This is a genomic window from Paenibacillus xinjiangensis, assembly GCF_059686975.1.
The window spans coordinates 57,241-111,227 of record NZ_JCAALS010000023.1; the positions used below are offsets into that span (position 1 = coordinate 57,241).

Annotated in this window: 56 protein-coding genes, 1 other RNA gene and 1 pseudogene (1 of these 58 running past the window's edge); 39 read left to right on the forward strand and 19 right to left on the reverse strand. The window is 47.8% G+C overall.

The window, feature by feature from the left end; all coding sequences use genetic code 11:
* Window positions 1-954: pseudogene (locus AC6ESP_RS21175) on the reverse strand (MFS transporter) (its annotated part extends 30 nt beyond the left edge of the window); the annotation flags it as partial.
* A 652-nt stretch (window positions 955-1,606) separates the two neighbouring features.
* Between AC6ESP_RS21175 and hemE the strand changes: the two are divergent.
* The 8 genes from hemE to AC6ESP_RS21215 all read left to right on the forward strand — a co-directional run bounded on the left by hemE (window position 1,607) and on the right by AC6ESP_RS21215 (window position 9,726).
* Window positions 1,607-2,677, forward strand: a complete 1,071-nt coding sequence (gene hemE / locus AC6ESP_RS21180) for a uroporphyrinogen decarboxylase (RefSeq protein ID WP_497098733.1) — start codon at window positions 1,607-1,609, stop codon at window positions 2,675-2,677.
* A complete protein-coding gene (hemH, locus tag AC6ESP_RS21185; protein ID WP_497098734.1) occupies window positions 2,670-3,617 on the forward strand; it encodes a ferrochelatase in 948 nt (315 codons plus the stop codon). The genes hemE and hemH overlap by 8 nt, the downstream gene beginning before the upstream one ends.
* 83 nt (window positions 3,618-3,700) lie before the next feature.
* Window positions 3,701-5,155, forward strand: coding sequence for a protoporphyrinogen oxidase (hemG, locus tag AC6ESP_RS21190; protein WP_497098735.1), 1,455 nt, complete (start codon window positions 3,701-3,703; stop codon window positions 5,153-5,155).
* A gap of 199 nt (window positions 5,156-5,354) precedes the next feature.
* The gene (locus AC6ESP_RS21195; RefSeq protein ID WP_497098736.1) at window positions 5,355-6,692 is read left to right on the forward strand and encodes a CapA family protein; all 1,338 of its coding nucleotides are present in this window, start codon (window positions 5,355-5,357) and stop codon (window positions 6,690-6,692) included.
* 26 nt (window positions 6,693-6,718) lie between these two features.
* Entirely contained in the window at window positions 6,719-7,453 is a 735-nt protein-coding gene (locus AC6ESP_RS21200; protein WP_497098737.1) for a glycerophosphodiester phosphodiesterase, read from the forward strand.
* A gap of 33 nt (window positions 7,454-7,486) precedes the next feature.
* Complete coding sequence (locus AC6ESP_RS21205) at window positions 7,487-8,344, forward strand: DUF92 domain-containing protein (protein ID WP_497098738.1); 858 nt, start codon at window positions 7,487-7,489, stop codon at window positions 8,342-8,344.
* A 214-nt stretch (window positions 8,345-8,558) separates the two neighbouring features.
* Entirely contained in the window at window positions 8,559-8,981 is a 423-nt protein-coding gene (locus tag AC6ESP_RS21210) for a VOC family protein (protein ID WP_497098739.1), read from the forward strand.
* Window positions 8,971-9,726, forward strand: coding sequence for a class I SAM-dependent methyltransferase (locus AC6ESP_RS21215; RefSeq protein WP_497098740.1), 756 nt, complete (start codon window positions 8,971-8,973; stop codon window positions 9,724-9,726). The genes AC6ESP_RS21210 and AC6ESP_RS21215 overlap by 11 nt, the downstream gene beginning before the upstream one ends.
* A 74-nt stretch (window positions 9,727-9,800) precedes the next feature.
* Here AC6ESP_RS21215 and pepF read toward each other — a convergent pair whose 3' ends face one another.
* The 3 genes from pepF to AC6ESP_RS21230 form a co-directional block, all read right to left on the reverse strand.
* The gene (pepF, locus tag AC6ESP_RS21220) at window positions 9,801-11,591 is read right to left on the reverse strand and encodes an oligoendopeptidase F (RefSeq protein ID WP_497098741.1); all 1,791 of its coding nucleotides are present in this window, start codon (window positions 11,589-11,591) and stop codon (window positions 9,801-9,803) included.
* 176 nt (window positions 11,592-11,767) lie between these two features.
* The gene (locus tag AC6ESP_RS21225) at window positions 11,768-11,950 is read right to left on the reverse strand and encodes a hypothetical protein (RefSeq protein WP_497098742.1); all 183 of its coding nucleotides are present in this window, start codon (window positions 11,948-11,950) and stop codon (window positions 11,768-11,770) included.
* A gap of 110 nt (window positions 11,951-12,060) precedes the next feature.
* The gene (locus AC6ESP_RS21230; RefSeq protein ID WP_497098743.1) at window positions 12,061-12,294 is read right to left on the reverse strand and encodes a hypothetical protein; all 234 of its coding nucleotides are present in this window, start codon (window positions 12,292-12,294) and stop codon (window positions 12,061-12,063) included.
* 212 nt (window positions 12,295-12,506) lie between these two features.
* Here AC6ESP_RS21230 and AC6ESP_RS21235 point away from each other — a divergent pair, with 212 nt between their 5' ends.
* Both AC6ESP_RS21235 and AC6ESP_RS21240 read left to right on the forward strand, forming a co-directional pair.
* The gene (locus AC6ESP_RS21235) at window positions 12,507-13,208 is read left to right on the forward strand and encodes a class I SAM-dependent methyltransferase (RefSeq protein ID WP_497098744.1); all 702 of its coding nucleotides are present in this window, start codon (window positions 12,507-12,509) and stop codon (window positions 13,206-13,208) included.
* 78 nt (window positions 13,209-13,286) lie between these two features.
* Complete coding sequence (locus AC6ESP_RS21240) at window positions 13,287-13,484, forward strand: cold shock domain-containing protein (RefSeq protein ID WP_497098745.1); 198 nt, start codon at window positions 13,287-13,289, stop codon at window positions 13,482-13,484.
* A 177-nt stretch (window positions 13,485-13,661) separates the two neighbouring features.
* On the opposite strand, the gene AC6ESP_RS21245 is transcribed toward AC6ESP_RS21240, so the two are convergent.
* Window positions 13,662-14,849, reverse strand: coding sequence for an MFS transporter (locus AC6ESP_RS21245; RefSeq protein ID WP_497098746.1), 1,188 nt, complete (start codon window positions 14,847-14,849; stop codon window positions 13,662-13,664).
* Between the two features lie 223 nt (window positions 14,850-15,072).
* On the opposite strand from AC6ESP_RS21245, the gene AC6ESP_RS21250 reads away from it, so the two are divergent.
* From AC6ESP_RS21250 to AC6ESP_RS21270, 5 genes are all read left to right on the forward strand, one after another.
* Window positions 15,073-16,155, forward strand: coding sequence for a tetraprenyl-beta-curcumene synthase family protein (locus tag AC6ESP_RS21250; protein ID WP_497098747.1), 1,083 nt, complete (start codon window positions 15,073-15,075; stop codon window positions 16,153-16,155).
* 30 nt (window positions 16,156-16,185) lie between these two features.
* Complete coding sequence (gene pfkA / locus AC6ESP_RS21255; protein ID WP_497098748.1) at window positions 16,186-17,154, forward strand: 6-phosphofructokinase; 969 nt, start codon at window positions 16,186-16,188, stop codon at window positions 17,152-17,154.
* A gap of 174 nt (window positions 17,155-17,328) precedes the next feature.
* A complete protein-coding gene (locus AC6ESP_RS21260; protein WP_497098749.1) occupies window positions 17,329-19,089 on the forward strand; it encodes an ABC transporter ATP-binding protein in 1,761 nt (586 codons plus the stop codon).
* Window positions 19,090-19,109: 20 nt separating this feature from the next.
* Entirely contained in the window at window positions 19,110-19,784 is a 675-nt protein-coding gene (locus AC6ESP_RS21265) for a response regulator transcription factor (protein WP_497098750.1), read from the forward strand.
* Window positions 19,781-20,842 (forward strand): sensor histidine kinase, encoded by a 1,062-nt coding sequence (locus AC6ESP_RS21270; protein WP_497098751.1) that lies wholly within the window; start codon window positions 19,781-19,783, stop codon window positions 20,840-20,842. The genes AC6ESP_RS21265 and AC6ESP_RS21270 overlap by 4 nt, the downstream gene beginning before the upstream one ends.
* An 11-nt stretch (window positions 20,843-20,853) precedes the next feature.
* On the opposite strand, the gene AC6ESP_RS21275 is transcribed toward AC6ESP_RS21270, so the two are convergent.
* The 3 genes from AC6ESP_RS21275 to AC6ESP_RS21285 form a co-directional block, all read right to left on the reverse strand.
* Complete coding sequence (locus AC6ESP_RS21275) at window positions 20,854-22,050, reverse strand: putative glycoside hydrolase (RefSeq protein ID WP_497098752.1); 1,197 nt, start codon at window positions 22,048-22,050, stop codon at window positions 20,854-20,856.
* A gap of 184 nt (window positions 22,051-22,234) precedes the next feature.
* Window positions 22,235-22,423 carry a hypothetical protein gene (locus tag AC6ESP_RS21280; protein WP_497098790.1) on the reverse strand — a complete coding sequence of 63 codons (189 nt, stop codon included), beginning with the start codon at window positions 22,421-22,423 and terminating at the stop codon, window positions 22,235-22,237.
* A 177-nt stretch (window positions 22,424-22,600) separates the two neighbouring features.
* Entirely contained in the window at window positions 22,601-23,440 is an 840-nt protein-coding gene (locus AC6ESP_RS21285; RefSeq protein ID WP_497098753.1) for a YitT family protein, read from the reverse strand.
* A 163-nt stretch (window positions 23,441-23,603) separates the two neighbouring features.
* Here AC6ESP_RS21285 and cshA point away from each other — a divergent pair, with 163 nt between their 5' ends.
* From cshA to AC6ESP_RS21305, 4 genes are all read left to right on the forward strand, one after another.
* Window positions 23,604-25,199 (forward strand): degradosome RNA helicase CshA, encoded by a 1,596-nt coding sequence (cshA, locus tag AC6ESP_RS21290; RefSeq protein ID WP_497098754.1) that lies wholly within the window; start codon window positions 23,604-23,606, stop codon window positions 25,197-25,199.
* Between the two features lie 209 nt (window positions 25,200-25,408).
* Window positions 25,409-26,191, forward strand: coding sequence for a YesL family protein (locus AC6ESP_RS21295; RefSeq protein WP_497098755.1), 783 nt, complete (start codon window positions 25,409-25,411; stop codon window positions 26,189-26,191).
* 63 nt (window positions 26,192-26,254) lie between these two features.
* Window positions 26,255-26,437, forward strand: a non-coding RNA gene (gene ssrS / locus AC6ESP_RS21300) — 6S RNA.
* Between the two features lie 112 nt (window positions 26,438-26,549).
* Complete coding sequence (locus AC6ESP_RS21305; protein ID WP_497098756.1) at window positions 26,550-26,942, forward strand: DUF1499 domain-containing protein; 393 nt, start codon at window positions 26,550-26,552, stop codon at window positions 26,940-26,942.
* A 63-nt stretch (window positions 26,943-27,005) separates the two neighbouring features.
* Here AC6ESP_RS21305 and tpx read toward each other — a convergent pair whose 3' ends face one another.
* Entirely contained in the window at window positions 27,006-27,524 is a 519-nt protein-coding gene (gene tpx, locus AC6ESP_RS21310; protein ID WP_497098757.1) for a thiol peroxidase, read from the reverse strand.
* A 96-nt stretch (window positions 27,525-27,620) separates the two neighbouring features.
* Here tpx and AC6ESP_RS21315 point away from each other — a divergent pair, with 96 nt between their 5' ends.
* Window positions 27,621-28,268 carry a rhomboid family intramembrane serine protease gene (locus AC6ESP_RS21315; protein WP_497098758.1) on the forward strand — a complete coding sequence of 216 codons (648 nt, stop codon included), beginning with the start codon at window positions 27,621-27,623 and terminating at the stop codon, window positions 28,266-28,268.
* 35 nt (window positions 28,269-28,303) lie between these two features.
* Window positions 28,304-29,224 (forward strand): glutamate biosynthesis transcriptional regulator GltC, encoded by a 921-nt coding sequence (gene gltC, locus AC6ESP_RS21320; protein WP_497098759.1) that lies wholly within the window; start codon window positions 28,304-28,306, stop codon window positions 29,222-29,224.
* Between the two features lie 309 nt (window positions 29,225-29,533).
* On the opposite strand, the gene AC6ESP_RS21325 is transcribed toward gltC, so the two are convergent.
* The gene (locus AC6ESP_RS21325) at window positions 29,534-30,220 is read right to left on the reverse strand and encodes a zinc metallopeptidase (protein ID WP_497098760.1); all 687 of its coding nucleotides are present in this window, start codon (window positions 30,218-30,220) and stop codon (window positions 29,534-29,536) included.
* Between the two features lie 43 nt (window positions 30,221-30,263).
* Complete coding sequence (locus AC6ESP_RS21330; protein ID WP_497098761.1) at window positions 30,264-30,695, reverse strand: MerR family transcriptional regulator; 432 nt, start codon at window positions 30,693-30,695, stop codon at window positions 30,264-30,266.
* A 368-nt stretch (window positions 30,696-31,063) separates the two neighbouring features.
* Here AC6ESP_RS21330 and AC6ESP_RS21335 point away from each other — a divergent pair, with 368 nt between their 5' ends.
* From AC6ESP_RS21335 to AC6ESP_RS21345, 3 genes are read left to right on the forward strand one after another with little or no spacing between them, the layout of a single operon-like run.
* Window positions 31,064-32,425, forward strand: a complete 1,362-nt coding sequence (locus tag AC6ESP_RS21335) for an ammonium transporter (protein WP_497098762.1) — start codon at window positions 31,064-31,066, stop codon at window positions 32,423-32,425.
* Between the two features lie 39 nt (window positions 32,426-32,464).
* Window positions 32,465-33,532 carry a DUF294 nucleotidyltransferase-like domain-containing protein gene (locus tag AC6ESP_RS21340; RefSeq protein WP_497098763.1) on the forward strand — a complete coding sequence of 356 codons (1,068 nt, stop codon included), beginning with the start codon at window positions 32,465-32,467 and terminating at the stop codon, window positions 33,530-33,532.
* 17 nt (window positions 33,533-33,549) lie between these two features.
* Window positions 33,550-34,284 carry a 3'-5' exonuclease gene (locus tag AC6ESP_RS21345; protein WP_497098764.1) on the forward strand — a complete coding sequence of 245 codons (735 nt, stop codon included), beginning with the start codon at window positions 33,550-33,552 and terminating at the stop codon, window positions 34,282-34,284.
* Here the strand turns inward: AC6ESP_RS21345 and AC6ESP_RS21350 are convergent.
* The gene (locus AC6ESP_RS21350; protein ID WP_497098765.1) at window positions 34,270-34,710 is read right to left on the reverse strand and encodes a M67 family metallopeptidase; all 441 of its coding nucleotides are present in this window, start codon (window positions 34,708-34,710) and stop codon (window positions 34,270-34,272) included. The genes AC6ESP_RS21345 and AC6ESP_RS21350 overlap by 15 nt on opposite strands.
* 262 nt (window positions 34,711-34,972) lie before the next feature.
* On the opposite strand from AC6ESP_RS21350, the gene AC6ESP_RS21355 reads away from it, so the two are divergent.
* Complete coding sequence (locus AC6ESP_RS21355; RefSeq protein ID WP_497098766.1) at window positions 34,973-35,506, forward strand: TlpA family protein disulfide reductase; 534 nt, start codon at window positions 34,973-34,975, stop codon at window positions 35,504-35,506.
* A 65-nt stretch (window positions 35,507-35,571) separates the two neighbouring features.
* On the opposite strand, the gene cimA is transcribed toward AC6ESP_RS21355, so the two are convergent.
* Window positions 35,572-37,185, reverse strand: a complete 1,614-nt coding sequence (cimA, locus tag AC6ESP_RS21360) for a citramalate synthase (RefSeq protein ID WP_497098767.1) — start codon at window positions 37,183-37,185, stop codon at window positions 35,572-35,574.
* Between the two features lie 281 nt (window positions 37,186-37,466).
* Here cimA and AC6ESP_RS21365 point away from each other — a divergent pair, with 281 nt between their 5' ends.
* The 3 genes from AC6ESP_RS21365 to AC6ESP_RS21375 all read left to right on the forward strand — a co-directional run bounded on the left by AC6ESP_RS21365 (window position 37,467) and on the right by AC6ESP_RS21375 (window position 40,641).
* On the forward strand, window positions 37,467-38,735 hold the full coding sequence (locus AC6ESP_RS21365; protein WP_497098768.1) for a DNA polymerase IV: 1,269 nt from the start codon (window positions 37,467-37,469) through the stop codon (window positions 38,733-38,735).
* 150 nt (window positions 38,736-38,885) lie between these two features.
* Window positions 38,886-39,122, forward strand: a complete 237-nt coding sequence (locus tag AC6ESP_RS21370) for a ferredoxin (RefSeq protein WP_497098769.1) — start codon at window positions 38,886-38,888, stop codon at window positions 39,120-39,122.
* Between the two features lie 133 nt (window positions 39,123-39,255).
* The gene (locus tag AC6ESP_RS21375; RefSeq protein ID WP_497098770.1) at window positions 39,256-40,641 is read left to right on the forward strand and encodes a L,D-transpeptidase; all 1,386 of its coding nucleotides are present in this window, start codon (window positions 39,256-39,258) and stop codon (window positions 40,639-40,641) included.
* A gap of 15 nt (window positions 40,642-40,656) precedes the next feature.
* On the opposite strand, the gene AC6ESP_RS21380 is transcribed toward AC6ESP_RS21375, so the two are convergent.
* Window positions 40,657-40,794, reverse strand: a complete 138-nt coding sequence (locus tag AC6ESP_RS21380) for a hypothetical protein (RefSeq protein ID WP_497098771.1) — start codon at window positions 40,792-40,794, stop codon at window positions 40,657-40,659.
* Between the two features lie 179 nt (window positions 40,795-40,973).
* Here AC6ESP_RS21380 and AC6ESP_RS21385 point away from each other — a divergent pair, with 179 nt between their 5' ends.
* Window positions 40,974-42,071, forward strand: coding sequence for a quinone-dependent dihydroorotate dehydrogenase (locus tag AC6ESP_RS21385; RefSeq protein WP_497098772.1), 1,098 nt, complete (start codon window positions 40,974-40,976; stop codon window positions 42,069-42,071).
* A 17-nt stretch (window positions 42,072-42,088) separates the two neighbouring features.
* A complete protein-coding gene (gene yjbM / locus AC6ESP_RS21390; RefSeq protein ID WP_497098773.1) occupies window positions 42,089-42,886 on the forward strand; it encodes a GTP diphosphokinase in 798 nt (265 codons plus the stop codon).
* 81 nt (window positions 42,887-42,967) lie between these two features.
* Here the strand turns inward: yjbM and AC6ESP_RS21395 are convergent, their stop codons facing one another.
* Both AC6ESP_RS21395 and AC6ESP_RS21400 read right to left on the reverse strand, forming a co-directional pair.
* Window positions 42,968-43,468: a PCYCGC motif-containing (lipo)protein gene (locus tag AC6ESP_RS21395; protein ID WP_497098774.1), complete on the reverse strand. Its 501-nt coding sequence runs from the start codon at window positions 43,466-43,468 to the stop codon at window positions 42,968-42,970.
* Entirely contained in the window at window positions 43,468-43,983 is a 516-nt protein-coding gene (locus AC6ESP_RS21400) for a thioredoxin family protein (RefSeq protein WP_497098775.1), read from the reverse strand. The genes AC6ESP_RS21395 and AC6ESP_RS21400 overlap by 1 nt, the downstream gene beginning before the upstream one ends.
* 145 nt (window positions 43,984-44,128) lie before the next feature.
* On the opposite strand from AC6ESP_RS21400, the gene AC6ESP_RS21405 reads away from it, so the two are divergent.
* From AC6ESP_RS21405 to AC6ESP_RS21415, 3 genes are read left to right on the forward strand one after another with little or no spacing between them, the layout of a single operon-like run.
* Window positions 44,129-45,781 (forward strand): RsmB/NOP family class I SAM-dependent RNA methyltransferase, encoded by a 1,653-nt coding sequence (locus AC6ESP_RS21405; RefSeq protein ID WP_497098776.1) that lies wholly within the window; start codon window positions 44,129-44,131, stop codon window positions 45,779-45,781.
* Window positions 45,782-45,783: 2 nt separating this feature from the next.
* On the forward strand, window positions 45,784-46,533 hold the full coding sequence (locus AC6ESP_RS21410; RefSeq protein WP_497098777.1) for a pseudouridine synthase: 750 nt from the start codon (window positions 45,784-45,786) through the stop codon (window positions 46,531-46,533).
* Window positions 46,534-46,560: 27 nt separating this feature from the next.
* Complete coding sequence (locus AC6ESP_RS21415; protein ID WP_497098778.1) at window positions 46,561-47,358, forward strand: Cof-type HAD-IIB family hydrolase; 798 nt, start codon at window positions 46,561-46,563, stop codon at window positions 47,356-47,358.
* 68 nt (window positions 47,359-47,426) lie between these two features.
* On the opposite strand, the gene AC6ESP_RS21420 is transcribed toward AC6ESP_RS21415, so the two are convergent.
* Together AC6ESP_RS21420 and AC6ESP_RS21425 are read right to left on the reverse strand one after the other, a co-directional pair.
* Window positions 47,427-47,519: a YjcZ family sporulation protein gene (locus tag AC6ESP_RS21420; protein WP_497098779.1), complete on the reverse strand. Its 93-nt coding sequence runs from the start codon at window positions 47,517-47,519 to the stop codon at window positions 47,427-47,429.
* A gap of 281 nt (window positions 47,520-47,800) precedes the next feature.
* Window positions 47,801-49,654, reverse strand: a complete 1,854-nt coding sequence (locus AC6ESP_RS21425) for a DEAD/DEAH box helicase (protein WP_497098780.1) — start codon at window positions 49,652-49,654, stop codon at window positions 47,801-47,803.
* 128 nt (window positions 49,655-49,782) lie between these two features.
* Here AC6ESP_RS21425 and AC6ESP_RS21430 point away from each other — a divergent pair, with 128 nt between their 5' ends.
* From AC6ESP_RS21430 to AC6ESP_RS21450, 5 genes are all read left to right on the forward strand, one after another.
* On the forward strand, window positions 49,783-49,980 hold the full coding sequence (locus AC6ESP_RS21430) for a YwbE family protein (RefSeq protein ID WP_497098781.1): 198 nt from the start codon (window positions 49,783-49,785) through the stop codon (window positions 49,978-49,980).
* 11 nt (window positions 49,981-49,991) lie between these two features.
* Window positions 49,992-50,291, forward strand: a complete 300-nt coding sequence (locus AC6ESP_RS21435; protein WP_497098782.1) for a hypothetical protein — start codon at window positions 49,992-49,994, stop codon at window positions 50,289-50,291.
* Window positions 50,292-50,575: 284 nt separating this feature from the next.
* Window positions 50,576-51,274: an HAD family hydrolase gene (locus tag AC6ESP_RS21440; protein ID WP_497098783.1), complete on the forward strand. Its 699-nt coding sequence runs from the start codon at window positions 50,576-50,578 to the stop codon at window positions 51,272-51,274.
* The gene (locus AC6ESP_RS21445) at window positions 51,274-51,726 is read left to right on the forward strand and encodes a VanZ family protein (protein WP_497098784.1); all 453 of its coding nucleotides are present in this window, start codon (window positions 51,274-51,276) and stop codon (window positions 51,724-51,726) included. The genes AC6ESP_RS21440 and AC6ESP_RS21445 overlap by 1 nt, the downstream gene beginning before the upstream one ends.
* A 258-nt stretch (window positions 51,727-51,984) precedes the next feature.
* The gene (locus tag AC6ESP_RS21450; RefSeq protein ID WP_497098785.1) at window positions 51,985-52,254 is read left to right on the forward strand and encodes a hypothetical protein; all 270 of its coding nucleotides are present in this window, start codon (window positions 51,985-51,987) and stop codon (window positions 52,252-52,254) included.
* A gap of 64 nt (window positions 52,255-52,318) precedes the next feature.
* Here the strand turns inward: AC6ESP_RS21450 and lplA are convergent, their stop codons facing one another.
* Window positions 52,319-53,311: a lipoate--protein ligase gene (gene lplA / locus AC6ESP_RS21455; RefSeq protein WP_497098786.1), complete on the reverse strand. Its 993-nt coding sequence runs from the start codon at window positions 53,309-53,311 to the stop codon at window positions 52,319-52,321.
* A gap of 183 nt (window positions 53,312-53,494) precedes the next feature.
* Between lplA and AC6ESP_RS21460 the strand changes: the two genes are divergently transcribed.
* Complete coding sequence (locus AC6ESP_RS21460; protein ID WP_497098787.1) at window positions 53,495-53,842, forward strand: hypothetical protein; 348 nt, start codon at window positions 53,495-53,497, stop codon at window positions 53,840-53,842.
* Window positions 53,843-53,987 lie beyond the last annotated feature (145 nt).

Consider the following 53,987-nt stretch of genomic DNA (forward strand, 5'->3'; position numbering starts at 1 on the left):
AGTCTTCTTCCGCAGGAGGGATTGATACACCCAGCATGCATTCATGAGCATGAGCACGGCTGACAGAAGGAACAAGCCGCGAATGCCGACCGATCCGGAGAGCGCGCCTCCTGTAATAGGACCAATCATATTGCCAAGCCCGAGTGTGCTGCTATTGAAGCTGTACGCACGGGATTCCATGCCATCGGGCGTGTACTTGCGTATCAGCGCATTAACCGTTGGCACTAGACCTCCGAGAAATATGCCTAGCAAGAATCTTGAGAGCAGCAGCTGTGAGACACTTCCTACTAGCGCCTGAGGGATGAAGGTAATCGCTGCACCGACAAGCGATATGCCCAATATTCGCTCAGCGCCTATCCGATCGCTCAGCTTACCGAGCAACGGGGAGGCGACAAGATTGGACATTCCCGTTACCGAGCCGACAAAGCCTGCCCAGAAGGCCAGATTCGACGCCGTTCCATGCAGCTCCTGCACGAACAGAGGCATGAGCGTCATGGGGCTAACCATAGCGAATTGGATTAGAAAAGTTACAGCATACAGTGATTTGAGCTGAGGAATACGGCTAAGTACACGCAATCCCTCTGTCACAGACACTTGCGGCTTCGCAGCTGCTTTTGCACGGTCGAAAGGCTCTTTGACAACAAATAATGCCAGCAGGGAAGCTGCGAAGATCAAGGCGCCTGTAATATAGAAGATCGGCCGGAAGCCAACGGCATCCGCCATCAATCCTCCCATGAATGGGCCGAGTATTGTTCCCGCAATTCCTCCAGACTGTAGTGTGCCCATCGCGAACCCTGTTCGTTCCTTCGGTGTTGTAGCAGAGATTAAGGCTACCGATGCAGGGTTGAAGCCGGAGATCGTACCATTGAGCATCCGAAGCAGCAGCAAGTGCCACGGGTTTGTGGCGAAGCCCATCAAAGCCATGACGACGGCCATGCCGAAGCCATTGGCGATCCAATCACGTACGGTAGTTACGAGTATCGTACAGACTAATCAAGAGTCAGTAAGCGGTACGGAGGCATCGGATGGAGAGGATAATGAGGCTCCGAGCAATAGTGCAGCAAAAAGTGAATTTACGGTAACGATAGCCGGACATATGGAGAATACACTGCAGTATTTGCGTCAAGTGAATAAGAGTGAACGTATTATTATGAATGAGCATTGGACGATGAAAGTATTAACAGCTTCCGAGCTGGACAGCTACAAGGACTTGCGTGACAATCCGAATATAAATAGAAGCATGCCAGTCTACATCACGGAGCTGCGGATGAGCTTCTTCTCTCTCCCTCAATATGCAGAAGCTTTGCTTGGAATAGAGCCGTCTGCCAAGGATGAGGAGGAAGTGCTGAAGGCGCTGCAAAATAAATATTCAAATCTGGCATGGGACTAAAATATGATGGAGCCAAATGGCAAGAGATCGCTCACTTCCCTACTTCAGTCAGGGGATGTGCGGTCTTTTTTTCATCCAACTTTCATCCATTCTTCATGCGCGCGCAGCTTGATTGTCATACTATTGTCATAGGAAACAGAATGATGCAGGTTGTTAGGGGTAGGGAAAACGGGCATAATGGAAATTAAGGAAAAACTACAGAAAAGAGGAACGGGAATGAGCTATAACGACCGTTTCATTCGGGCATGCCGGAAGGAACTTGTTGACCGCGTACCCGTATGGTACATGCGTCAAGCAGGACGATACGATCCTGAATACCGTAAAATAAAAGAGAAGTACTCACTGCTAGAAATCTGCCGGCAGCCTGAGCTCGCGGCGGAAGTCACAATGATGCCAGTACGCAAGCTGGGTGTTGATGCGGCTATTTTATATTCTGATATTATGAATCCGGTTGCTTCCATTGGTATTGACTTCGATATCGTTGCGAACATTGGACCAGTCATCGCCAATCCGATTCGCACGGCGTCTGATATTGAGAAGCTGAAGCCGATTGATGTGGAGGGAGATCTCAGCCATGTGCTGGACACGATCCGTATTCTCGATCGGGAGCTTGATGTTCCTCTCATTACCTTCGCGGGGGCGCCATTCACGATTGCCAGCTATTTAATCGAAGGAAGACCGTCCAAAAATTATTTGCGTACGAAAGCGCTTATGTACAGTGAACCCAAAGTATGGGGACAGCTCATGGACAAGCTTGGTGATATGGTTATCACTTATTTGCGTGCGCATATGGCTGCAGGGGGCAAGGCATTCCAGCTGTTCGACAGCTGGGCAGGGGCATTAGCGCCAGCCGATTTCCGCAGATTCGTATTGCCAACAATTGAACGGATATTTGATGAGCTGTCGGATTTGTCACAGCCGAAAATTTATTTCCCGGGTGTTAGTTCAGGGGAATTGCTGCCGGAGCTTCATCAGTTGAAGGCGGATGTGGTAGGTCTGGACTGGCGTGTGTCGATTCCAGAGGGACGTCGCCGTCTTGGCGGCAAGTTCGCCGTGCAAGGAAATCTGGACCCTGTCGTTCTGACTGGGCCAATGAGCGTGATAGAATCGTATGCTGCGGAAATTATTGATCAGGGACTGGAGCAAGAAGGGTTTATTTTCAACCTAGGTCATGGCTTGTTCCCAGAAGCCTCGCTGGAGAAGCTTGCAGAGCTGACCGCTTTCATCCATACCTATTCGGAGAACAAGATTGCAGCAGGCAGCAGAAAGGAGTCGAGTCATGTCTGAACTTCATGTAAATAACAAAATAGGCGTACTTGTAATGTCCTATGGAACGCCACAGAGCTTGGATGATGTAGAGGCGTATTATACGCACATTAGACGAGGAAATCCCCCTGCTCCTGAACAGCTCGCTGACCTGAAAGGGCGGTACGAAGCTATTGTCGGCGGTGTGTTCCCGCTGCGAGAGAATACCGATGGGCAAGTAGCTTCCTTGCAGGATAAGCTGGAGCAGCTTGCTCCTGGCAAGTATGTCTGTTACCAAGGCCTCAAGCATGCTAGCCCGTATATTGAAGATGGTGTTGAGCAGATGGCTCAAGACGGCATCAAGCAGGCGGTGGGCATCGTGCTGGCGCCTCATTATTCATCAATGAGTGTAGGCTCTTATATTAAAAGAGCGCAGGAGAAGGCGGAAGCTGTCGGTCTGACCATGACTTTCGTGAAGGAATATCATCTGCATCCTAAGCTGCTTAAGGCGATTAGTGAACGTGTGACAGATGGTCTTGCCCGGCTTGATCAATCCTCAGGCGGCGCGAAGCACTTCAAGGTTCTGTTCAGTGCGCACAGTCTCCCGGAGAAAATTCGTGAGATCGGCGATCCTTATGAAAGCCAGCTGCTGGAGACGTCGGCAGCCGTTGCGGCAGAGGTTCAGCTTGATGCAGCTGATTGGCAGTTCACTTGGCAGAGCGCAGGCCGTACGAGAGAGCCTTGGCTTGGCCCGGACATTCTGGATACGATGAAATCGCTGGCGGATGTTGGAGTGAAGGCTCTGCTTGTTGCTCCCGTTGGCTTCGTATCGGATCACCTCGAGGTATTGTTCGATCTGGATATTGAGGCTCAGGCCGTTGCTCGCGAGCTTGGCATTACGCTGGAGCGAATTGCGATGCTGAATCGAGATCCCCTCTATATGGAGACGCTGGCGGAATCCGTTATTAATAATGCTGGATAAGATAGGTGCTCATTAGCATGCCGAATATAAGAAGCGAGGCTTGGCGTACGAGATGCGAAGCCTCTTGGAGAGGAAGACAACATATGCGGAGAATCGGATTAGCTGATCGAATTGTCATTATTGGCGGAGGAATCAGCGGGCTGAGCTCCGCTTTTTATTTGCAGCGGGAAGCGGAGCGGCAGGGCAGACAGGTGCATTTGACAATTGTTGACGGAGCACCATCCCTTGGCGGTAAAATTAATACGCTGCAGCGTGACGGATTTGTCATTGAGAAAGGCCCGGATTCATTCCTGTCACGGAAGCTGCCAATCATCGAGCTAGCCCAAGAGCTGGGCATAGAGAATGAATTGACCGCTCAGAATTCTACAGGGAAAACCTCATATATCCTGCGTGACGGCAAGCTGCATCCCATGCCCAAAGGGTTAGTGCTTGGCATACCAACTGACTTGGAAGCTTTCATGCAGAGTGATCTGGTCACTGAAGAAGGCAAGGCGCGGGCATTGCTGGATCTAGAGATGGAGAATGCAGCTCCAGACGGTGATGAGTCGCTGGGCGGATTTTTGTCCAGACGAATTGGACCAGAGATTATGCGGAATATATCGGAGCCGCTGCTTGCAGGCATATATGCAGGAGATCTCAGCAAGCTGAGCATCCAAGCGACCTTCCCGCAATTCGCGGAAGCTGAGCGTCAGCATGGAAGTCTCATTAGAGGGACACAGATTCAGCAGCAGAGCAAGGCACCTCAGCAGATGCCAGCTGGTATCCCTGAGGAAGTGAGAGGCAGCGTATTTCTCAGCTTCAAGGAGGGGTTATCGTCGCTCGTGCATGCACTTGATCATGCTCTTGCTGGGACAGAACGCAGGCTTGGTCAGAATGTGACTGCAATTAATAAGATAGAGCACCGTGCAGAAGGGACGGGAGCTAAGTATGAGCTCTGCTTAGCCTCCGGTGAGCGACTGCCTGCCGATGCGATTGTGATGACAGCTCAAGCCTACGCTTCTGCTGATCTATTGGAGCCTCATATCGATGTGTCGGAGCTCAGAGCTATTGATTATGTATCCGTAGCTAATGTGGTAATGGCATTCGATAAGGAGTCTTTTGGCTTAACATTCGATGGGTCAGGCTTTCTTGTCCCTCGATCGGAGGGACTGCGTATTACGGCATGCACTTGGACCTCTAATAAGTGGCTGCACACAAGTCCAGAAGATAAAGTGCTGCTGCGCTGCTATGTCGGCCGCTCTGGTGATGAGCAGGCAGCGCAGCTGCCAGATGAGGAGCTGAAGCAGGCGGTGCTGGAGGATATCCGGCATACGATGGGTATTACTGCGCAGCCGATATTTACGGAAATTACGAGGCTTCCTCGTTCGATGCCGCAATATCCGGTTGGTCATCTCGACCATACAGCAAGGCTGCGGGCAAGAATGGCGGAGAAGCTTCCTGGCATATATGCCACTGGCGCAGCCTTCGATGGCGTTGGGCTGCCTGACTGTATTAGGCAGGGCAAAGAAGCTGCGGAAGCAATCTTCGCTGCTCTATGAAATCATCGCAAATGGACTAGAACATTGCTATAATGGGTAGGACTCTCTTGATCCATCGATAGAGGTTGCGCTTAAGAAGCGAGTTTTGCTGGGCACAAATGAGGGTAATGCTTACGATGCCAGCTTATGCTTCGCCGAATCTTAAGCGAAAGCTTACGATGCAGCTTTTGCTTCGCAAAAACGTTTAAGGAGACCATTCATGTACGTATCTCGTTCTGAGTCACATCAACACGATAAACGCAGGCGAAAGAAGAAGTTTCGTCGTCTGTTAGCTATTAATTTAACGATGTTAGGTATCATTATTGTTGTGCTCGCTGTATGGCTTGCCATGAGGGATGATGGAAAGTCCGGGTTATCTATGAATGCAGGAGACGGTGAGCAGAACTCTTCACAAGCCCAGAATGAAGCAGGCAACGATGCGGGTGCGAATGGGGAAGACGTTGCTCCTCCACCAGAGGATGAGTCAGGGGTACAAGAGGATGAGACAGGTGGTGCTTCTACAGATCCTGCTGATCCGGATCAACAGGATGAGGGAACTGAGCCGGAAGCGACGAATCAGCCTGAGAAAGAGCCAGTCGTATCAGTGGATGATGAAGACACGGTAAGGCTTGCTTTTGTAGGCGATGTCCTGCTGACAGAATCGGTAGGCAGGCTGATGAGTACCAAAGGCTTCGATTATCCGTATGAGAAGTCATTGCTGTATTTGAGCGAGCCTGATCTAACTGCCGCCAATCTGGAACACCCAGTAACCGATGGGGGAGTTCCTGCACAAGATAAAACCTATGTATTCAAAGGTGAGCCCGAAGCGCTCCCAGCTCTAAAAAATGCAGGCGTGGATGTCGTAAGCTTAGCGAACAACCATACGCTTGACCAAGGTGTCGAAGGGCTAATGGATACGATAGGGCATTTGGATGATGCAGGAATTTCTCATATGGGTGCTGGAAGCAATGATACGGAAGCTTTTGCGCCCGTTATTAAAGAGGTGCGGGGCATAAAGATTGCTTATATCGGTGTTAGCAGAGTCGTTCCCGATGTGACATGGAAAGCCGATAAGAATGTAGCAGGCGTGGCTGAAACCTACGACACGACTAGAGCTAAGGCTGCTATTAAGAAAGCCAAGGAACAAGCAGATATCGTAGTGGTGATGGTGCACTGGGGAGTGGAGAAGGCAGATGAGCCTCTAGACTACCAGAAGGATTTTGCACGTCAATATATCGATGCGGGTGCGGATCTCATCATTGGGAGCCATCCTCATGTCTTGCAAGGGTTTGAGACATACAAAGGGAAATGGATCGCATATAGTCTTGGAAACTTTATATTTAGCGCCTATCCAAAAGGGAAATCTGGCGACACAGGTGTGCTGGATGCCGTATGTACGAAATCAGGAGATTGCGAGCTGCAGTTCTACCCGATGAGTGGTGACATGGCTCAGCCGGCGCCGATGGAGCCGGATAAAGCGAAGGAGCTCCTTGAGCGATTGAGCGCATTGTCATTTCAAGTGAAGCTGCGTGAGGATGGAACGATTCATTCTGACTGAAGGAAGCTGATAGGATGATAGACAACATGAGAAATCCGTGTGTAGCGCACAGGGGCTGGTCCGGTCGCGCGCCGGAGAATACGCTTGCCGCCATACAATTGGTCATTGATGATCCAGATGTGAACTGGGTCGAGATTGATGTACAGCTGTCTAGCGACAATGTGCCTGTCGTTATTCATGATTACAAGCTTAGACGTACGACAAATGGCAAGGGCGATGTAAAAGCTAAGACAGCAGAGGAGCTTACTGCTCTAGACGCAGGAAGCTGGTTCTCGCCCCTGTACAAAGGGGAAGGTGTTCCTACCCTCGATTCTGTGCTAGAGCTTGCTGGTGGCAGGTGCAGCCTGAATATTGAACTGAAGACGAATGGTGTCCGGTACCCTCAGTTGGAGGAGCGGGTCATTGATCGAGTTCGGGCTCATGGACTAGAGAAAAGCATTGTGCTTACTTCCTTTCATGCGGGTGCACTTAATAGTGTATGGAAGCAGACGGGCGGTACGATCCGCACCGGGCTTATTATTGACGGATGGCGCAATTCGCTTCCGGAGGAGCTCAAGCAGACGGCCTCTGACTTTCTATCCATTGATTATTCAAGATTGAATAAGAATCGCGTTAAGCTGCTTAAGGAGTCGAATATTCAAGTGATGGCTTGGACGATTAATGACGAGCGTTTGATCCGTAAAATAGCTGCACTTGATCCCGATCTTATGATCTGCACGAACTATCCGGACCGCTGGCGCAGAGCAATGGAGCAATTATAATGTTGTTAAGTATATGAATAGAGGAGCGGAGCAATGGTTGGTTGGATTGATGAATGGTGGCTGCGGCTGCTTATTAGCTTACTCGGAAGCGGCCTGATCGCTGCGGCTGCCTATCGCTCCCGCTCGCTTTCTGCATCAGGAGCATGGTCGGCAGTGGTGATGGGGACAGGCTTCGCTACACTTGGAGAGCCGGTCTGGTTTGCTTGTCTAATTGCCTTTTTCGTATCTTCTACGGTATGGTCCAAGTGGAAGCGGAAGCATCGTGCCAAGGCTGCTGCAGAAGCGAAATATGAGAAAACGGGCCGCCGCGATGCGGGACAAGTGTGGGCGAATGGAGGAGTTGGTCTGGTGCTCTGCGCAGCTTATGCTGCATTCCCTAGCTCTGGCTGGCTGTACGCCTATATTGGCGTAATGGCTGCGGTTAATGCAGACACCTGGGCTACCGAGCTCGGTGCCCTTAGTCGTACAGCGCCTCGCTCGATTACGAGCGGCAAGCGGGTTACACCAGGCACGAGCGGCGCGATTACGCTGCTCGGCTCCATGGCAGCGCTAGCGGGCGCCGCGTTCATCGGCGTCGTCGCAGCAGCGCTGCTGGCGCTCCCACAGCAGTCTTACGCTGCTGTGGACGCTTGGGGCGGCGCCGCGGCGCTGGTCGCTGCCGCGGCTGCCGCCGGCTTGGCCGGCTGCTTCGCCGACTCGCTGCTCGGCGCCACCGTCCAAGCCATGTATCGCTGCCGGGAATGCGGCAGCGAGATCGAGCGCGCCACCCATTGTGGCGTCGCGGCTGAGCGAGTGCGAGGCTTCGCATTCATGAACAACGACAGGGTGAACCTTCTGTCGTCCTTGCTCGCTGGTGTGCTCGGCTGGGCGATTGGCGCGCTATTGCTATAACGAATTACCCCTTCATGGATTTCGGCCAATACGGCCTTTCCGGGAAGGGGTTTTATTTGTATATGGACTTTGTCGATCCGAGAGGACAGTCTGATCTCAGCCAATAGATATAGACAGAGTCCTTCCATTTATGTACAATAATATTATGAAACTAAGTTTCACTATATGAAACAATGAAGGTCTTATTTTACCATCTCATGAACGGAGGAAACCTATGACATCCTCATCCGAATCTTTATCTATCTCCCAACCCTTCACCTTCAATGGCATTGATCATGTACAATTAGCAGCACCTGAGGGCTGTGAGGAGAAGGCGAGAGCTTACTTTGGCGGCCTGCTCGGCTGGGTGGAAATACCGAAGCCGGCAAGCTTACTGAAACGTGGAGGCGTATGGTTCAAGTGTGGCGCCCATCAGATTCATATCGGTGTGCAGCAGCCATTTATCCCCGCCACTAAGGCGCACCCTGCCTTTCTAATGAATGGATTGCAAGCTCTGAAACAGCATTTACAGCATAATAGCATTCCGATTATTGAAGATGATGCAAGAACAGAAGAGGGTATCGAACGTTTTTATGCCAATGATCCATTCGGCAATCGTCTCGAATTTATAGAGTGGGGGTCAAGCGATGAACAGTAAAGAGCGCTTCTCGAATCGGGTAGACAGCTATGTGAAATATCGTCCGAGCTATCCGGATGAGGTAATCACCTATTTGTATGAGGTTGTCGGACTGCATCAAGCTGCTGAGGTTGCAGACATTGGTGCGGGAACAGGCATTTTTTCGAAGCTGCTGCTAGAGCAGGGCAGTCGCGTGATTGCAATAGAGCCTAATGATGCTATGCGCAATGCTGCAGTAGCAGCTTTGGGGGAGGCAGCGGGATTCCGGGCAATAGCAGGCTCCGCAGAGGAGACTGGACTGCCGGAGCAGGCAGTTGATTATATCGTCTGCGCACAATCCTTCCATTGGTTCGATCGGGACGCAGCAAGATTAGAATTTAGGCGAATACTCCGGCCAGCAGGTATTGCGGTGCTTATCTGGAATTCGAGGCTAACACAGGGAACGCCATTCCTAGAGGGCTATGACCGTCTGCTCCATACGTATTGTACCGAGTATGATAAAGTAGGCCATAAATTCATCAATGAAGACACTTTGCTTCCATTTTTCAAGAGTGGAGAATGTCATGTCGCTCGGTTCACGAACCGTCAAACCTTCAATCTCGAGGAGCTCACCGGCAGACTCCTATCTTCCTCCTATGCCCCGATGCCTGGCCAGCCGCAATATGAACCGATGATGGAGGAGCTGGAGCAATTATTCGAACAGACTCATCAAGATGGGCAGGTATTGTTCGATTATGAGACCGAGGTATACTGGGGTGAGGTATAGCTTCCTGCTGTAATGCTTAACACAAACGGCCCAAGGATCAATGATCCTTGGGCCGTTCGTCCATACAATCGCATTTACTTCGTTAACTGCTCCATCTGCTCAATCAAGCTCTCGAATACGCTCATCGCTTGCTCGATCGGCTCTGGCGTAGACATGTCAACGCCAGCCTTCTTCAGGATGTTAATCGAGAAGTCGCTGCCGCCGCTTTTCAAGAAACCAAGGTAGCGGTCAACGGCTGGAGCGCCTTCTTCCAGAATCTGCTTGGAGAAGCTAGTTGCTGCAGAGAAGCCTGTCGCGTATTTGTAGACGTAGAAGCTATTGTAGAAATGGGGAATACGAGCCCATTCCATCTCGATATCTTTATCGATGACCATATCGTCCCCGTAATACAGCTTATTCAGATCATAATAGATCTCGCTAAGCTCCTGAGGCGTCAAGGATTCACCCTGCTCAGTCTTCTCGTGAATAATCTTCTCGAACTCGCCGAACATTGTCTGACGGAATACTGTCGTCCGGAATTGATCGGCGTAATAGGTGAGCAGATACATTTTTTCCTTCGGATCAGTTGATTTATTCAGTAAATAATCCATCAGGAGTGCTTCATTCAGCGTGGAAGCAACCTCAGCCAAGAAAATCGTATATTGTGCATCACGATAGTTCTGGTTGTTATCGGAATAATAGGAATGAAGCGCATGGCCCATCTCATGGGTGAGCGTGAACATACTGTTCAGATTATCCTTGTGGTTGAGCAATACGTAGGGGTGCGTTCCGAATGCGCCCCAGCTGTAAGCGCCGCTGCGCTTGCCTTCGTTCTCATACACATCGATCCAGCCGTTATCGAATCCATCTTGAAGCACGGTTAAGTAATCCTCGCCAAGCGGCTTCAAGCTTTCTTTCACGAGCTTCTTCGCTTCGTCATACTTGATTTCCATATTGAACTCGTCGACGAGTGGTGCGAATAGATCGTACATATGAAGCTCATCAAGTCCGAGCAGCTTTTTACGAAGATTCATATAGCGGTGCATAAGGGGAAGATGCTTGTGAATCGTGTCAATGAGATTCGTGTATACCGATTGCGGAATGTTGTCCCCATAGAGCGACATGTCTAGTGCCGATGGATATTTGCGTGCACGCGCATAGAAAATATTTTTCGTTACATTCGCATTTAATGTCGTTGCAAGGGTATTCTTGAGCTTACCGTATGTATCATACATAGTTGTAAAAGCATTTTTCCGTACGTCGCGATTCTTGCTCTCTAGAAATTGAATGTAGCGGCCTTGCGTCAGCTCAACCTCTTCGCCATTCTCATCCTTCACTTTCGGGAATTTCAGATCGGCATTGTTCAATATGCTGTAGATCGAACCAGGAGCTGAGCTCATATTGCCCACTTGAGCAAGCAGTGCTTCTTCATTCTTGGATAATACATGCGCTTTCTGACGGCGCATTTCTTCTAAAGTATGGCGATACTCTGCCAATTCAGGATTCGTAATCATAGCATCAAGCTCAACGTCAGGTAGTGAAAGTACCTCTGGTGTTACGAAAGAGAGCGCCTCGCCGGTTTCAACGCTAATCTTTTTTGATTTATCTGACAATGCTTGATAGACAGGCTCTGCTGTATCCTCATGATGCTTCATATTGGCATAGACATACAACCGTTCAACATGCAGGGACAGTTCATCCTCCAGCTTGAAGCATGCTTTGAGCTGCTCGGCATTGGCAAGCTTGCCTTGGAACACTTCAGCTTTCTTAATCAGTTCCTTCGCTTTGGCATATTCCTTGTCCCATGCAGCTTTATCAGAGAATAGATCCTCCAGCTTCCAACGGTTTTCTACTGCAGTCTCTGAACGTTTAGGTACGTGATTCATCGAACTCCTCCTCGGAACGGTTATGGATATTGCGGCTTGATGAGCGCTAGGCCTAGCCATACTGGATACAGCAGAGCCAGGCACAAGGCTTAACGTTAATAGAATGGGTAACCATTTCATATGGAGCTATCACCTCTAGAACACAGTTTGTCCTAGTATGTCCGGCGCAGCTTCATTTACTCGATTCCCATTGTGAAAAAGCTGTACACAATTAAGAAAAAAGCAAAAGCAATGAAAAAGATAGATACGAGTGCAAGACCGCGACGCAAGCCAGGAGCTAAGGAATCGCGTTTCATTAACACGACCCCGCCTAAAGCGAACGCGGCAATAATAAAGATGATCGTAGTTGTTACATCCATTTGCTGCGTGAAACCTCCTGTATTGTCGTATGCGGCACCTGTCATCGATATGTTCGCCGCATAGGGGATTTTTTCCTTCTGCTGATCAACATTTCATCTGGAATGGGTAATTAGATCGCTTTAAAGGCTGCAATGATATCTTCACGTTCTTGTTCGCGTCCAACATAGCTCTCAGGACGGAAGCGCTGCTCTGCCCAATGAAGCATCTCCGGACGGCTGACGAACGTATGGCATTCTTCGCCCCACTGATCCGATATTTCGCGGACGATCAAGGTTTTGCCTTGTACCTCAACATTGAGCATGTTGTATTTGTCTAATTTGTATATTTCGTGCTTTTTGAACATAGAAATTCATTTCCACCCTTCATTAATACGTTAAATCGTATACTCTCCATCATAGCTTTTTTTAGTAGTGGAAATCAATATTATAAGGTGGTAGAATAAGGATATTCCTGTTCAGTAAGTCGTTTCAAGAACAAGAATGAGCACCGCTTCACAAGAGCCCGTATTTATTAGTTTAGATGAGACGAGATGAGACGAGGAGAGTGTTTTTCGAGATGAGTAAACAAGCCTACGAACAGATTGGTTTTTCAATGACCTGCAGAAGCTATGAAGAATATTTGCGAATGTTCGATTTAACCGATGCAGATATCTTGCAAGGCAGGGTGCTTGATGTGGCAGCGGGGGCATCATCATTCACAGCTGAGGCGAATAGACGTGGATATGATGCTATAGCTATCGATCCCAGATACGCGAAGAGCGTTAAGGAATGGGTGCTTGAAGCTGCTGAGGAGATTGAAGTATCGACAGCTAAGCTAGCTGCGCTGGTGGATGTCTTCGACTGGAGTTTTTATGGAAGTCCCGATAGTCACAAGGCTAGCAGATTAGCCTCCTTGAAGCAGTTCAGCGAGCATTTGGACACTGAAGCAGGCAAGAGCTGCTATCATTCAGGTCAGCTTCCGCATCTGCCATTCGACAACGATACATTTTCACTCGTATTATGCAGTCATTTGTTATTTTTATATGCGGATCATCTAGGGACAGAGTTCCATATCCAATCGGTGCTTGAGCTAATGCGAGTGTGCAGGCCGGGCGGCGAGGTGCGAATCTACCCTGTAATGAAGCTCAACTGGGAGCCTTATCCGGAGCTTGATGAGCTTATGGAAGCCATCATTAAGGCTGGAGGAAAGCCGGTGCTTCGGCCATCCAAGCTTCCATTCATCCCTGACTCGAAAATGTATTTGAGCATAAATATATGATTGATTTTTCCAATTTTGGAATATATAATAAGGGTATTAGCCGTCATTAACGGCGGTCATTTTTAGGAGGTTGTTCATTTGACAGGAACAGTTAAATGGTTTAACGCAGAAAAAGGCTACGGCTTCATTTCCGTTGATAATGGAGAAGACGTATTTGTTCACTACTCAGCTATCCAAGGCGATGGCTTCAAGGCTCTAGAAGAAGGTCAATCCGTAGAATTCGATATTACTCAAGGCAACCGCGGCGCTCAAGCGGCTAACGTCGTTAAATTATAAGATTCAAGCTTATAATCAGGTGTGTCAGCATAATAAAGAGACCTTGCGTTCGATTATTCGGACATAAGGTCTCTTTTTTGCGTTGGCAACGGCAAATAATGAATACCTTCTCAGACAATGACAAAAGAAATAAGCCCCCGGAAGTGCGCTGTACAAGCGGACCACCGGGGGCTTCCATTATGACACTCTAGAACGATTATAATAATAGCTGATTAAGAATCCGGCACCTGCGATTAGAGCTAAGACAGAGCCCATCTGGAAGAAGGTTTCACGTCCTAGATGCTGGAATACATAGCCCCCGAAGGTGCCGCTGATGACGCCAGCAAGTCCTGTCCATACGACAGCGAACAGTGCTTGACCAGAGGAGCGGAACTCATCTGGAATAAGCTGTGAGATGTACCGAAGGACCGTTGAGAAATAAATGCCGAACGTCACACTATGCATGAGCTGAGTGACGAGTACCCAGTAAGGGTCATTAAGCTCAGCGAGCAGCCACAGTCGCACAGCATAGAGCACACACGCGATGACCAGTAATGGAAGCTCTTTGAATTTATGTCCGTATTTGCCTAGCAGGAATAGGATCGGTATTTCACTCGTCGCCGAGATCATCCATGCGAATCCAACCAAGGAATCACTTGCACCCATCTCTCGCAGGGTGATGCCTAGAAAGCCTTCATACATCCGATGCGGGATAGAGACAATTAATAAAATGATGAAGAAGAGGAAGATATTCGGCTTGCTTAATAGTTTGAAGAAGCCTGAGAAGTCAATTTTGCGTGAAGAGCCTCGATAGTCTCGGATGAAAAAGGATATAACGATCGTAATCGATATGGTTGCCAGTGCGATCGGAAGTGTCCAGGCAGAGCCTATCTCCTTGAGCAGCAGCCCGAACAGAAATGCTGATAGAGCAAAGCCAAGCGATCCGAATATTCGAATTAAGGCATAAGGTGTTCCTGTATAACGTGCAGATAATAAATACAGACTGTCGCTTAACGGATTAATAGGTGTCTGAAAAAAATAAAAAGCCATCATGACTGTACAAATAATGGCAAAATGCTCTACAGGAAACAACAAGGCAAGCATAGCCAGTTGTCCGAACAATAGCAGAGTAAGCAGCTTTTTGATCGTTTGGAATTTGTCGCTGGCCCATCCTAGAAGTGAAGTCGCGAAGATCGAAATGAACGGCCCTGTCGAATATATAATGCCGATCTGGGACGCTGTAAAGCCTTTATCCAAGAAATACAAAGGGATATAGGACACGATTACAGCTTGTGTTGCGTAAGTAGAGAACCCGAAGGCGCGAAGCGATAGCGTTTCTCTTTTTGCCGTGGCAGAAAGCTCTACTTGCATGTCTGAGCTGTCCATTGATGAAATTTCACTCCATCTCCAAATTATAAATATAAACAGATTAAGTAACGATTTTGTTAATCAGTATAGCATGAAGCGCTGGATTATTGTTTGTCAAAATGGTACATTTATGACGTAAGGTTCACTGTAGGGATATTATTCTACAATTTGTGTGCGAATCTTTATACCCTTCATAGCCCTTAAGCATCAATCAGATGACTATATTAAAGAGGGGTGCAGCATGAGATTAACAAGCTTATCAGGCAGCAGAGTTCCCCAGGGTCCATTGAAGCTGATGCATCGTGTATACAAATATGTATTGCCAGAAGTAGAAGCTGAATTTAAACAATTGCACAGAATGGCGGAGCAAATCTCCGATCCAGAGCTGCGCACACAAGCGCTTGACAGCATGGCAAGCAAGAAGTTTCATTGCCAGGGAGGCGCTGTATACGCATGCGCGAATCTGGAGCAGCGTCATGTTCTGATTCCTTTAATCGTGTCTCTTCAGACGATTAGCGATTATTTGGATAATCTTTGTGATCGCAGCACCTCGCTAGATCCGGAGGATTTCAGACAGCTGCATCAATCTATGCTGGATGCAGTCAATCCAGACGCCTCACTGCAGGACTATTATGCTTACCGAACGGAACGAGAGGATAACGGTTATTTGCATCATCTCGTAACGACTTGCCAGCGCAATGCTGCACAATTGGCCTCCTACAGCAGTGTACAGAGCCATGTGTCTGAGCTTGTAGCACTATACGGTGATCTGCAGGTGTACAAGCATATTCACAAAGACCTCCGCGAGCAGCAATTGCTTGCCTGGTGGAAAAAGCATGCACATCACTATCCGAATTTGCAATGGAATGAATTTGCGGCTGCCACGGGTTCAACTCTTGGCATGTTTATGCTATTCGTAGCTGCCAGTGTTGAGGGTTTGTCCACGCAGGATGCAGCGTCCATTAAAAATATATATTTCCCACATGTGTGCGGTCTTCATATTATGCTTGATTATTTAATTGATCAGGAGGAAGACCAAGCTGGCGGAGATCTGAATTTCTGCAATTATTATGAGAATCAGAATTTGCTTGTCGAACGTCTTGGCATCATTGTGGCACGGGCTCGCGAGGATGTGTTGAAGCTTCCCGCATCCGGATTCCACAGGCTCATAATTGAAGGGCTGCTTGCGCTCTATTTGTCAGATCCTAAGGTGAGAACGCAGACCGAGGTTCGCGGCATTACCCGCAAGCTTATGAAGAATAGTCCGCTAACCCGCCTATTTTTTCTAATCAACAGTATGTGGATTCGGAAACAACAGGCTTAAATAATTTCAACTATTTTGGAGGAATGTTTGATGTCTTCAGTAAAATCGATTGCAGTATTGACTAGTGGTGGCGATTCACAAGGAATGAATGCAGCTGTACGCGCAGTAGTGCGCAGCGCTATTTTCTACGGACTTGAAGTGTATGGTGTTCAACGTGGCTATCAAGGATTGTTAAATGATGATTTGAGACAAATGGATCTTCGTAGTGTAGGAGATATTATTCAGCGTGGAGGTACGATTCTCCAGACGGCTCGCTGTAAGGAATTTATGACAGCTGAGGGTCAAGAGCGCGGTGCTGAGGTGCTTCGTGCACGCGGTATTGATGGTCTTGTTGTTATTGGCGGCGACGGTTCTTATCAAGGTGCCAATAAACTAAGCAAGCTGGGTATCAAAACGATGGCTTTGCCTGGTACAATCGACAATGATATTCCATTCACGGACTTGACGATTGGGTTTGACACAGCAGTGAGCATCGTTGTAGATGCGATTAATAAGATTCGCGATACGATGTCTTCCCATGAACGTTCATCTGTAGTAGAAGTAATGGGGCGTCATTGCGGAGATATTGCTCTACATGCAGGTCTTGCCAGCGGTGCAGAGACGATTCTCGTTCCTGAAGTGCCATTCGATCTATCAGAAGTATCGGTAAGGATGAAAGCGAACTTCGCCAAAGGCAAACGCCACAGCATCGTCGTAGTTGCAGAAGGCGCTGGCAAGGGCGAGGATGTTGCCAATGAAATCACGAATGGCTGTGGTCTTGAGCCGCGAGTAACTGTACTTGGTCATATTCAGCGTGGAGGTACACCTACTGCTGTTGACCGTATTCTGGCAAGCAGATTGGGAGATTTCGCTGTTCATCAATTGATGGCTGGAGAGTCCGGCAAAGCTTGTGGAATTGTTCGCGGTGAGCTCGTAACGACGGACATCGACACAGTCGTTCATACGAAAAAACCATTCAACATGGACATGTACGAATTGGCGCTTCGCCTTTCTCAATAATCAGCAACAAGAAACGCCATTATATGCATAAGAAGCTTCTTGATCGGGCTAGAACAGTATCAAGCAGCGGTATCCAACGTCAGAGCATCCCAGCTCTGGCGTTTTCCCGTTTAAATGCCGTTTACATTAGTGGTGTACTCTTCTGATATAGAGAAGATAAGGAGATGGGGTAGAATGAGTAAGAGCAAGAAAGAGAAAAAGAGCGGCAGCGCATGGCGACCGTTTCTGAAATTAATTGCGGCTACGAAGCCGTCCAAGTGGATGCTTGTAACAGCCATATTGTTGAGTGTAGTATCAACCGTAGTTGGCTTAGTCGTACCTTTGTTTACGAAAAATGTGGTGGACAGCTTTACGATCACAAGTATAAGCACGAGCCAGATCGTTATGCTGTCAGTAGCTTTTATCGGGCAGGCATTGGCTTCCGGATTTTCAATCTATTTGCTCAGTCGAATTGGTCAGACAGTAGTCGCCAGGCTGCGTGATCGATTGTGGAAGAAGCTTCTTGTGCTGACGGTACCTTATTATGACAAGCATCGGACAGGTGACACGATTAGCCGGGTTACGAATGATACTGGAGTTGTGAAGGGACTTATAACGGAGCATCTTACTGGATTTTTCAACGGAATCATCTCGATCATTGGAGCTGTTACGATCCTGCTGTTCCTTGACTGGCGGATGACGCTGCTCATGCTGCTTGCGGTTCCACTTGCTATGGCTATTATGGTACCAATCGGACGACAGATGATTAAGATCTCCAAGAATTTACAGGATGAGACGGCTAACTTTACGTCGGTTCTCAATCAAGCGCTCTCCGAGATTCGCTTAGTAAAGGCTTCGAATGCAGAGCCGCATGAGTATGAGACAGGGAAGAAATCAATAACTACATTGCTGGCGCTGGGCATTCGCGAAGGGAAGCTGCAAGCTTTTATATTCCCGCTTGTAGGCTTTGTTATGATGACCATGCTAGTGCTAATTATCGGCTATGGCGGTATGCGAGTCTCATCAGGCGAGCTTACTGCGGGTGATCTGGTTGCATTTATCTTGTATTTGATACAGATCGTTATGCCTATTAATCAAATTTCCACCTTCTTTACTCAAATGCAGAAGGCTGTCGGGGCAACGGAGAGAATTATTATGACGCTGGATTCAGAAGAGGAGCTTACCGATGTTGGGCGTCCGCTACTGAATGCTAATCAGACGATTCATGTAAATCATGTCACTTTTGCATATGGGGATCATGATGAGGTGCTGCGAGATATTGATTTCAAGCTTGAGCCTGGCACAATTACAGCGATCGTTGGACCGAGCGGCGGCGGCAAAACAACGATGTTCTCCCTGCTAGAGCGATTCTATACTCCACAGGAAGGCGTAATCCGCATCGGAGATAGCGATATTGCTGAATTATCTCTATCGGATTGGAGAAGCAAGATTGGCTACGTCTCACAGGAGAGTCCGATTGTTGCAGGGACAATTCGGGATAACCTATCGTATGGTGCGGCTAGAACGATTAGTGAAGAGGAACTGGTAGCAGCTGCTAAGATGGCCTATGCGGATCAGTTCATTGGAGAGCTCTCAGAGCAGTATGATACGGAGGTAGGAGAGCGCGGTATTAAGCTGTCAGGCGGACAACGTCAGCGGATCGCAATTGCGCGAGCGCTATTGCGTGATCCCCAGATTCTCATGCTGGATGAAGCAACATCAAGCTTGGACAGTAAGTCAGAGGTTGTCGTCCAACATGCGCTGGACAACCTGATGAAAGGACGCACGACTCTTGTTATTGCTCATCGGCTGTCTACTGTTGTAGACGCGGATCAGATTCTGTTCATAGAGAATGGTCGCATTACTGGAAGGGGCACGCATGAGGAGCTGCTTCGTTCCCATGCTTTATATCGTGAATTCGCCAACCAGCAGCTGCGACTGGTAGAGCAGGTATAAGGAACAGGGAGGCTGAGGACATGGTAAGAATCGTAGTTGTGGATGATGATGACCATATCCGCGAGCTTGTTGGTCATTTCTTGAAGTCAGCAGGATATGAGGTGGAGGAGGCTGGTGACGGCGAAGAAGCTCTGAGGCTTATGGAATCCATTCGAGTGGATCTGGTCATTATCGATGTTATGATGCCGCGAATGGACGGCTATGAGCTATGCCGTCAGCTCAGGGAGCAATATGATCTGCCATGCCTTATGCTTACTGCGAAGGGTGAGACAGCTCAGAAGCTGAAAGGCTTCGAGCTGGGTGCTGATGATTATTTGGTTAAGCCCTTCGAACCGCTTGAGTTGCTCGCTAGAGTCAAAGCACTGCTGAAGCGCTACCGAATTGCATCCTCACAGGTTGTTCAAGTTGGCGAGGTCACTCTTGATCGCAAGAGCTATTCTGTAACGGTCAATAAGCAGAGTGTGGCGATTCCACTCAAAGAATTCGAGCTGCTATTCAAGCTGGCAAGCTATCCTGGCCAATCCTTTGCCCGGGGACAGCTGATCGAGGATATATGGGGCTTCGACTTTGAAGGGAATGAGCGTACGCTTGACGTGCATGTGAATCGTCTGCGTGAAAGATTCCCGGAGGATAAGTTCTTCTTCCGGATTAGCACAATAAGAGGCTTAGGCTACCGCTTGGAGGTCATAGGATGAGTGGCAGAAAGGCATGGCATGTCGTTAAGTTCATTTCGGCTATTTGCACATTTTTCATTGCTATTGCGGCCAGCTGGTCGATTATCTATTTGATAAGCCCTTGGATCTATGAGCGTCTGGATTGGCGGCCTTCTGACTTCTTCTCGCAGCTGCTTAACATGCTGCTGGGCTTTTTGCTCTTGTACGGGATTATTAATATCATTTTTCTATTCGTTAAGAACAAGCATTCTGAAATTAGCCAGTCTCTAACAGAGGCTATGCGCCGAATTGCCAAAGGTGATTTCAAGGTTCGTATGGAAATCGGACATCAGGATAGAGGGCCTTATGGCGTTATTATGCATGAGATCAATGACATGGCTCTTGAGCTGGATGAGATGGAGCAGCTGCGCCAGTCCTTTATATCGGATGTATCTCATGAGATTCAATCTCCTCTTACGTCTATAAGTGGCTTCGCCCGTGCATTGCAGAATGAACAGCTTGGCGGAGAGCAGCGACGGGAATACTTGAAAATCATTGAAAGCGAGAGCGAGCGATTGTCCAAGCTGAGTGACAATCTGCTTAAGCTGGCTTCATTAGAATCCGAGCGTCATCCATTCGAGCCGAAGCGGTATCGGTTGGATCGGCAGCTAGGAAGCCTCATATTGGCTTGTGAGCCGCAGTGGAACGCTAAAGAGATAGATATGAATGTGGATCTCCATGAGGCTTATATAACGGCTGATGAGGATCTGCTGAGTCAGGTCTGGATCAATCTGATCAGCAATAGCATCAAGTTCACACCAACAGGTGGAGTCATTGATATTCGGCTTGAGAAGAACGAGCAGGGAGTGGAATTCCGAATCCATAATTCGGGGATAGGTATTGCCCCGGAAGATCAGCAGTTGATTTTTCAGCGCTTCTACAAAGTCGACAAAGCCCGCAGCCGCAGAGCAGGCGGAAGCGGGCTTGGATTGTCGATCGTTAAGATGATTGTTGATATGCATCAGGGTACGGTTGCGGTGAATAGTGAGCTTGAAAAAGGAGCGGAGTTTATCGTCCGCATCCCTCATAGGAAACAATGAGCATAGGAAGATTATTGGTAATCGACATCTGCTGAATATTTGTTGCCTGCATTCCATAATAGGTATTCATCGATGTCCGTATTCTTCAAGGCCTCAATCTGTGCTTCGACCTCTGCCTTCCCATACTTGATGTAATGACCCTTGCCGAGCCAGCTTGCTGTGAAGTCTTGAATCCAAGGACGAATGATTGGCTTGGAATCTCCAATTGTGGCAAGTTTTTTGTGAGTATCCGTCATGGCGCCTACGATCGTCTCATAAGGGCTTTTATCAGGATTCTCTTGATCGAACCAGCCTGTGCTGTAATGGCTCGGGTACACCATTGGTGATATAACATGCACATCGTTTGAAATTTTGACGAAATCCTGGCCAATTCCTTCGGCTGCGGGTACAGAAGCCGCATACCCGAATATATCGACAGATACTCGCACGCCCATAGGTTCAAGCTGCTCGCGGGCGTATTTGACGAATCCCGCTACAATGTCTGAGCGGCTTTCTTCCTTCTTATCGAATTGAAGCGAATCCGCTTTTTTCTCGAAGCCTTCAGGGAACCTTACATAGTCGAATTGGATTTCCTTGAAGCCAAGCTTCGCAGCTTCCTTCGCTATGGCTACATTATACTTCCATACCTCTTCACGATACGGGTTGACGAAGCTCTCGCCACGTCCGTTTTTCCATATGGTTCCATCTTCATGACGGAAGGACAGCTCAGGCTGCTTGCGAGCCAGCACTGTATCCTTGAATACAACGATTCGTCCGATAGGATAGATGTTATGCTGCTTCAATGTGCTCATCAGCGCATTAATATCACGAATATATTTCTGTGATGTGCCTTGCTCCAGCAGCTCTGGCGTTTCCGTAGGATAGGTGATATAGCCATTATCGTCCTTAATATCAATAACCATGCTGTTCAGCTCAGTCTGATCGACAAGGTTAATGAGAGAGTCCATGCGAGCACCACCAGCGCTATGCGCTGTCACATAGATGCCTTTAACCGCCGGTGCGTCCGGCTGTGGATCTTTTTTGATGCCAGCTTCCTCGCCAGAAGCTTCGGATGGCTGCTCGCTAAATGCGGGGTTTGTTGCTACTATCGTCTGCCCAGCAGCAGCATTAAGCAGGGCGGCTGCAATGTGTTTTGCGGTGGCATTTTCTTCCCCAGTGCCCGTTAGTAAGCTGTACACCAGCATGATAGTTGAAAAAATGATGTCCATGTGCCTCTCCTCCCGCTAGCTTATCTTTCCAAATTATAAAGCAGACCAAGCCTCCGTGGCACTTATTTTTTTCAACCGCTTCATTTCTAAGCAAGCCAATTGTTGTATGTAGCCTCATAAGCAACAAAAAACCTGCTGAGCACGGCTCAGCAGGTTATACCTGTAAAAATTGGTGCCCGTATTGTCATTGGAGCAGAGCTTCTCTCTGATGCTCGCAAATGCTGTGTTGAACAATTTCCATCGCATCTTCGGGTGCAAGTACCGCAAGTCCATCACGCAGAACGATGTTGATAGCTAATTCGCGTTTCGTGAGAAAGGAACTGAGCTCCGGAGCAAGCTTCTCCACAATTTGTGACAATGTGACTGTTTCCATATCCACCTGAGCATCACCCTTTCTTAGTAGGTTAAGGGCACTTCATATGGCATGAAACTTAAACGAACGGGATAACCACATTATAACAGGATCATTTGTAAAAACATAGGGATATGTATATGATTCCGTTTTTGTCCATATGCATGCAGACTCGTGATATTTGCTCAGATAAATCGCCTAATCCTTTGGTTTACTGAAGTCGCCGATAACGCCAACTGTCTCCACGATATTAACGAAAGCGCGCGGATCCACGGAGGAGATTGTCTTTCTGAGCTCAGATAGCTCGTATTTGGTTCGTACGGTCATTAGCATATCACGCTCGGCTGAGGAGAACGCGCCTCGTGTTTTGATAATGGTAATGCCGCGTGGATGAGTTAGTAGCAAGGAGAGCAGCTCCTCGGTCTTCGTTGTTACAATAAAGGCAGTAACCTTAATATGCTTCACATGAATGAGATCCACAACTTTACCCGCTGTATATATGGAAAGCAGGGAGTACAGGGCTAGATTCCAATCATTGGAAGAGATAACCAAGGCAGCTATAACTAGACCATTGAGAATGAATATGATCATTCCAATAGGCAGATCTCTTTTGCGCGTAACAATGGAGGCAATGATGTCGAAGCCGCCGGAGGAACCGCCGTAACGCAGAGCTAGACCTGTTCCGAACCCCAGCATAATGCCTCCGAATACGGCGCCGAGCACAATATCCTTTGCAATGGAATGCACAGGAATGAGCTGCATGAACAGTGTAGATGCTAATACCGTGTAGATGGACCATAGAATGAATCGTTTGCCCACCATGAATAATCCCCAGATGAGCACAGGAACATTAAGGAGGAGGTATAACCAGCCGATATTCGATCCCGTAATATAACCGATCATCATTGCAATCCCAGATATGCCGCCGCTGAGTAATTGATGAGGAATTAACAGCAGGTTGAAAGCGAGTGCTATGAGAAGTGCTCCGGCGGTCATTGCGACAGCTGTCAAAAAAGGTTGGTACGCACGAAGTTTCATGAAATAAATGTCTCCTCTTGCAAGCAGAATAGGGTTATGTGTAGGCTGTTTAATCAATTCTAGTATGGCTTTTTTTGCTTTGCTGGTATTCGTCATTGTTTTTGTGCTATAATGGTTTGGATATTTTTAAGTAGGCTGCAGATAAAAGGAGTATGAGAAAAGTTTGAAAACATTTGCTGAATTTGGCCTGGAACCTAAAGTGTTGCAGGCAATTACGGAGCTTGGTTTTGAGGAATCAACCCCAATCCAAGACAAATCAATTCCATTAGCTATGGCAGGTAGCGATTTGATCGGTCAAGCACAAACAGGTACTGGTAAAACAGCTGCATTCGGAATTCCATTGATTAACAAAATTCCGACCAGTGAGGAACGTATTGTCGCCCTAATTATGACGCCAACCCGTGAACTCGCTATCCAAGTGGCTGAGGAAATCGGGAAGTTAACTCGATACAAAGGTCTTCGTTCATTGCCGATCTATGGTGGACAAGAGATTGGACGCCAAATCCGCGCATTGAAAAAGAAACCGCAAATTATTATCGGTACACCAGGACGTTTGCTGGATCACATTAACCGTAAGACGATTCGTCTTGAAGATGTTCAGACGGTTGTTCTTGACGAAGCAGATGAAATGTTGGACATGGGCTTCATGGAGGATATTCAATCCATCCTTAAGCAAGTGCCAGATGAGCGTCAAACGATGCTGTTCTCGGCTACGATGCCTCCAAACATTCAGAAGCTTGCCCAGCAGTTCCTGAAAAACCCGGAGCATGTATCGGTTATCCCGAAACAAGTAACTGCACCGCTAATCGATCAAGCTTACATCGAAGTGCATGAACGTCAAAAATTCGACGCGCTTAGCCGCTTGCTTGATATGGAATCCCCTGAGCTTGCTATTATCTTCGGCCGTACGAAACGCCGGGTTGATGAGCTTAGCGAAGGTCTTCAAAAACGCGGATACTCCGCGGACGGCTTGCATGGTGACCTGTCGCAGAACCAACGTGATAGCGTAATGCGTAAGTTCCGTGATGGCAGCATTGACGTGCTTGTAGCAACAGACGTTGCTGCTCGTGGTCTTGACGTGTCAGGCGTAACGCATGTTATCAACTTCGACCTTCCGCAAGATCCGGAGAGCTATGTTCACCGTATCGGCCGTACAGGTCGTGCTGGTAAAGAAGGAACGGCTTGGTCGTTCGTCACACCTCGTGAGACTGACCACCTTCACTTCATTGAGAAGGTTACTCGTCAAAAAATCAGCCGCAAGCCGCTTCCGAGCATTGCAGAAGCTATCGAGGGCAAACAACGCCTGACTGCAGAACGCATTCTTGAAATCGTGCAAAGCGATGATTTCTCCGAGTACAAAGGTATTGCTATCCAATTGCTGGAGCAGTACGATTCGGTTCACTTGCTTGCAGCAGCAATCAAGCAGCTAACTGGCGAGAAAAAAGACATCAATGTTGAATTGACGCCTGAAGAGCCGCTTCGCGCTAAAAAACGAAAGCCTGATATCCGCTCCAACGGACGTCGCTTCTCCGGTAGCGGCGGCAGCGGTTCGTCTTATGGCGGCAACCGCAGTGGCAGCACTGGCGGTGGATACCGTGGTCGTGACGACAGACGCAGCAGCGGTGGCAGCGGCAGCGGCGGCGGAAGCTCCCGTGGTTATGAAGGCAAAAGCCGTGATAACAGTGGTAAAGGACGTCCTGAGAACCGCAGCAGCGAAACTCGTCGTCCGAAGAGCTCCGAAGATTTCGTTAACAACTAAGTAATGATTGGCGATAACCTTGTAGGTGAGGGTGATATTTATCTTTGCCTACAACTAAAAAAACCGGGGAAGTCCGTGATGCCTTACGGGCATCCTGGCTTTCTCGGTTTTTATATTATCGTATCCCGCTAGGTGAGCTGAATAGATGGTAGCCTATGGATGATCAATTGGACAGACAATAGAATTCTACAATGGTGGGGGCAGATCGAATGGAACCAAGAGGCCTAATGGGAGGATTTTATAAAATCTCCGAATGGATTATGCGGTTGTCTGTTACGAACGTTCTATGGCTAGTTTGTTCAATTCCATTTATCTTTTTTGCATGGGGCGGATTGTTAGTCACTCCTAGTGAGACAACTGATTCTGCTTATTTGAGTCAATTGTATTCGGCCTTAATTATGATGGCGATCGTCGCACCATTTACGTTATTTCCAGCTACTGCCGCAATGTTCACAGTTGCTCGTAAATGGGTAATGGGCGAAGCTGATGTGCCGTTGTTGAAAACGTTTTTTCGAGGATACAAGGAAAACTATTTGAAAAGCATGATTGGCGGTATCTTCTATACGCTATTATTCACTATTATGGTTGTAGATTTTATCGTGTATCAAAAGCAATTCAACTTGGTTTCTTATATTTTCATAGCATTGCTTCTGCTTCTCGGCGTTTCTTTATTTAATTTCTTCTCTATGCTTGTCCATTATCATATGAAAACGTTTCAATTATTAAAAAATGCCATACTAATTACGATAGGGCGTCCGATTCGTTCGTTCTCCTCTGCAGTAATGAGTGCTGCTGTCGTGTATTTCAGTACACAATTCACATTCTTGATCCCGTTCTTCATGGGCAGTATTATTGCTTATCTGGCATTCTGGAATTTCTACATGATTTATCAGAAGCTGCAGGATCAAGCAGAGAAAGCAAGATTGGCAGCAGAAGAAGAAGCGGAGTTCGCCGAGCTTACAGATGCGGATTCGGATCGAATCACCAAATAACAACTAAACAAGTTAACAAGTATATCAAGTTTACATTTGCTTCATTAACGTCTATAATAGCAATACATCCTGCGATGTTCGTTTCGGCTTTTCATTGTTTTGAACCAATGGCTGTTTCAAGGGAGCCCAATATCGGAACGCGGCTGACATGCCCCCTAAAGGGGATCTCAAATTCGTTTCTGAGGACACCCACCTGCGTAAGCGGGTTCAGAAACTTGTGAGTCGGACGGCATAGGCGGGTTCTTTTCTTGCTATTAAAGAGTTTCTGCCTCGAAAGATGTGCAGGGCTCTTTTTTCATGGGACTAATCATGTTATCATGAGATAGACGTACATAGAAGTCGGAGGGGGAGATCGTTGTTGTTGAAGCGGACCTTAATTGGGCTGCTGCGCAGTCATGAACAGACGGGCGACAAAGCCAAAGACCCACAGCTCAAATCACACTTCTACAAGCTGTCGAAAGAAAAGGCTTGGGACGAAGTGGTGTCTACCTTAAAGAAGATGCAAGGTTATAAAGTGCTCCACGAGGTTCAATCGGTCGGTGAGATCGTGGTTGAGAAGCGTACGGCTTTCGGACGAACTATGGATATTACCGTATCTGTCATAAGTGTGAACCCCGTAAGCGCGGCAGTCGATATTTACTCCGCCTCACGCGGGTCTATGGGGGACCTTGGTTCCAACTATAGAGTTATTCTTGATATCTACAATACGCTTGATAAGAAGCTTGCCGCCTACAAGATTTCGCAGCGGTAACTCATAAAATGCACAAAAGCGAGGAAGGTTACCCTTCACTCGCTTTGTTTGTGACAGGCTGCTTTACAGGAGTGCTTTCACAGCTTCTACAGCTTGCTCATAATTCGGGTGCTCCGTCATTTCAGCTAAGTATTCTACGTATTGAATCGTATCGTTCGCATCAATAACGAAGATCGAGCGCATATCAAGACCCAGTTCTTTGATGTACACGCCATACGCCTGGCCGAAGTCATGCGATTTGTAATCCGAGAGCATAACGACTTGATCAACGCCTGCAGCTCCACACCAGCGAGCTTGCGCGAATGGCGTATCAACACTGACTGTCAGGACAGCAACGTTCTCTCCAAGAGTAGATGCTTCTACATTGAATCGACGAGTCTGCGCATCACATACGCCAGTGTCGATTGAAGGGATTACGCTAATAAGCTTCACTTTCCCTGCAAAATCCTTCAAGGAAACAGATTCAACAAGGGACTTATTGATGAGGAAGTCTGGAGCTTGATCACCGACTTTTAATTCTGGTCCGATTAATGTAATAGGATTACCTTTGAATGCGGCAGCTCCGCTACGTTCTTGAGACATGTAACAATTCCTCCTTCAATTTGTGTGGTCAATAACAAATTTATTATAATCGTTATGAATCAGCATTGTCCAATGATTGAGAGGAGAGGTAGCTTTATGATATTTATGAGATATGAAAGTTTTCGCGGGTATTTGCGGATGTTCCCTGTAACATCTGCGCTAATCGCGCTTAATCTCGTTTATTTTATTTTTCTTGTCCTCGTTGGAGGCTCGACGAATGGGGAAGTATTGATTCGTTATGGCGCGTTTGTATCGCATACCGGTTATGATCCTTTGGGCATGACCGAGCCATGGCGATATGTAACCTCTATCTTCATGCATTCTGGCTTTCAGCATTTGCTGTTCAATATGTTCTCCTTGCTCGTATTCGCTCCACCACTGGAGAGACTGCTGCGCTCGGTGAAATACGGAGTGTTCTATCTGCTATGCGGAATACTGGCTAACGCAATAAGCGCAATAATGACGATTATTACGAATGATGCTGGTTGGCATGTAGCAGTAGGCGCTTCAGGTGCGATCTACGGTGTATACGGAGCATTTCTGTATATTTCTCTATTCAGAAAAGCTTGGCTGGACGAAGCGTCTCGTAAAACCGTGTACACTATTCTAGGCTTTGGTGTCATATATTCTATTGTGGTACCAAGGGTTGATCTGTGGGGACATATTGGTGGAGGTATAGCAGGATTTCTTCTATATAGCTTGTTCGACCGCGCAATGGTCCGAAGACAACGAGTGAACTCATAATAAGCATCACGGTACAGGAGAGATAAGGAGACGTTATGGAACTTCGTCAGCTTTATTATTTTGTGAAAGTAGCTAGAAAAGAGCATGTAACACAAGCAGCTGAAGAGCTTCATGTCGCGCAATCGGCAGTAAGCCGTCAAATTCATCAGCTGGAGGAGGAGCTTGGAGTTAAGCTTTTCCTGCAAAAAGGGCGCAACCTTCAGTTGACGCCAGTTGGTCAGCTTTTTCTGAAGCGAGCAGAAGTCATACTTGCAGATCTCGAGCGCTCGGTTATAGAGATACATGAATTTTTAGATCCGGAAAAAGGGGAGATCAGGCTTGGCTTTCCGCATAGCCTAGGTGTTTCCCTCATTCCGCAGGTCGTTGCAGCGTTCAGGAAGCTGCATCCCAAAGTGAAGTTCCGCTTCAAGCAAGGGATGTATCCTTCCCTTATTCGGGATATGGTCAAGGGCGAGATAGATCTAGCCTTTATATCGCCGTTTCCTGATGAGAATGAGCATGTGTGCGGTCAAGTGCTGTTGACGGAGGAGCTGTATGCGATTGTTCCTCCTACACACGAGCTGGCTGAAGAAGAGATTATCGATCTGGATCAATTGAAGGATGAGACCTTCGTCTTGTTCAGTGAAGGCTATTCACTCAGACCAATTGTGTGGGAGGCGTGCCAGGAGGCAGGGTTTACCCCGAAAATCGGCTTTGAGGGTGAAGAGACCGAGACGATACGAGGGCTTGTTGCTGCGGGTATGGGGGTCAGTCTGCTCCCTGAGATGGCCTTGCATCATGCCGGGGTTCTTCTCCCGGCCAAGGTGCGTGTGCAGAATCCTCGAGTGACCCGTAATATTGGCATTATTCACAGATCGAATGAGAAGCTTCCTTTAGTTGCAAAAGTATTTCATGCTTTTTTACTTCGGTATTTTAGCGACCTTGAACTTAATAAAGAGGCGGAAGCGACAGAATAGTTGAACGCCTATTCGAATTGAACCAATCAAGAGCCATAGTGAAATCTTCATCAGAATGTCGTCGTAGACCTTCATTCCTGACGAGGATTGTCACTATGGCTTTTTGTTCGCTTGCGTATGAGGCGGTTGGAGGGGAGGAGGGGGGTTCTGAGTCTTGTTGGCTCCCGTTTCTCAGTCTCCCCGTTCATGGCTGGAATAAAGCGGATACATGAGGGTTAAATGATGTCTACACGCTTGGTTATTGCAGCTGTCTGCATGAAAAAGGCATCCCCTTGACTCACAAGGAGGATGCCTTAGCTACACTTATAGTTATTCGTCTCGGCTGGATGATGTGAAGATCATAATATACTTCAGAAGCTCCAGCAGAGAGATTAGAGCTGCAGCCACATACGTTAAGGCGGCTGCGTTTAGCACTTTGGCAACACCGCGTTCTTCATCATTAGCTATGAAGCCTTCTGCAACCATTACATCGCGAGCACGACTGCTGGCATTGAACTCTACTGGCAGTGTGATCAATTGGAATGCAACTGCGGCAGTGAAGAAGATGATGCCGAGTCCGATTAAATTCAATGAGCTGAACAGGAAGCCTGCGATTAGTAAGAAAGGTGCAATTCCTGATGCAATATTAACGACCGGGAAAATACGGTGGCGTACAACTAGCATCGGGTAATGCTCTTTATGCTGGATGGCATGCCCGACTTCGTGGCAGGCAACCGCAAGTGCTGAGATTGAGTTCTCATAATAGACAGGCTCAGATAAGCGAACAACTCGGTGAATCGGATCGTAGTGATCAGACAACGTACCTCGTACTGGTTCGATAGGTACATCATGAAGGCCATTCGCGTCGAGCATGCGTCTTGCGGCTTCATAACCCGTCATAGCGCTTCTTGATTGTACCTTAGCCCATTTGTTGAAAGTTCCTTTTACTCGGAACTGCGCCCAAATGGAAAGGGCGAAAGCGATTAATATAAGAAAGTCCATAGGATGAAAGAACATGGGGTCATACCTCCTTGTGTTGATTGCTGAATAGTTCTAAGCTTTACATGAAATTCCCTTTATTAAGTATAAGCATGATGGCTTCGATACAGGCTGCTGTCTGTGGCATTAATCGAGTATACAGCTGGTTGGCTTGTTTGGGCTTCATTTTGCCGATAACCGGTTCAAGCTCTTTCACCTCGCGCTCCAGCTGGCTCAAATGCTGCTGCAGATCGCTTAGCTTACGAGATACCTCTTCTTCGGCGGAGACTTTGCTCCAGCTCGCTAGATTGGTTTTTATTTCGTCAAGCGTGTATTTTTCTTTTTTCATGCTCTCAATACGTTCTAGTCTAACTAAAGTTTCATCATTATATAGACGATAATTTTTAGCTGAGCGTTCCGATGCTTCTATTAGGCCTATGGACGTATAATAGTCAATGGTTCGGGAACTGATGTTAGCCAGCTTGGCCAACTCTCCAATTCGATAAAGTTTCATATCCCCAACACCTCACCTTTCTCCGAGTTTCTCTAATGACATGATAATCGAAAAGAAACCATACAGTCAAACGTGTTACATGATTCTGCATGACTTCCAATCCATCATACTTTAGTAGCAGTTATTAAATAGAGACTATCTTCTATAGAAGGAAAGGGTCAAAATGCGAAGAATAGGAGCTTTTTGGTGCCCGATTTCTGGGTGAATTGTGCAAAAACTTAACATTCGCTTTGTTTTTTAACACGAACGTTAGATTTTTTTTGAAAAAATGAAGAAAGTATATTGTCAAATTGAGTACTTCTGACTATAATGACATTAAGTCTTTCCTAGAATGTCAGGAAATATCACACATTAAGGGAGTGGTCGTAGTGGTCAAGAAAATGTTAATTACTTTAGGTGCTATGTGTTTAGTATTCCCAGCAATGGCTTTTGCTAATGATCCATCGGGCACAACATTAGACATCGGGATCAATTCATTATGGGTGATGGTAGCATTTGTTCTTGTGCTTCTCATGCAAGGCGGGTTCATCCTATTAGAAGCAGGCTCCACTCGAATGAAGAATGCCGGTCACGTAGCAGGCAAAACAATCTTCACAACTGGACTAGCGGCATTGATTTACTGGGCAATCGGCTATGGCTTCGCATTCGGCGGAGATAGTACAATAAGCGGCTTTATCGGTTGGGGTGATTTCTTCTTCAACCCAGGCTTCACAAGTGATGGTGAATCCATTCCATCCGCTGTATTCTTCTTGTTCCAACTTGCTTTTGCTGCAGTATCGCTGTCCATCGCATGGGGCGGCTTCGCAGAACGTGCTAAATTGTCCTCATACTTAGTATTTACCGTAATCTTCGTTGCAGTAATCTATCCTGTTGTAGCTCACTGGATTTGGGGCGGCGGCTGGTTGGCTAAAGACGGAGCGCAAGACTATGCAGGCTCGACAGTCGTTCACTTAACAGGTGCACTTGCAGCATTCGCAGCAACTGTATTGTTGAAACCACGTATCGGCAAATTCAACAAAGATGGCTCAGCTAATGAAATTTCTGGTCACAACCAAGTATTTACTGCACTGTCTGTATTGCTTCTTTGGGTTGGTTGGTTCGGATTCAACGCAGGCAGTACACTTGCTATCGGCGACGGATTCTTCGCTTATATAGGCTTCACAACAATGCTTGGAGCTGGAGCAGGTGCAGTAGCGGCGCTTCTGATCTCATGGGCAGTGCTTGGCAAAGCTGATATTACTACTACATTGAATGGTACACTTGCAGGTCTGGTTGCTATTACAGCTTCTTGTGCTTTCGTTGATCCTTGGGCAGCTGTTGTTATCGGTCTTGTGGCTGGTGTGCTTGTATTCTTCAGTGCTAAATTCTTCGAAAAAATTAAAGTGGATGATCCAATCTATGCACTGTCTGTACACGGTATGGCTGGTATCTGGGGTACACTGGCGAATGGCATCTTCGCTACACAAGAGCTAGCTGATAAAGTTGGCGTAGGTCAAGGTGGTCTGATCGATACAGGCAGCTGGAAACAGCTGTGGGTGCAATTCGAATCCGTTGTCGTGTGTGGCGCATTCGTTCTTGCAGCTTCGTTCCTCGTACTTGGCGTTATGAAAATGATCATGGGCTTCCGTGTAACAGAAGAGCAAGAGATTGTCGGTCTTGACCTCAGTGAGCATGGCGCTTATGGTTATCCTGAACAATTGAAAAAATCAGGTCAAAACATTCAAGGATAATCTAGCATCTTGGGCGGACTGAGGGGAGAGGACGAGCGGATGGCAGATCCGGTGCGTGTGCAGCTTCTTAAACAAATCGGCAAAGCCGATGATGCGATTGTGCTGCGCAGTCTGCGGGATCAAGTACACGAACAAATGACAGCTCTTCTCCTGTCCAGTCCGGTCGAACAATTTAATGAACATTTGAACGAGTTGCATGATGCGGTGATTCACCGTTCAATCATACTCGCAGAAGCGGAAATGGCACGGTTGGGGATGGGTTCTCCCCCCGTGCCTTACGCGTATTTATTGTTCGGCAGCGGTGGACGGGAAGAGCAGACTTTGTCGAGCGATCAAGACAGCGGCATTGTCTATCAGGATTCAGTGTTTGATTCTACAGAACATCAGCAGTACTTTGAGCAACTATCTTCAATTATTGTTATCATGCTGCAAAAGACAGGTTATCCTCCTTGCGAAGGGAATGTGCTTAGCAGCAATAAAGAGTGGTGCAGGTCGCTTACCGCTTGGAAAAAGCAATTGAACAGCTGGTTCCAGGAGCCGGCTTGGGAAGCGGTACGCTACTTGTTAATCATGGCAGACAGCCGTTGTATTTATGGGGATCAAGCTGTGCTTATTGCTCTGAAGGATCATTTTTTCAGTGATATGCTGGATCATCCTATTATTATTCAACGCATGCTCGATAACACCATGCGTCACAAGGTTCTACTGGGAGTGTTTGGTCATCTCTTGAAGGAGCAGTACGGTGAAGATGCTGGAAGTCTAGATATTAAGTATGGTGCTTATATCCCAATGGTTAATGCCATTCGGTTATTGTCTGTTCAAGCAGGCATCCGTGATACTTCCACTATAGCAAGAATCCGAAGGCTCGTTGAGTACGATCAATTGGCTTCTGAGGAAGCGGCTGCATATGAGCAGGCATTTCGTCTTTTTCTACGTCTACGTTTAATGACAACTGAGAATAACGAGGATGGATTGTACGCGAATAATGGCAAGCTTCCAAGCTCGAAGCTATCCAAAGAAATGACAGACGAACTCAAAAGTGCGCTTAGGCTAGGGAAGAAGCTGCAACGGAAAGTGTTTAAGCAAACAATGGGTAGGCTCATGTAAGGCGGTGGTGAGGAGAAATGAAAGAATCAAAGGGTGTTGGTCGAATGTGGAGCCTATACAAAATGGGGGGGTTCACACCTGCGATTGCTTCCATGCTAGGCTCTCAAAATGCTCAGCAGATGGCGTTCATACGTTCTGTCAATAAAGAGCAGCGCAAACAATCGATGCTGGATACGCCGCTTAGGGATCTAGAGGTCGTCATATTCGATTTAGAAACGACAGGTTTTTATCCAACGAATGGAGATGAGATTATCTCATTCGGAGCTGTTGTGATGCGAGGGACGGAGTTGTATGAGCAAGAATCGTTCTACAGCCTAGTTAACCCGAAGAGACGTATACCAAGAGCGATTGTTGAACTGACAGGCATCACCAATGACATGGTGGAGGATGCTCCTGATCTCATGCAGGTGCTTCATGATTTCATGGAATTCGTCGGTAGACGTCTGCTTATTGCCCATGCTGCTGGTCATGACAAGCAATTCCTCAACGCCGCATTATGGCGGACATCAAAAATCAATCTCAATCATCGAGTGCTGGATACAATGATGGTTGCAAAGTGGCTCGATCCCAAACGCAACTCGTATGCGCTTGATGATGTGCTGGAGGATAGCGGAATACCGATAGCAGATCGGCATCACGCACTGCAGGATTCTATCATGACGGGGAAATTGTGGAGAACTTACCTGGAGCGGATATTAGAGCGGAATATTACGACGTTAGGGGACTTGTACGCTTATCTAAGTAAGCACTAGCCCCAGTGGTTCAAAAGCGAGCTTGTCTCGTCGATAGGGCTGTACATTAGGCTTATCGCGGTTAAGCATAGAGATAATCCAGTAGGATACACTGTGGTCAACAGGCCAGAAGCCCGTTTCATCATAAATAGAAGGGACAGCCTCTGACGCAGGATGGGAGTGGAAGAAACCGACGATCTTTTGTCGGTTTTTTTGCATTTCATAGAAGGCAGCGGTCCATTCTACTGGGTCAAAAGAGAATGCTCGCTGGGGAGTAGGATGAACGTTAGTGATAGAGCGTGCAGCTATAACGATGCTGTCGGCGCCCTGTCCGTCATCTTGTGCAGTAAGAATGCCGCATGCTTCTTTGGGAAGCGCCTCATGACATAATGACAACAGCTCTATATAGGCTTTTTGAGTTATATGTATATTGGAAGTTGGATTCATCGTAGGTTCCTTTCTAATCCAAGAACGATAGTCGTTCCTAATGGGGCTTACAGCTATTATAACGAGGTTCCAAGGGATTAGCTATCTCCGGGTATGAATAGATGGCTCATGACCTACAATAAGAGGATACGGGGCTACAGACTTACAATCACATCATTGTTGATGGGATTGTGATTAATGAAGGCTTGAGCTTCGATTCCAAGTCATGTTACCATGTAAGCAGATGAATAGGAAAATATCGGTTCTGGAAGGAAGGGACACCATGAGACGCGCTTCTGCGTTGTTTGTTGTAGCATTCGTATTAGCAGGATTGGCTGTATACCAATACATAGCTGGGGATGAGCCAGGCTCAATAGTTGCCGCATCTGACTTCAAGCCTAAGGCAGGCTTCGAGGCAGTAGCCTTCGAGCTTCCGGGCCTTGATGAGAAGGCTTATCAGGTTGGCGGCAAGCAAGACAAGCTGACCTTCGTTAATTTCTGGGCCTCTTGGTGCGGTCCTTGCGAGCTTGAAGCGCCAGATCTGCAAACGCTGCATGAAAAGTATGGCGATGAAATATTAATGTACGGCTTGAACGCGACGAAATATGATAAGGAGCGTTCAGCCAGAGATTTCGTGAACGAGCATGAATTCACTTTTCCTATCTTGATGGATCGGCCAGGAGATATAACGAAGCAGTACAAGGTAGATACATTCCCGACTACTTTCCTGATTGATTCAGAAGGTGTTATTAGAGAGCGGATTAATGGTGTCATTCCCCTTGCTGAATGGGAAAGACTAATCGATAAGTACATGTGAGTATGTCTATACAACATAAGGGTCCTGGGAGCTGAGCTCCTAGGACCCTTATGTTGTATATTACATTAATGATTAACTAACCCAAGTCGATCCAAGCTCTCTACCTTAGCGATATCAGCTCTATCCATCTTAAGCAATGCATAGCGGATACTGTCAATGAGAGCTTCCCAGCTGGCTTCGATAACATTGCTGGACACTCCTACCGTGCTCCATGTGCTGTCCATATTAGTTGATTCTACGAGTACCCGTACGATGGCTGCAGTAGCATCCTTCTCGTCGATAACACGGACCTTATAGTCAGAGAGATGAATGTCATCAATCTTCGGATAAAATTGCACAAGCGCCTTACGCATCGCATTATCTAATGCATTAACGGGACCATTGCCTTCAGCCGCAGTGTAGACTTGCTGGCCATCCACATTTAATTTCACAATAGCTTCCGAAATCATCTGACCGTTGGAGCTCTCGATAAGCATTTTGAACGACTCGACCTTGAATATTTCCTTCGTTTCTCCGAAGGCTTGGCGGAGCAGCAGCTCGAGTGAAGCATCAGCCGCTTCGAATTGGTAGCCTTGATGCTCCAGATCTTTGATTCGATCCATAATTTCTTTAGTTTTCTCGTTATTCGCATTAACGTCAAGGCCCAGCATTTGGGCTTTGGAAATAATGTTGCTCTGTCCAGCAAGCTCAGAGACGAGAATACGCTGTTTGTTGCCGACAAGCTCGGGCTGGATGTGCTCGTAGGTTTTGGAATCCTTCATGATAGCCGAGACGTGAATGCCGCCTTTGTGGGCAAAAGCTGCATTGCCGACATACGCTTGACCAACTGGCATATTGACATTGGCGATCTCACTAACGAATCTTGCTGTACCTGTCAGCAGCTTAATATTATCATCAGCAAGACAATTATAGTTCATCTTAAGCTGAAGGTTAGGAATGATAGAGCATAGATTGGCATTGCCGCAGCGTTCGCCGTACCCGTTCATCGTGCCTTGAACCTGTCTTGCTCCTGCTTGAACAGCAGCAAGTGAGTTAGCTACAGCGAGCTCACAGTCATTATGCGTATGGATACCAATCGATGTTGTAAGCTGTGAACGCACATGACTGACGATCTCATGGATCTCACCAGGCAGAGTGCCGCCATTCGTATCACAGAGAACGATCCAGTCTGCACCTGCATCCTGTGCTTTACGAAGAACCGAAAGGGCATATTCAGGGTTATTCTTATAACCATCGAAGAAATGCTCTGCATCAAATAGCGCTTCCAATTGCTTGCGTTTTAAGTAGGCGATGGAGTCATATACCATTGCGAGATTCTCTTCAAGAGTAGTCTGCAATGCGGTATGAACATGGAAATCCCATGACTTCCCGACAAGTGTTGCTGCTGGTACACCAGACTCTACGATACGCATCAAGCTCGCATCTTGATCAGCGATACTGAATTTGCGACGTGTGCTTCCGAATGCGGTAATCTTGGCTTGCAGATTGTAGGCTTTAATCCGTTGGAAGAACTCGATATCCTTGCTATTGCTCCCAGGGTTGCCGCCTTCGATATAATGAACGCCAAGTGCGTCAAGTTTTTGAGCAATTTTCAATTTGTCATCTGCCGAAAGGCTAATCCCTTCGCCCTGTGTTCCGTCACGCAGTGTAGTATCGAATATAGAGATTGATGTTGTCATTGTCGGGACGCCTCCTTCTTCAAATGATAAGAAAGTATAAATACACTCCTATACTTTGCTTATCTTTTAACGCCAAATGCGATTGTCCTTATACAAGGACGACAATACTGCTGCTTCTGAGCGCTGATCACCTTTACAAATCATAATGTACTATTATAGCACTTGTTCATTCGAATGTAGAGAGGATTAGGTAATTTTTTTGGATATAGAAGCGTTCCTTTCAATTGACTTGCCTTCCTCTAGAATAGTATGCTGAGGGTGGTTAAGGGTGGTGACAGGTTATGTCTGATACGCATAAGGATTACCCGGCCAAAGGACGCGTTATTCTGCATCTGGATATGAATGCGTTCTACTGCTCCGTGCATGAGGCGGAGGAGCCGGACAAATATAAGAACAAGCCTACTGCCGTAGCTGGCAGTGTTGAGCTTCGCAAAGGGATTATCGTAACCTGCTCATATGCTGCGCGTGGCAGAGGCATTAAGACGGGTATGACAGTAAGGCAAGCGATGAAGCTCTGTCCAAGCTTAACGGTCATTCAGCCCGACTTCTATTTATATAGAAAGTATTCCCGTGGATTCCTTGAGATCGCGAGGCAATATACGCCATTAGTGGAAGTGATCTCAATTGATGAATGCTATATGGATATTACCGGCTCCAAAATATTCGGAACGCCGCTTGAGATTGCTGCTGCCTTACAGAATCGTATCCTAACGGAGCTGGCGCTTCCAAGCTCAATAGGAATTGCCCCAAATAAGCTGCTGGCCAAGATGGCCTCCGATATGAAGAAGCCGAATGGAATGACGGTGCTCCGAATTAGAGATGTACCCAATCTGCTGTGGGATAAACCGTGTGACGTCTTGTTCGGAATTGGGAAAAAGACAGCAGACAAGCTGACGAAGCTCAATATCCGCACGATTGGACAACTAGCAGCTGCAGAGGAAGCCATGCTCGTGAAGCACTTCGGAACAGTAGGGGCTTGGATGAAATCCGCTGCTCATGGCATTGATCATGGAGAGGTGAATCCGGACCGAGACAAGAATAAATCGATAGGACATACGACAACATTGCCAAGTGATGTGACCGATCGTGAAGACGTTCATCGTATCATGCTCAATCTGGCGGACCAGACGGCCCGTAGACTGCGTCGGCAGAAGCTGATGGCATCAACAGTCCAAATTACGATTCGCCGCCCTGATATGTCAACGATAACGCGCTCAAGCACCTTCAGAGTACCGACCCATACGACAGATGATATTTATCATGAAGCCTGCCGCCTATTCGATGAGCATTGGCGGAGCAATCAGCCAGTCAGGCTTCTTGGCATTACCTTGCAGAATTTAACTTCTCAGGATGAAACCGCTATTCAGCTTGATTTGTTCGATTACGAGCAGCAGCCACGAAAAGAAGCGTTAACCAGAGCAATGGACACACTGCGCGATAAATATGGCGAGAATGCGGTTCTAACAGCGGGGATGCTCGGTGATGATCCATCCGCTCTGATCCGGAACAAAAGAATTCGCGGGACATCGCTGCAAAAGGATGATTTGTGAGTCCAGAATCGGCTGACATTGTTGCCAAACTGTCCTTGTTGTTATATATTGATGAGTGAAGGTTTACAATAAGGGTAAGCATGCTCAAGACAAGCTTAAGCTTACGATACAGCCGAGATCATACCGTATATTTTTTAGGAGGGAACTACAATGGGTAAATTTACATGGGTAGAGAAAGATACCTGTATTGCTTGTGGAGCTTGCGGTGCTACTGCACCGGATATTTATGATTATGATGATGAAGGTCTTGCTGAAGTGATATTTGGCAATGACGGCAACCGAGGCAATACTGAAATACCAGAAGACATGTACGACGATCTGCAGGATGCTGCTGATGGTTGTCCGACAGATTCCATTAAAATTGCTGACGAAGCATTTAATAACTAGATTATGTATAGATCAACTCCATTCCGATAGTAGCAATTATGCTGCTGGGATGGAGTTTTTTTGTGGAAATATTAGTATTTCTTTGCCGTTATGCCGATATAGAGTGTATGACTGGCAGGAAGGGGATACTGGTATGGAAACGCCCGACAATACACTCTATTTGAAAATTTACGTCAAAGAGCATCCTGACAATAAAATGGCCTGGTATTTGCTTGGCAAGCAATATATGGATCAAGGTAAAGAAGCGAAAGCCAATTATTGCTTCATTCAAGCCCGAGAAATTTATGATGCCTATGAGAAGAAGCGGCACCCGCTAGCTGAGCATCCGCAGGAGCTGCTCGAGCAATGGAATAAACAGCAGCAGAAGAAGCGACAGTTCAAGCGAATAGCTTCCATTGCAGCTGTATTCCTATTATTATCCATACTCGTGCAATCCAATACTAGCGAGCCTGCTGATGAGGAAGCAGCGGCTGCTTACGAGGAGGAGCTGCAGGCACTGCCCTCTCTAGGAGTAGTATTCGTGAGACAGGCGGATAGGAAACCAATTGGAACAGCTTGGAACAGCTTGCTTGCCACTCCTGTACAGCCCGCTCTAGCTCTGGCTGCACGTATGGAAGAGGAGGATAACTGGAGGAAGTGGACGGGCCGCAAAAGGGTTCTTATGTCCGTCAGCCGCTCATCAGGGAATCCGGAGGTCGAGGTGCAAATGTATGATGCAGCATCATGTAATTGTCTGCCTGCCGATTCCTCTAAGATGGTAACGGTGCTTGACCAGTGGAGCCAGCGGCAAGAAGCGCGTTGGACGCTCGCCAGCGCAATCTATCAATACAATAGGCTGTATGAGAAATGGCCGGAGAAATTAGATGATCTTATTCAGGATTATCCACGTAATGTCCTATCCGGTGAAGGGGCTGGGATGAGGACGATGTTCTCTGATGTGCTAACGGCTCTGAAGCAGGACGAGAAGGAAGCGGGCTCCGAGCAGAATCAGTCGAATTCAGCAGCTGTGACGGCAGGGGATAGCGACTTGCCGGCAGCTGATAATGGTATTAGCGAGGCACAGGATCGGCAATGGCGGAAGCCGCTTGAAATTATAGTAGACAAGGAAACTCATCAGCTGGCCATTGTGAGCGGAGATATTATTGTCCGCAGCTATAAGGTAGGGCTGGGGGGAGAACGGACACCTGAGGGAACTTTTTATATTAGTGAGAAGGTCAGGAATCCCAATGGCCGGGATGATGGGCAGTTCGGCAGCCGTGGGATGACGTTGTCAGGAAGTCTCTACGCCATTCACGGTACGGACGAGCCAGACAGCTTAGGCCTTGATGAGTCGCTTGGCTGTATCCGAATGGGCCAAGCAGATCTGGAAGAGCTGTACGATCTTGTTCCGCTGGGCACATCCGTCAGAATTAAAAACGGGACGCTTCCGCCTAAAGCAGCTCTGACTGCTGATAGATTTCAGCTGGAGCCGCTAAAGGACGAAACCAATCCCGGTAAAATTTATAAATGGCTAAATTAAATTTCATCAGATGAATTACGAAACGAGTAGAAGTACAGCTACTGCTACGACAACAACAGCTATAATGGAGCCGATCCATACGAGCGCTTTTTTGTTAACCTCTTCTTTGGGTTTCACTTTCATTGTTGGTGCCTTTCTTTTGGCTGTGCTCATCGACAATCAACCTTTCCATAAGTAATAAGAAATTGTAACCATATAGGTTCATTGTAATCGTTTTCTAGGTTTGTCGCAATAACTCAGGGGAAGCCTCGCTTATGGCGTGGCTCTTTTCTTTTTCCTATAAAAAAGATAAACTGTTCGATAGAACATATAAAAGAACGGAGTGAATGTAGGTGCTTTATTCTTCAATAGCTAAGCCTGTATTATTTCGTATGGATCCGGAGAAAGCTCATCATCTCGTTATTGATGGGCTGCATACGGCGGGAAGAGTTCCCGGCATGAACGGGCTGCTTCATACTATGTACGGTGTCCAAGCGGCACCGGAGCTTGCAGTAGATTTATTCGGCCTTCATTTTCCCCATCCAGTAGGATTAGCAGCAGGACTAGATAAGAACGGCAAGTCCGTAGATGGCTTCTCCAGTATTGGATTTGGCTTCGCTGAGGTGGGAACGGTAACTCCACAAGGTCAGGCTGGCAATGAGCTGCCAAGGCTATTCAGACTTCCTCCAGATGAAGCGTTGATCAATCGTATGGGCTTCAACAATGAGGGAGCGGCAGCGATGGCAGACAAGCTCTCCAAACGTACGATTCATCGGATACCGATTGCAGTCAACATTGGTAAAAACAAAGTTACACCAAATGATCGGGCGCACGAAGATTACCGATCCTGCATAAAAGTGTTATATACGTATGGTGACTTCTTTGTCGTAAATATAAGTTCTCCGAACACGCCTGACCTGCGGGCTCTGCAGCATGGCGATGAGCTTCGCACACTGCTTAGCGAGGTTTTGGAGGAAATAGAGCAGCAAGCGTCGAATCTAGGTAGCAAACCGAAGCCAGTGCTGGTGAAAATTGCTCCCGACATGACGGATGAGCAGCTTGAGCTCACGGTAGCTACGATTAAAGATAGTGGAGTATCAGGAATTATTGCAACGAATACGACGTTGTCCCGGGAAGGGTTAACACATTCCAATGCTAGGGAAGCGGGCGGCCTCAGCGGTGTTCCTGTACGCGAACGCTCGACAGAGGTTATTCGTGCGGTGTACCGGCAGACTGAAGGTAAGCTTCCGATCATCGGTTCGGGAGGCATTTTTACAGCAGCGGACGCATACGATAAAATCCGCGCAGGCGCATCGCTCGTAGAAATATATACGGCGCTTATCTACAAAGGGCCTGTTGTACTTCGTGAACTGACGGACGGTTTGAAGGAGAAATTGCGTAAGGACGGCTACCGCAGCATATTGGAGGCAGTAGGAGCAGATCATCGATAGGAACAGGAGGCGGCCGGATGGACGGAAGAGACTGGAATCTTTTTTTGCAGCCTTATGAACAAGCGGTTGAAGAACTGAAAGTGAAATTGAAAACGATGCGGGTCGAGCTCAAAATGCGGGAGGCATATGCCCCTATCGAATTCGTCACCGGCCGGGTGAAGAAAATTTCCAGTGTATTGGAGAAGGCAAAACGGCTTAACGTACCAGCAGATCAATTGGAGCAAGGAATTGAGGATATTGCCGGCATACGTATCATGTGCCAATTCGTGGACGATATCCACCGAGTAGCGGGACTCATTCGCACGCGTAAGGATCTCACACTCGTGTACGAGAAGGATTATATTACGAATTTCAAGGATAGCGGCTATCGCAGCTATCATATGATCGTGGAATATCCGGTTCAGACAGCGCTTGGCTATAAAATTGTGCTCGCCGAGATTCAGATTCGGACGCTCGCCATGAATTTCTGGGCTACAATCGAGCACTCGCTGAACTATAAATATAAAGAAAGCTTGCCAGAGGATGTACGCGATCGGTTGAAAAAAGCGGCAGAAGCGGCGTCGCAGCTGGATCAGGAAATGTCCAGTATCCGTCATGAAATATTGGATGCGCAGCGCGGCTTCGAGGAGCGATCCAATGTCGTGAGCAAGGTGCTTAGCGATATTCAAGATTTATACTTCTACCATCGCATCAGGGAAGCTGCTCAATTCCAGCTGAAGTTCAATGAGCTGTGGGAGAAAGAGGATCTGTATGGCTTAAAGCAGCTGTCCATGGATATTGAAGCAGCGATTCTGCGAGCCAAAAAAACCAACTGATTCACAAATGAAAAACCTCCAAGCTGCTTGTTCATAAGCATCTTGGAGGTTTATCTCATTTAGACGATAGGCAGGACAAGGCTAGGAAGAGGACTTGGGTTTGAACTTAGCATCGATAGCTTCACGTATTTCATCCTTCGTCTTGCCCTGCTTGCTTAAGGCGATTATCTCCTCCATCTCCATCTTGCAAATGCCGCAGCTCGTGCTATGATCAGTCCAAGTGACACGGTCATCAGGGAGCTCGGCTATGTAGCAGCGAAGGAGCGAGTCGTGTGCGGTCTCTACAGCTTCCCCATTCATACATCCACAGTAGCAGTTGATCTCACTCATTAAATCCATGTGGTCATGAACGGAGGCATACAGCTCACTTGTGTGCTTGGTATGGTTGTCCAGAAAAGCAGGCAGGATGTCCCATGACTCGGTTGACTGCCATTTCTCTGAACCGTGGACATGCAGCTTGCCCTCTTCCTCTTTATCGGACATGCCGCACGCTGTAAGCAATGTGATCACAGCAAAGCCTAACAGCAGCACATACATCAAGCCGCGCAGGGGTGAAGGCGGTTCATTGCGAGGCTCCTGCATTAGGAAGCTGCTCCTGCGTATTTATTGAAATAATTTCTAAAGTCATCAAGCGTATAGCCAGCAGTAGTGCCTTCTTCTGCAAGTCCGCCCTCAAGCCGCTCTTCTACTTGAACACCGTCTTTGAAATACACGAGAGTAGGCGTATATTCGATATTATACTTATTATAATAGGTTTCGAATTCACGCAGATTGAATTGCGGGAGATCAATGCCAAGCTCATCAACAACTGGCATTAGCTGCGGTGTCGTATTGAGGCAGTGACCGCAGTTGGAAGCGAAGAAGTAGACGAAGAAGCTTTCTTTGTCAGCAACCTTCTGATCTAGCTCTTCTGGAAGGATAATATTCTGATAATTGGGATCATCGAGCAATTCCCTTGTTGCGGTGTTGAGCTCAGAGACAGGCTTTTGATAGAGCGCATTGACAGGCTGGTTATTATTCATCACGCCAATAAGTACGAATACAGCCACGATAAGGACAAGATACACATAGATCATTTTGAACTTAGGTAATTTCATTGTGGGGGGCTATACCTCCATATGTAGTGTGTCAGGCTAGCGGCCTCTAGGCCTGCTTGTCCTGCCTTATTAGCATTATATAACAGTGCCGCTTATTTGTGTATATGACTTGCGGACGACGACATTAGAGCGGGAGGACGACAGCATGGCCGGCTTTTTGCCGCTTTCTTTTACAACAAAAATGGAGTCTCTGCTAGGCGAGGAATTCGAGCGTTTTATGGCATCATACAGCGATCCCCGTGTATACGGTCTTCGCGTGAACAGGCTGAAGCTGGATGGGCAGGCTTGGAAACAATTGTCCCCTATGGGACAAGCAGTGAGGCCTATTCCTTGGGCAAGTGATGGGTTCTATTATGAGGAAGGCGAGCGCCCTGGCAAGCATCCGCATTATCATGCAGGGCTGTACTATATCCAAGAGCCAAGTGCGATGGCACCGGTTGAGCTGTTGGATGTGGAGCCTGGACACCGCGTGCTTGATCTGTGTGCTGCACCGGGCGGGAAGTCGACGCATATCGCGGGCAAGCTGCAAGGAAGCGGGGTGCTGGTCAGTAATGACAATGCAAGAGAGAGGACGAAGGTGTTAGCCAAAAACATCGAGCTTGCGGGGGTTCGGAACTGTGTGATATTGAATGAAGATCCGTCCGCGCTAGCCCCTGTATTCGCAGAGTGGTTTGATCGTATTCTGGTTGATGCGCCTTGTTCAGGAGAAGGGATGTTCCGCAAGGATGAATCGATGATTGCTGAATGGGAGAAGCATTCCATCGAACGCTGCTCGGCGATGCAGCGTCCTATCCTTCGAGATGCGGCAGCAATGCTCGCTCCTGGAGGCAAGCTTGTATATTCAACTTGTACATTCTCACCAGAAGAGAATGAAGCACAGATTGCGGCGTTATTGGCAGAGCATCCTGAGTTCGAGATTGTTCAAGTATCCCATGATTATGGCTGGCGGGCTGGACGTCCAGACTGGGCAGGAGCAGCAGGGGCAGAGCTGTCACCCGAGCGGCTTGCATCGCTTGCAGGCACCGTTCGATTATGGCCGCATCTGGTCGAAGGCGAGGGACATTATGCAGCCGTTCTACAGCGAAAGGGCGAGAGAAGCAGAGTGGTCGAGCTATCTGCTTCAACTGCAGGGGATCAGCCTCAGCCTGCTGAACGAATAGATCCCTCCAGCTCCAATCGGCACAAGGGCGATTCAGGCAAGATGCTGCGTGCATCAGAGAAGCGTGCTGGTCGTGATGGAAGAGGCGGGAAGGATGACGCCAAGCTGTATAGCCGAAGCCGTGGGGGAGATAAACGCAGTCAAGCAAGTAGATCTGGCGAGACCGTGACGATAGATCCTGTGGCGGCATGGAAGGCTTTTGTCGATGCGAATCTATCGGAGGACTTCACGAACGCAGCAGCTGTGCAGACATATGGGTCACGCGTGTATTTGCAGCCGGATTCGCTTCCGCCGCTGGATGGATTGCGGGTTGTGCGTGCTGGCTGGTACGTTGGCGAAGCTGGCCGCTTCAAGTTCGAGCCTTCACAAGCGCTTGCTATGGGACTAGTACGTTCTGAGGCGGCAAGATCCTTGAATCTGCTCTCTAGTGATCCGAATACGATTCGATATTTGAAGGGCGAAACCCTGTTTGTAGATTCATCTGAAATCATAGTGAGCTCCTCTAATAAGAGCTCTGACAAGGATCCATTCAAAGGATATGTTCTTGTCTGCACAGACGGATATCCAATAGGGTGGGGCAAATATGCAGAAGGAGGCATGCTCAAGAATGAGCTGCCTGCAGGCTGGAGGTGGATGTAACGATGGCGAAGAAGCTAAGGCTGGACAAGCTGCTATCCCATACGGGGTATGGCACAAGAAGTGAAATTAAGAAATTCGTGAAGCAGGGGAAGGTGACGGTCGATAACAAAGTAATCAAGGATAGCGGATTACTGGTCGATCCTGAGCTTCAGGAAATTAGGTTCGAGGGGGAACAGGTTGTCTACCGTGAGGTTGTCTATTTGATGATGAATAAGCCTCCTGGCGTTATATCTGCAACAGAAGACAAGCGGGAGCAGACCGTTATTGATCTGCTAGAGCTCGATGACCAGCTGATGCAGCCATTCCCGGTGGGGAGACTGGATAAGGACACGGTGGGCTTACTGCTGCTTACGAATGATGGGCAGCTTGCACATGAGCTATTGTCTCCTCGCAAGCATGTTCCCAAGACGTATGAGGCTATCGTGAACGGTGATGTTGGATCATCTGATCAATCAGAGTTCGCAGCTGGTGTGACGCTCGATGATGGTTATGTGACAATGCCTGCTGAGCTTCACATCTTGTCCAAGGAAAGCTCAGACGAGGGTGTCCTATCGCGTATTTCGCTAACGATTATGGAAGGCAAGTTCCATCAGGTCAAACGAATGTTTGAAGCTGTTGGGAAAAAAGTTGTTCATTTGAAAAGAGTAGCAATGGGGCCGCTTAAGCTTGATGAGACGCTTGAAGAAGGTGCTTATAGAGAGCTGACAGAGGATGAGCTTGAGCTGCTTCGCGCTCATCGTCGAGCAGAATAGATTACAGGATAGGAATGGGGAGAGCAAATGACGCTGCATTATGATTTGATTGCACTGGATGTGGACGGGACATTATTAACGGATGACCATATACTTACTAAAACAACGCGTGATGCGGTCAGGGAGGCTGCTCAGCGGGGAGCAGAGATCGTTCTCTGCACGGGAAGAGGTCCGCTCAGCGCATTGCCTGTGCTGGAGGAGCTTGGACTTAGTGGGACACTAATTACTCATAATGGAGGAGCGACGATTCATGCGGAGAGTCGTGAGGTTATTCACCGCTACGATATCGAACCGGCCAAGCTCCAAGTATTCTTGGAATATTGCCGGAAGAACGGGATTCACTTCGATCTGAATACGGCGTTTGAGATGATGGTGGAAGGAATGACTCCTGAAGCTGAATTGATGTACAGCAGATTCCATGCTATGCCGACCTTGCTGCAGCCAGACGGTATTTTGCCAGAGGGCCTTGTGAAATTTACAGTGTTCGGCACGAAGGATTCTATGGATGTGGTAGAGGAGGAGTGGAAGCAGTGGATTCCAAGTCTGCAAGCGATTCGCAGCGGTGACCTGTTCATTGATGTACAGCATCCTGAGGCGACCAAGGGAACAGCGCTTGCGCAGCTTGCCAGCACCAGAGGGATTGACCCTAGCCGAGTGCTTGCCATCGGCAATTACTTCAATGACATGACGATGCTGGAATTCGCTGGACATGGCATCGCTATGGGCAATTCTCCTGAAGCGGTAAAAGCGGCAGCTCGCACAATAGCTCGTTCTAATATGGAGGATGGCGTGGCTTACGCTCTAAGGGAGCATGCCTGGGGTTAAATGAATAGGGGAAAACCGCGTGAGAGCTTGTTTCTCCGCGGTTTTTGTTGTTGTGTGGTCCAAGTAAATTAATACAAGGCGCCTTTGGATATGATGACTAAAAGAATAAACAGGACCAGGATGACACCTGTCGTAGTGAAGCCTCCATGTACACCAGACATGCAATTTCCTCCCTGTAAATAAATTTCCGGCTGTGGGTGTTAGCTATGGCTTGATTAGGTTTCCCGCCTGCTCGGTATAGGGTATATTATGTCAATTGCCCTATTTCGAATGGACTCCTGTCACGGTTCCAGAGAATTAGGCATATGTCCTTGTATACTTTGCATAGGGTGCGGCATATGGCTTATCGCTACTCGCCATGGGAGGCTAATGACTAGGAGCGCTGAACGGCAAAAAACCGTCTGTCCATTCAGGACATGACGGTTCTTGGGGTTGAGATAGATTAGCGTTTGCGGCCGCGACTATTGCCTGAGCCGGAAGGGCGTGATGATCCGCCTTTGCTGCTGCGTGAAGCACCGCCCGAACGGCCGCCGCTTGTGTTAGAAGAGCTTCTGCCACCGCGCTCGGAGCCGCCAGCGCTGGAGAAGGTTCTGCCGCCGCGTTCGGAGCTGCCAGCGCTGGAAGAGCTTCTGCCACCGCGCTCGGAGCCGCCAGCGCTGGAGAAGGTACTGCCACCGCGCTCGGAGCCGCCAGCGCTGGAAGAGCTTCTGCCACCGCGCTCGGAGCCGCCAGCGCTGGAGAAGGTACTGCCGCCGCGCTCGGAGCTGCCAGCGCTGGAAGAGCTTCTGCCACCGCGCTCGGAGCCGCCAGCGCTGGAGAAGGTTCTGCCGCCACGCTCAGAACCGCGTTCGGAACTGTTAGCGAATGATCCGCCGCGGCCACCACGTTCTGCGCCTCCTCCACTACGTGAACCACGCCCGCCGCGATTCTCACTTACACTATTGTCAGCCCAAGGGCTTGCTTCATTGTTAACGGCTGTATTACGGCCGTCTGCATTCTTCCGTCTGGAGCCAGTACCGCCGCCTTGTCCGCGCCCGCTAGTGCGGTCACCGCGTCCACGTCCGCCTTGAGGAGCAGGCTTGGAATCCCGTCCGCGACGTGCTCCGCGTTCTGGCCTGCTGTCTTCCTTGCCAGATGTCTTAACAGCTTTGCGTGGTGTGCGATCAGTCGTTAACGTGCCATCAGCTTCAAGCTTACGGCGTTCCAGTACGGCACTAATGCTGCGTTCGATATGAGCTACAGCACCGCGGTCATAAGGAGATACGAACGTTACGGCAGTCCCGCGTTGTCCTGCGCGGCCTGTTCTGCCGATACGGTGAATATAAATTTCGGAATCCTGCGGAACATCATAGTTGAACACATGAGTAACGCCTTCCACGTCAAGTCCACGTGCTGCAACATCTGTAGCTACGAGCACTTGCAGCTTCGCATCACGGAACCGCTTCATGACTTGCTCACGCTTCGCTTGTGTTAGATCGCCGTGCAGCTCGTCTGATGCAAAACCGTGATCCTGCAGCGCCTCGTTGAGCTTCTTGGCGCGTACCTTCGTCCGGCAGAACACGACAGCCAAGTAAGGATTCTGATTCTCGATAATCTGAATGAGCGCATCCTGTCGTCCGCGATCGGAAGTCTCAACGACGTACTGCTTGATATTATCCAGCGTTACATTAGCGCTCTGGATTTTGATATCTACAGGAACCTTCATGTACTCTGATGCGAGACGTTTGATCTGATCCGGCATTGTAGCGGAGAACAGCATCGTCTGGCGTGCCTTCGGCGTCTGCGTAATGATGCTCTCTACATCGGAGAGAAAGCCCATATGAAGCATTTGGTCAGCCTCGTCCAACACGAGCATGCGAAGCTTGCCGAGACTGATCGTCTCACGCTTCATATGGTCGATTAGACGGCCTGGCGTTGCTACAACGATATGCGGTGCGTTGTTAAGCTTTCTGATCTGAGCGGTAACATCTTGGCCGCCGTATGCCGCGAGCACCTTAGCTCCTACTACGGGTGCAAGCTTGGCGAGCTCACTCGTAATTTGGATAGCCAGCTCTCTAGTAGGTGTTAGAATGAGGGCTTGTACCTGCTCCTTCGTAACATCAATCTTTTGCAATATTGGCAAGGCAAAGGCAATGGTTTTGCCTGTTCCTGTCTGTGCTTGGGCGATAACATCCTGTCCGGCAAGAAGGACGGGAATGGCTCTTTTTTGAACAGGAGTCGGGTTAATAATCCCTTCAAGATGGAGCCGCTCTGCTAACTCCGGGATAATGCCCATTGAACTAAACTCGGTTGACATTTGTGAATTTCCTCATTTCATCTATCTCGTTTGATGTTAAGTATAACAGTTGTGCCCATGATGTGCATCTTCTGAATACATATGCTATGCTGATTGCTACATAAGCACCCGAAAAGGAATGATACATAATGAGTGGAACAGAACGCGCTTCGGTCAAGCCGGGGCTTGAGGTAGACATTGTTTTGAAGCAGGATCAACGGACGGGTAAGCTGACACGCGGCATTGTGAAGGATCTGCTAACGAATTCAGCTAACCATCCACATGGCATTAAAGTTCGTCTAACTGACGGTCAGGTTGGCCGGGTTAAGCACATTCATGTGAAGTAGGGTGAAGGAAGATGGCGTTCGGCATTTCTCGATCAGAGATGAATGAATGGAAGGCTAAGGTTTCACGCGGTGAGATTGCCTTCTTGACCCACTACTGGATAGATCCCCGATTTCCTAATATGACAACGGTCACGAAGGTAGGATGCTCTGACCTAGATAAGCTAGCTAAGTGGTGTGTTGACAACGGATTAAGCCCCAGATATATACACGCTCGCGCGGAATATCCTCACTTCGATCTCCTTGGTCCCAAGCAGCGTGAAATATTGCTTCGTGAGCAGCAGCTCGATCAGCTGGAACGCTTCCGATTATGATGAGAGCCGCCTTCGGGCGGCTTTTGTTATGGTATCAGTAACCCCTCGTGCAGCCCAATACCATCTCGAATTTATAGTAAACTTCCGTTATGATAATAGAATACTAAGGGGACGGCAGATGGGAGCAACGCGAGGCTGCTTGTTAGTCGTGCAAAATAATGAACCACAAACCGTCTCTATGATAAAATCGGCTTCGTCAATGAGTACAGCTACTAGTACATAGTGAATAAAAGACAGGATTTCAATGTCTAGTCTGGGATATGGAGAAAGGAAGGTTTAATGATATGACATACAAAGCTATCATTTTTGATCTGGATAATACTTTACTCAATTACACGGCTAGTGAGTTTCAGTCTATGCAGTATGCGATTGGGCATCATCGTCTAATGGAGCAGCAGGGCTTCGAATGGGAGCAATTCTGGACAAGGTTTGGTCCGATTAACTGGAATTATTGGATCAGCCGCACGGAGGCAAGCATGCAGATAAGGGAGGTTCTGGAGTTTTCCTTCCGTGACACTCTCATGGAGATGAAGCTTGAGCATGGGCTGGCGCTTCCGCTTGCCCAAACCTATTGGAACCATTTTTGCGAGCTATGCCTGTTCGAAGAGGGAGCTGAGCAGGTATTAGGAGCGCTTCATGGTCAATATAAGCTATCAGTTATCTCTAATGGAATTGGTGAAGCACAGCGCAGACGGCTCGCAGCGGGAGGAATTGACCGGTACTTCAATTGTCTGCATGTATCGGATGAGGTCGGTTATTGGAAGCCAGATATCGGAATTTTTCAATCTGCGCTTAGCAGCTTGCAAGTAGACCCTTCAGAGGCCCTATTCGTTGGCGACTCCCTAACCGATGATTATGAAGGCGCTGTTCGCTCAGGCATTGACTTTTGCTTATATAATCCAAGCAATCGAGCGCTAGAGCAGCATATTCAACCTAAGCACACCATTAAGCAGCTCAGCGAACTGCTCGGTATTATCTCATAATGGGGGAGACTAGGCTTAGAAAGCTGATGGGGATTAGAAGCATAGTAGCTATAATTGCCTGCTGTTACATGCTATGTCTAATCTATTGGATGTTTATCGGTTTCGGTAGAGCAGCATCGGGCGACGAATCATTGCGTTATAACCTGCGGCCTTTTGCCACGATTAGCAATTATTTTACTTATTATGATCATTATAACTGGGATACATGGGTTATAAATATAGGTGGGAATATCGGTGTATTCATGCCGATCGGCTTCAGTCTTCCCATCCTATTCGGCTGGCGATTCAGAGCTGTGATGCTGTCTTTCCTGCTGCTTATTACGACACTCGAGGTCCTTCAATTGATGACTAGGCGAGGCAGCCTGGATGTTGATGATATTCTGCTTAATACGCTAGGCGCGGCCATCGGATATGGGTTGTATGCCTTGCTACTACCCAGAAGCTTGAAATAATGCTTAGGTGAATATGACTAACAGAATTAAGAAAGAAGGCTATTAAACGTGATTTCCGACACCAAAGAATCAACAACAAGAAAAAAAGCTTATGCAGCAACAGGTCATCTTTATTCATACTTGGCATTATTTTTATTGCACTCAATATACGGGCTCCATTAACATCCGTTGGCCCTATTGTCGGACATATTCAAGAGACGACCGGACTATCCGGATCGATGGCTGTGGGGCAGCTCATCGTGGGTGCCATTATGAATTATGCTTATTGGGTTCGCAGGCGACTCTGGGTTTAGCTTGGCTGTCATGTTCTTCGGACTTCGGACGAGTAGTGCAGCACAATCAGCAGAAATGTCCGGGATGGCGCAGTCTGTCGGTTATTTGTTAGCGGCCATCGGTCCACTTTTGTTCGGCTTGCTCCATGATGCAACGCGTTCCTGGGATGTATCGATTGTCATGCTCATTCTGGTAACGATATTGCTGCTGCTGACGGGATTAAGAGCGGGGAGTAACAATAAGATTGCAAAGTAGCAGAAATTATAGAACAAGAAGAGCCTCACGGAACTCGCATTCCATGAGGCTCTTTTTCTTGTCATTACAGCAGCAGCTCGAGCCACTCTTCCTTCGTAACTGGACCAAAATAATAGCTCAGATCGACTGTATCCAGCCATGCGCTGAGCGCGGATGCTTCATACTTGGTTCCAACCAGCTTAGCAGTCAACTCTGAACTGTCTCCGCGGCCGAAGAAGTCTCCGAATATAGCAGCATCAACGATAATACCTTCCTCTACCTGTAGGCGTAAATCGAAAGTGCCTGCTGCATTAATGCGTTTGGTCTGACGAACGTTGAAGGCAGGAGAACGTCCATAATTCCACTCCCAGCTGCGGTAGCGCTCATCCGCAAGCTTCCTGACCTGTTCCCAGTCCTGCTCGGTCAGCTTATATTCAGGTATTTCTGTCTCACCTTCAAAAATGCTGCTCAGCAAGCTTTCCTTAAGCTGCTCGATGGTCATCGGCTCAGACAAAAACTCTGAAATATTCGCTACACGGCTGCGGATGGATTTCGTTGATTTCGATACATATTTCTCGGCATTCACTTTCAAGGCGGAGACGACATTCTCGATCTCCGAGTTGAATAGCAGTGTGCCGTGACTGAACATTTTGCCTCTGGTCGAGAATTGCGCATTACCAGATATTTTGCGTTCCCCCACTTGAAGATCGTTGCGTCCGGACAGCTCAGCCTCGACACCCAGCTCGCGAAGAGCGCGAACGACAGGCTCGGTAAACTTCTTGAAGTTATGGAAGGACTGACCGTCATCCTTCATGATGAAGCTGAAGTTCAGATTACCATGATCATGATAGACGGCACCGCCTCCAGATAGACGGCGTACAACATGAAGATGATTCTCCTCTACATATTCGGCATTGATTTCCTCGACGGTATTTTGGTTTTTGCCAATAATGATGGATGGCTCGTTTATGTAGAATAATAAGTAGTCATCGTCATCAGGAAGCGAGCGCAATATATATTCCTCTAACGCCAAATTGAGTGACGGATCGTGCATGTTGTTATTGCTAATAAATCGCATAGCGGGTCTCCTCCAAGCATGATATAGACATTTGCCTCTATTATAACCTTCTCTCGTGTGTTTTTCATGTCTTTGTCCGTATAAGGCTGCTGTGTGGCTAACAATTGTTGTTACCTAACAAGTCTGGAAACGTATGTGAAACTATTGTGATCTTTGGATATTTGAAGGAGAGGGGAATGAAGAATGGAGAAATGGCTGGAGAGCCTGAGCAGCATGCCGTTCTATAAGCTAAGCCTGCGCGATGGAACGATTGCCGCAGCAGCGCTCATTGGAACATCGGAGGAAGATCCGGAGGTTGGATTATTCCATGTTTTACAAGGATCAGGAGAGCAAATGGCTCAGGTAATTGAGCTTGAATGGAGACTTATTACCGAAATGCTTCCCTTGCCGGAGCAAGTGAAATCAGGTCTGCTGCTGACATTGGCACACGCACCGCGAATGTCCGAGGCGTATCAAGCAGCAGCTCGAAGTGCAGCTAAATATCCGAAGAAGACAAGCTTTGGCTCTAGCACAACAGTAGAGGAGGAATGAATTTCAGTAAAAATTGAAAAAAAGGAAGTGGATAGAGAGCCCTGCAAAAGCCTTGATTTTGAGGAAATGGGCACTCCGAGATGGTAAAAGTGATTGAAAAACTAAAAAAGCAGCTCATTCCTCATCAGAGGATGGGCTGCTTTTG

What these genes read in the sequence shown, in the direction of transcription:
- hemE (WP_497098733.1), top strand. Translation starts at nt 1,607, where the DNA reads ATGAGCTATAACGACCGTTTCATTCGGGCATGCCGGAAGGAACTTGTT.
- hemH (WP_497098734.1), top strand. Translation starts at nt 2,670, where the DNA reads ATGTCTGAACTTCATGTAAATAACAAAATAGGCGTACTTGTAATGTCC.
- hemG (WP_497098735.1), top strand. Translation starts at nt 3,701, where the DNA reads ATGCGGAGAATCGGATTAGCTGATCGAATTGTCATTATTGGCGGAGGA.
- AC6ESP_RS21195 (WP_497098736.1), top strand. Translation starts at nt 5,355, where the DNA reads ATGTACGTATCTCGTTCTGAGTCACATCAACACGATAAACGCAGGCGA.
- AC6ESP_RS21200 (WP_497098737.1), top strand. Translation starts at nt 6,719, where the DNA reads ATGAGAAATCCGTGTGTAGCGCACAGGGGCTGGTCCGGTCGCGCGCCG.
- AC6ESP_RS21205 (WP_497098738.1), top strand. Translation starts at nt 7,487, where the DNA reads ATGGTTGGTTGGATTGATGAATGGTGGCTGCGGCTGCTTATTAGCTTA.
- AC6ESP_RS21210 (WP_497098739.1), top strand. Translation starts at nt 8,559, where the DNA reads ATGACATCCTCATCCGAATCTTTATCTATCTCCCAACCCTTCACCTTC.
- AC6ESP_RS21215 (WP_497098740.1), top strand. Translation starts at nt 8,971, where the DNA reads ATGAACAGTAAAGAGCGCTTCTCGAATCGGGTAGACAGCTATGTGAAA.
- pepF (WP_497098741.1), bottom strand. Translation starts at nt 11,591, where the DNA reads ATGAATCACGTACCTAAACGTTCAGAGACTGCAGTAGAAAACCGTTGG.
- AC6ESP_RS21225 (WP_497098742.1), bottom strand. Translation starts at nt 11,950, where the DNA reads ATGGATGTAACAACTACGATCATCTTTATTATTGCCGCGTTCGCTTTA.
- AC6ESP_RS21230 (WP_497098743.1), bottom strand. Translation starts at nt 12,294, where the DNA reads ATGTTCAAAAAGCACGAAATATACAAATTAGACAAATACAACATGCTC.
- AC6ESP_RS21235 (WP_497098744.1), top strand. Translation starts at nt 12,507, where the DNA reads ATGAGTAAACAAGCCTACGAACAGATTGGTTTTTCAATGACCTGCAGA.
- AC6ESP_RS21245 (WP_497098746.1), bottom strand. Translation starts at nt 14,849, where the DNA reads ATGGACAGCTCAGACATGCAAGTAGAGCTTTCTGCCACGGCAAAAAGA.
- AC6ESP_RS21250 (WP_497098747.1), top strand. Translation starts at nt 15,073, where the DNA reads ATGAGATTAACAAGCTTATCAGGCAGCAGAGTTCCCCAGGGTCCATTG.
- pfkA (WP_497098748.1), top strand. Translation starts at nt 16,186, where the DNA reads ATGTCTTCAGTAAAATCGATTGCAGTATTGACTAGTGGTGGCGATTCA.
- AC6ESP_RS21260 (WP_497098749.1), top strand. Translation starts at nt 17,329, where the DNA reads ATGAGTAAGAGCAAGAAAGAGAAAAAGAGCGGCAGCGCATGGCGACCG.
- AC6ESP_RS21265 (WP_497098750.1), top strand. Translation starts at nt 19,110, where the DNA reads ATGGTAAGAATCGTAGTTGTGGATGATGATGACCATATCCGCGAGCTT.
- AC6ESP_RS21270 (WP_497098751.1), top strand. Translation starts at nt 19,781, where the DNA reads ATGAGTGGCAGAAAGGCATGGCATGTCGTTAAGTTCATTTCGGCTATT.
- AC6ESP_RS21275 (WP_497098752.1), bottom strand. Translation starts at nt 22,050, where the DNA reads ATGGACATCATTTTTTCAACTATCATGCTGGTGTACAGCTTACTAACG.
- AC6ESP_RS21280 (WP_497098790.1), bottom strand. Translation starts at nt 22,423, where the DNA reads ATGGAAACAGTCACATTGTCACAAATTGTGGAGAAGCTTGCTCCGGAG.
- AC6ESP_RS21285 (WP_497098753.1), bottom strand. Translation starts at nt 23,440, where the DNA reads ATGAAACTTCGTGCGTACCAACCTTTTTTGACAGCTGTCGCAATGACC.
- AC6ESP_RS21295 (WP_497098755.1), top strand. Translation starts at nt 25,409, where the DNA reads ATGGAACCAAGAGGCCTAATGGGAGGATTTTATAAAATCTCCGAATGG.
- tpx (WP_497098757.1), bottom strand. Translation starts at nt 27,524, where the DNA reads ATGTCTCAAGAACGTAGCGGAGCTGCCGCATTCAAAGGTAATCCTATT.
- AC6ESP_RS21315 (WP_497098758.1), top strand. Translation starts at nt 27,621, where the DNA reads ATGATATTTATGAGATATGAAAGTTTTCGCGGGTATTTGCGGATGTTC.
- gltC (WP_497098759.1), top strand. Translation starts at nt 28,304, where the DNA reads ATGGAACTTCGTCAGCTTTATTATTTTGTGAAAGTAGCTAGAAAAGAG.
- AC6ESP_RS21325 (WP_497098760.1), bottom strand. Translation starts at nt 30,220, where the DNA reads ATGTTCTTTCATCCTATGGACTTTCTTATATTAATCGCTTTCGCCCTT.
- AC6ESP_RS21330 (WP_497098761.1), bottom strand. Translation starts at nt 30,695, where the DNA reads ATGAAACTTTATCGAATTGGAGAGTTGGCCAAGCTGGCTAACATCAGT.
- AC6ESP_RS21340 (WP_497098763.1), top strand. Translation starts at nt 32,465, where the DNA reads ATGGCAGATCCGGTGCGTGTGCAGCTTCTTAAACAAATCGGCAAAGCC.
- AC6ESP_RS21345 (WP_497098764.1), top strand. Translation starts at nt 33,550, where the DNA reads ATGAAAGAATCAAAGGGTGTTGGTCGAATGTGGAGCCTATACAAAATG.
- AC6ESP_RS21350 (WP_497098765.1), bottom strand. Translation starts at nt 34,710, where the DNA reads ATGAATCCAACTTCCAATATACATATAACTCAAAAAGCCTATATAGAG.
- AC6ESP_RS21355 (WP_497098766.1), top strand. Translation starts at nt 34,973, where the DNA reads ATGAGACGCGCTTCTGCGTTGTTTGTTGTAGCATTCGTATTAGCAGGA.
- cimA (WP_497098767.1), bottom strand. Translation starts at nt 37,185, where the DNA reads ATGACAACATCAATCTCTATATTCGATACTACACTGCGTGACGGAACA.
- AC6ESP_RS21365 (WP_497098768.1), top strand. Translation starts at nt 37,467, where the DNA reads ATGTCTGATACGCATAAGGATTACCCGGCCAAAGGACGCGTTATTCTG.
- AC6ESP_RS21370 (WP_497098769.1), top strand. Translation starts at nt 38,886, where the DNA reads ATGGGTAAATTTACATGGGTAGAGAAAGATACCTGTATTGCTTGTGGA.
- AC6ESP_RS21375 (WP_497098770.1), top strand. Translation starts at nt 39,256, where the DNA reads ATGGAAACGCCCGACAATACACTCTATTTGAAAATTTACGTCAAAGAG.
- AC6ESP_RS21380 (WP_497098771.1), bottom strand. Translation starts at nt 40,794, where the DNA reads ATGAGCACAGCCAAAAGAAAGGCACCAACAATGAAAGTGAAACCCAAA.
- yjbM (WP_497098773.1), top strand. Translation starts at nt 42,089, where the DNA reads ATGGACGGAAGAGACTGGAATCTTTTTTTGCAGCCTTATGAACAAGCG.
- AC6ESP_RS21395 (WP_497098774.1), bottom strand. Translation starts at nt 43,468, where the DNA reads ATGCAGGAGCCTCGCAATGAACCGCCTTCACCCCTGCGCGGCTTGATG.
- AC6ESP_RS21400 (WP_497098775.1), bottom strand. Translation starts at nt 43,983, where the DNA reads ATGAAATTACCTAAGTTCAAAATGATCTATGTGTATCTTGTCCTTATC.
- AC6ESP_RS21405 (WP_497098776.1), top strand. Translation starts at nt 44,129, where the DNA reads ATGGCCGGCTTTTTGCCGCTTTCTTTTACAACAAAAATGGAGTCTCTG.
- AC6ESP_RS21410 (WP_497098777.1), top strand. Translation starts at nt 45,784, where the DNA reads ATGGCGAAGAAGCTAAGGCTGGACAAGCTGCTATCCCATACGGGGTAT.
- AC6ESP_RS21415 (WP_497098778.1), top strand. Translation starts at nt 46,561, where the DNA reads ATGACGCTGCATTATGATTTGATTGCACTGGATGTGGACGGGACATTA.
- AC6ESP_RS21420 (WP_497098779.1), bottom strand. Translation starts at nt 47,519, where the DNA reads ATGTCTGGTGTACATGGAGGCTTCACTACGACAGGTGTCATCCTGGTC.
- AC6ESP_RS21425 (WP_497098780.1), bottom strand. Translation starts at nt 49,654, where the DNA reads ATGTCAACCGAGTTTAGTTCAATGGGCATTATCCCGGAGTTAGCAGAG.
- AC6ESP_RS21430 (WP_497098781.1), top strand. Translation starts at nt 49,783, where the DNA reads ATGAGTGGAACAGAACGCGCTTCGGTCAAGCCGGGGCTTGAGGTAGAC.
- AC6ESP_RS21435 (WP_497098782.1), top strand. Translation starts at nt 49,992, where the DNA reads ATGGCGTTCGGCATTTCTCGATCAGAGATGAATGAATGGAAGGCTAAG.
- AC6ESP_RS21440 (WP_497098783.1), top strand. Translation starts at nt 50,576, where the DNA reads ATGACATACAAAGCTATCATTTTTGATCTGGATAATACTTTACTCAAT.
- AC6ESP_RS21445 (WP_497098784.1), top strand. Translation starts at nt 51,274, where the DNA reads ATGGGGGAGACTAGGCTTAGAAAGCTGATGGGGATTAGAAGCATAGTA.
- AC6ESP_RS21450 (WP_497098785.1), top strand. Translation starts at nt 51,985, where the DNA reads ATGCTTATTGGGTTCGCAGGCGACTCTGGGTTTAGCTTGGCTGTCATG.
- lplA (WP_497098786.1), bottom strand. Translation starts at nt 53,311, where the DNA reads ATGCGATTTATTAGCAATAACAACATGCACGATCCGTCACTCAATTTG.
- AC6ESP_RS21460 (WP_497098787.1), top strand. Translation starts at nt 53,495, where the DNA reads ATGGAGAAATGGCTGGAGAGCCTGAGCAGCATGCCGTTCTATAAGCTA.